36 protein-coding genes, 1 pseudogene and 1 CRISPR repeat array are annotated in these 51,436 nt (G+C 56.0%); of the genes and pseudogenes, 20 read left to right on the top strand and 17 right to left on the bottom strand.

The genetic code is table 11. The features are described 5' to 3' along the window. The first annotated feature begins 2 nt into the window (after nucleotides 1-2). Nucleotides 3-98, top strand: a complete 96-nt coding sequence (locus ACZ9W6_RS16720) for an integrase core domain-containing protein (protein ID WP_465190979.1) — start codon at nucleotides 3-5, stop codon at nucleotides 96-98. Between the two features lie 28 nt (nucleotides 99-126). After that, nucleotides 127-489: pseudogene (locus ACZ9W6_RS16715) on the top strand (transposase); the annotation flags it as partial. Nucleotides 490-550: 61 nt separating this feature from the next. Here ACZ9W6_RS16715 and ACZ9W6_RS16710 read toward each other — a convergent pair. The 7 genes from ACZ9W6_RS16710 to ACZ9W6_RS16680 are packed head-to-tail and all read right to left on the bottom strand — an operon-like array spanning nucleotide 551 to nucleotide 10,960. Continuing rightward, nucleotides 551-1,153 (bottom strand): 4Fe-4S cluster-binding domain-containing protein, encoded by a 603-nt coding sequence (locus tag ACZ9W6_RS16710; RefSeq protein WP_465192324.1) that lies wholly within the window; start codon nucleotides 1,151-1,153, stop codon nucleotides 551-553. 2 nt (nucleotides 1,154-1,155) lie between these two features. Further along, entirely contained in the window at nucleotides 1,156-1,662 is a 507-nt protein-coding gene (locus ACZ9W6_RS16705) for a hypothetical protein (RefSeq protein ID WP_465192323.1), read from the bottom strand. Beyond that, nucleotides 1,662-1,871, bottom strand: coding sequence for a DUF2997 domain-containing protein (locus ACZ9W6_RS16700; RefSeq protein WP_465192322.1), 210 nt, complete (start codon nucleotides 1,869-1,871; stop codon nucleotides 1,662-1,664). The genes ACZ9W6_RS16705 and ACZ9W6_RS16700 overlap by 1 nt, the downstream gene beginning before the upstream one ends. Further along, nucleotides 1,864-4,212: a hypothetical protein gene (locus tag ACZ9W6_RS16695; RefSeq protein WP_465192321.1), complete on the bottom strand. Its 2,349-nt coding sequence runs from the start codon at nucleotides 4,210-4,212 to the stop codon at nucleotides 1,864-1,866. Before ACZ9W6_RS16695 ends, ACZ9W6_RS16700 begins: the two co-directional genes overlap by 8 nt. Further along, nucleotides 4,212-5,903 (bottom strand): hypothetical protein, encoded by a 1,692-nt coding sequence (locus ACZ9W6_RS16690; RefSeq protein WP_465192320.1) that lies wholly within the window; start codon nucleotides 5,901-5,903, stop codon nucleotides 4,212-4,214. Before ACZ9W6_RS16690 ends, ACZ9W6_RS16695 begins: the two co-directional genes overlap by 1 nt. Beyond that, entirely contained in the window at nucleotides 5,903-9,355 is a 3,453-nt protein-coding gene (locus ACZ9W6_RS16685) for an AAA domain-containing protein (protein ID WP_465192319.1), read from the bottom strand. Before ACZ9W6_RS16685 ends, ACZ9W6_RS16690 begins: the two co-directional genes overlap by 1 nt. Nucleotides 9,356-9,373: 18 nt before the next feature. Then, nucleotides 9,374-10,960, bottom strand: coding sequence for an AAA family ATPase (locus tag ACZ9W6_RS16680; RefSeq protein WP_465192318.1), 1,587 nt, complete (start codon nucleotides 10,958-10,960; stop codon nucleotides 9,374-9,376). Nucleotides 10,961-11,729: 769 nt separating this feature from the next. On the opposite strand from ACZ9W6_RS16680, the gene ACZ9W6_RS16675 reads away from it, so the two are divergent. The 14 genes from ACZ9W6_RS16675 (at nucleotide 11,730) to cas6f (ending at nucleotide 29,909) form a co-directional block, all read left to right on the top strand. Continuing rightward, nucleotides 11,730-12,056, top strand: coding sequence for a helix-turn-helix domain-containing protein (locus tag ACZ9W6_RS16675; RefSeq protein WP_465192317.1), 327 nt, complete (start codon nucleotides 11,730-11,732; stop codon nucleotides 12,054-12,056). Further along, nucleotides 12,053-13,288, top strand: a complete 1,236-nt coding sequence (locus ACZ9W6_RS16670) for a type II toxin-antitoxin system HipA family toxin (protein WP_465192316.1) — start codon at nucleotides 12,053-12,055, stop codon at nucleotides 13,286-13,288. Before ACZ9W6_RS16675 ends, ACZ9W6_RS16670 begins: the two co-directional genes overlap by 4 nt. Before the next feature lie 138 nt (nucleotides 13,289-13,426). Further along, nucleotides 13,427-13,738 carry a hypothetical protein gene (locus ACZ9W6_RS16665; RefSeq protein ID WP_465192315.1) on the top strand — a complete coding sequence of 104 codons (312 nt, stop codon included), beginning with the start codon at nucleotides 13,427-13,429 and terminating at the stop codon, nucleotides 13,736-13,738. 613 nt (nucleotides 13,739-14,351) lie between these two features. After that, on the top strand, nucleotides 14,352-14,795 hold the full coding sequence (locus tag ACZ9W6_RS16660) for a hypothetical protein (protein WP_465192314.1): 444 nt from the start codon (nucleotides 14,352-14,354) through the stop codon (nucleotides 14,793-14,795). 656 nt (nucleotides 14,796-15,451) lie between these two features. Beyond that, a complete protein-coding gene (locus tag ACZ9W6_RS16655) occupies nucleotides 15,452-16,579 on the top strand; it encodes a ParA family protein (RefSeq protein ID WP_465192313.1) in 1,128 nt (375 codons plus the stop codon). Nucleotides 16,580-16,601: 22 nt separating this feature from the next. Then, nucleotides 16,602-17,684 carry a ParB N-terminal domain-containing protein gene (locus tag ACZ9W6_RS16650; protein ID WP_465192312.1) on the top strand — a complete coding sequence of 361 codons (1,083 nt, stop codon included), beginning with the start codon at nucleotides 16,602-16,604 and terminating at the stop codon, nucleotides 17,682-17,684. Nucleotides 17,685-18,863: 1,179 nt separating this feature from the next. Further along, nucleotides 18,864-20,054, top strand: a complete 1,191-nt coding sequence (locus tag ACZ9W6_RS16645) for a hypothetical protein (RefSeq protein WP_465192311.1) — start codon at nucleotides 18,864-18,866, stop codon at nucleotides 20,052-20,054. Between the two features lie 531 nt (nucleotides 20,055-20,585). Then, nucleotides 20,586-20,999, top strand: a complete 414-nt coding sequence (locus ACZ9W6_RS16640; RefSeq protein WP_465192310.1) for an energy transducer TonB — start codon at nucleotides 20,586-20,588, stop codon at nucleotides 20,997-20,999. Nucleotides 21,000-21,134: 135 nt separating this feature from the next. After that, on the top strand, nucleotides 21,135-22,109 hold the full coding sequence (gene cas1f, locus ACZ9W6_RS16635; protein WP_465192309.1) for a type I-F CRISPR-associated endonuclease Cas1f: 975 nt from the start codon (nucleotides 21,135-21,137) through the stop codon (nucleotides 22,107-22,109). Then, nucleotides 22,106-25,438, top strand: coding sequence for a type I-F CRISPR-associated helicase Cas3f (gene cas3f / locus ACZ9W6_RS16630; RefSeq protein WP_465192308.1), 3,333 nt, complete (start codon nucleotides 22,106-22,108; stop codon nucleotides 25,436-25,438). The genes cas1f and cas3f overlap by 4 nt, the downstream gene beginning before the upstream one ends. Before the next feature lie 475 nt (nucleotides 25,439-25,913). Next, a complete protein-coding gene (csy1, locus tag ACZ9W6_RS16625; protein WP_465192307.1) occupies nucleotides 25,914-27,323 on the top strand; it encodes a type I-F CRISPR-associated protein Csy1 in 1,410 nt (469 codons plus the stop codon). Next, the gene (csy2, locus tag ACZ9W6_RS16620; protein ID WP_465192306.1) at nucleotides 27,313-28,299 is read left to right on the top strand and encodes a type I-F CRISPR-associated protein Csy2; all 987 of its coding nucleotides are present in this window, start codon (nucleotides 27,313-27,315) and stop codon (nucleotides 28,297-28,299) included. Before csy1 ends, csy2 begins: the two co-directional genes overlap by 11 nt. Beyond that, a complete protein-coding gene (gene csy3, locus ACZ9W6_RS16615) occupies nucleotides 28,296-29,318 on the top strand; it encodes a type I-F CRISPR-associated protein Csy3 (protein WP_465192305.1) in 1,023 nt (340 codons plus the stop codon). Before csy2 ends, csy3 begins: the two co-directional genes overlap by 4 nt. Nucleotides 29,319-29,321: 3 nt before the next feature. After that, on the top strand, nucleotides 29,322-29,909 hold the full coding sequence (cas6f, locus tag ACZ9W6_RS16610; protein WP_465192304.1) for a type I-F CRISPR-associated endoribonuclease Cas6/Csy4: 588 nt from the start codon (nucleotides 29,322-29,324) through the stop codon (nucleotides 29,907-29,909). Nucleotides 29,910-30,090: 181 nt separating this feature from the next. Continuing rightward, a CRISPR array of direct repeats spans nucleotides 30,091-33,906; the repeat unit is 28 nt; unit sequence GTTCACTGCCGGACAGGCAGCTCAGAAA. A 153-nt stretch (nucleotides 33,907-34,059) separates the two neighbouring features. Here the strand turns inward: cas6f and ACZ9W6_RS16605 are convergent. Then, nucleotides 34,060-34,614 (bottom strand): carboxymuconolactone decarboxylase family protein, encoded by a 555-nt coding sequence (locus ACZ9W6_RS16605; protein WP_465192303.1) that lies wholly within the window; start codon nucleotides 34,612-34,614, stop codon nucleotides 34,060-34,062. Nucleotides 34,615-34,750: 136 nt separating this feature from the next. On the opposite strand from ACZ9W6_RS16605, the gene ACZ9W6_RS16600 reads away from it, so the two are divergent. Continuing rightward, nucleotides 34,751-35,650 (top strand): LysR family transcriptional regulator, encoded by a 900-nt coding sequence (locus ACZ9W6_RS16600; RefSeq protein ID WP_465192302.1) that lies wholly within the window; start codon nucleotides 34,751-34,753, stop codon nucleotides 35,648-35,650. 18 nt (nucleotides 35,651-35,668) lie between these two features. On the opposite strand, the gene ACZ9W6_RS16595 is transcribed toward ACZ9W6_RS16600, so the two are convergent. Both ACZ9W6_RS16595 and ACZ9W6_RS16590 read right to left on the bottom strand, forming a co-directional pair. After that, nucleotides 35,669-36,616, bottom strand: a complete 948-nt coding sequence (locus ACZ9W6_RS16595; protein ID WP_465192301.1) for a pyridoxamine 5'-phosphate oxidase family protein — start codon at nucleotides 36,614-36,616, stop codon at nucleotides 35,669-35,671. Nucleotides 36,617-36,629: 13 nt separating this feature from the next. Then, nucleotides 36,630-37,262, bottom strand: coding sequence for a glutathione S-transferase family protein (locus tag ACZ9W6_RS16590; RefSeq protein WP_465192300.1), 633 nt, complete (start codon nucleotides 37,260-37,262; stop codon nucleotides 36,630-36,632). 596 nt (nucleotides 37,263-37,858) lie between these two features. On the opposite strand from ACZ9W6_RS16590, the gene ACZ9W6_RS16585 reads away from it, so the two are divergent. Both ACZ9W6_RS16585 and ACZ9W6_RS16580 read left to right on the top strand, forming a co-directional pair. Continuing rightward, complete coding sequence (locus tag ACZ9W6_RS16585; RefSeq protein ID WP_465192299.1) at nucleotides 37,859-38,044, top strand: FecR/PupR family sigma factor regulator; 186 nt, start codon at nucleotides 37,859-37,861, stop codon at nucleotides 38,042-38,044. Between the two features lie 202 nt (nucleotides 38,045-38,246). Further along, complete coding sequence (locus ACZ9W6_RS16580; RefSeq protein WP_465192298.1) at nucleotides 38,247-38,975, top strand: 4'-phosphopantetheinyl transferase family protein; 729 nt, start codon at nucleotides 38,247-38,249, stop codon at nucleotides 38,973-38,975. Between the two features lie 28 nt (nucleotides 38,976-39,003). On the opposite strand, the gene ACZ9W6_RS16575 is transcribed toward ACZ9W6_RS16580, so the two are convergent. From ACZ9W6_RS16575 to ACZ9W6_RS16555, 5 genes are all read right to left on the bottom strand, one after another. Next, on the bottom strand, nucleotides 39,004-39,519 hold the full coding sequence (locus ACZ9W6_RS16575; protein ID WP_465192297.1) for a sigma-70 family RNA polymerase sigma factor: 516 nt from the start codon (nucleotides 39,517-39,519) through the stop codon (nucleotides 39,004-39,006). 99 nt (nucleotides 39,520-39,618) lie between these two features. Continuing rightward, nucleotides 39,619-41,247: a cyclic peptide export ABC transporter gene (locus ACZ9W6_RS16570; protein ID WP_465192296.1), complete on the bottom strand. Its 1,629-nt coding sequence runs from the start codon at nucleotides 41,245-41,247 to the stop codon at nucleotides 39,619-39,621. Between the two features lie 229 nt (nucleotides 41,248-41,476). Beyond that, entirely contained in the window at nucleotides 41,477-42,205 is a 729-nt protein-coding gene (gene fhuF, locus ACZ9W6_RS16565; protein ID WP_465192295.1) for a siderophore-iron reductase FhuF, read from the bottom strand. Nucleotides 42,206-42,286: 81 nt separating this feature from the next. Beyond that, complete coding sequence (locus tag ACZ9W6_RS16560) at nucleotides 42,287-44,596, bottom strand: penicillin acylase family protein (protein WP_465192294.1); 2,310 nt, start codon at nucleotides 44,594-44,596, stop codon at nucleotides 42,287-42,289. Next, nucleotides 44,593-45,441, bottom strand: a complete 849-nt coding sequence (locus tag ACZ9W6_RS16555) for a formyltransferase family protein (protein ID WP_465192293.1) — start codon at nucleotides 45,439-45,441, stop codon at nucleotides 44,593-44,595. The genes ACZ9W6_RS16560 and ACZ9W6_RS16555 overlap by 4 nt, the downstream gene beginning before the upstream one ends. A gap of 226 nt (nucleotides 45,442-45,667) precedes the next feature. Here ACZ9W6_RS16555 and ACZ9W6_RS16550 point away from each other — a divergent pair, with 226 nt between their 5' ends. Beyond that, nucleotides 45,668-47,773 (top strand): TonB-dependent siderophore receptor, encoded by a 2,106-nt coding sequence (locus ACZ9W6_RS16550; RefSeq protein WP_465192292.1) that lies wholly within the window; start codon nucleotides 45,668-45,670, stop codon nucleotides 47,771-47,773. Nucleotides 47,774-47,919: 146 nt separating this feature from the next. Here ACZ9W6_RS16550 and ACZ9W6_RS16545 read toward each other — a convergent pair. Both ACZ9W6_RS16545 and ACZ9W6_RS16540 read right to left on the bottom strand, forming a co-directional pair. Beyond that, a protein-coding gene (locus ACZ9W6_RS16545; protein ID WP_465192291.1) for an IS3 family transposase occupies nucleotides 47,920-49,019 on the bottom strand; the annotation gives its coding sequence in 2 pieces (ribosomal slippage) (nucleotides 47,920-48,758 and nucleotides 48,758-49,019; 1,101 coding nt in all). A 168-nt stretch (nucleotides 49,020-49,187) separates the two neighbouring features. Beyond that, a partial coding sequence (locus tag ACZ9W6_RS16540) for an amino acid adenylation domain-containing protein (RefSeq protein ID WP_465192289.1) occupies nucleotides 49,188-51,436 on the bottom strand: 2,249 nt, incomplete at its 5' end.

Genomic DNA, 51,436 nt, shown 5'->3' with positions numbered 1-51,436 from the left:
GGGTGATTGCAGACTGGATTGGGTTCTACAACCACCGGCGCCCACACCAAGCTTTGGGGATGAAGACGCCTGCAATGGCGTATCAATTAGCAGCCTGACCTGTGCAGAAAGGGCTGGGTCATTACAGTCAACACGATGCTGGATGCGGCCATTGAGACAGTGGGTAACAGCCATAAGCGGCCAATCATCCACTCGGACCGTGGCGCGCACTACCGCTGGCCGGGTTGGCTGTCCCGAATGCGCGATGCCAACCTGATCCGGTCCATGTCGCGCAAAGGGTGCTCACCTGATAATGCAGCCTGTGAGGGATTCTTCGGCCGGCTGAAGACAGAATGGTTCTACCCTGGCGACTGGCGAAACACGTCCATTGAGCAGTTCATGCAAGCTGTTGATGATTACATTCGCTGGTACAACGAAAAGCGAATCAAGCTTTCCTTGGGGTCACGTAGTCCCCTTGAGTATCGGGAAAGTCTTGGTTTGGCAGCTTAAACCAGTCCAAGATTTCTGCTGCCCCCCCTAGTCACTTTTGCACGCTGTTTTACAATCCAAGTCACTCTGAATCTATTAAAGTCCCGAAAAAGCTGCTATCCGGGTAACCAAGAGCTATGATAGCAGCATTTTCATCAATAATGACTTCGACCTCGTTAGCCTCTTCTGGCGGCTCCAGAGGAATTCTCCCCCCCGCTAGGTAAATTAATTCCTGATTTGACGAGCCCCTCCAACGAAGATTCGTATTCCTTAAAGAAGAAGAGTAGCGACCAGTTATCATCAAGTCACAATGTTCTCTGAGCAATGCCCAATCCTTGCGCTTTACTAGCTCACTATACGTAAAACCGGTATATAAAACCGCCGAGTAGCCCGAGGAGCGCCTGATAGAACTTAATAACCAACGTGTGTTTTGTGCCTGTTGTAGAGGCTCACCTCCAAGTAGGGTTATGCCATCAATGTCTCTATATTGAAGAATTTCATCCAATAATTGCTCCCGATGTATCAATTGTTCAGGCTCAAATGACCACATCTGCTGATTCCAGCATCCTTCACAAGCTAACGAACAACCCTGAAGCCAAATAACGTAACGTTTACCAGGGCCATATATATGGCTTTCTGGTTCAATATGCGCAACGTTAAAGTACTCACCATAGTCCTGTCGCATAGCTACACCATACGGGTCAGTACCAACTGAATCTGGCCTTTGCTGTTGGTAGTTTCCTTAATTGAGTAACCCTGGGCTTTGGCCTTGGCAATGGCTTGCTGGCGAGTAGTTTCAACCCTCGTTTTACGTTCTTCCTCAAGGCGGATTCGGTCCTGCTCAGCCAGTTTTTCCAGATGCTTTTCATAAGCAGATTCGTAAGCACCACTCACATCAGTCAGAAATCTGGAAACCTTGATATAGCCCTTTTCTGAAAAGCGATCGACGGTACGACCTGCGTACTCATCTGAATCATGCATCATTACCCAACGATCTCGCTCAAACCGAAATAGCTGGCGGCCGTTGTAATCACTACGATTCGTTAGAATATCCCCAATCTGAAGTCGATTGCGCTGAACAAGATCAACATCACTTGAAGTGGCTCTTCGTGGTTCAGCCCCAACCGCTGTCAGAGCCTCCATCAGCACTTCTTCAATCACAAATGGCGTAGCTGTTTTGATCACGGCACTCATCAGGATTTCCCGCTGAGCGACTGAGCCCGAGTCGTTTGCTGGGTCTGCAGTTGATGATATTCATCAGTCTTTTTGACGTTGCTGACGACACCGTCCAGATTCAGAAGCTCATCCAGCACTTCCAAACAGCTTTCGCCCTTGAAGCCGCTGGTTTTAGCGGTAATCGCCCCGTCATCATCAATCGTAAGCGTGATTTTTTGTTCAGGCATTCGCTGACTCCTTGTTGCATACGATTTTTGCATTCAAACGTTCAGCATCCAGTTTGGCCCGATCAATATGATCGTCATAGAATATCACCAGATAACGATCCTGTTGATGTGTGCGCAGTTCTGTTCCTTCTGCTGGCAGCTCCTCTGCTGGCCATTGGAATTGGTTTTCAACAGCTGTATTACCTTTCAGACCGAGCTGTTTGGCGAAGGCATCGGATGCTTGTTTCTGGTGATACACAAACGATGCACCGTGTTCATTCAATGCTTTTTCTGCTCGCTGTTGTTCTAATTTGCTGTTATCCAGTGTTTTTTGAGCCTCCTGAATATCACGCTCGATTTTCTTCAGGCCTTGTTCACGATCAGCTAGGCAGTGTTCAAAAGCACTGTAATGCTTTTTCCAGACTTTTTCCTTGATGAATGTTTTCCAGTTGTTTGCCAGCCTTACATCCATGGCTTGCAGAGCTTCTCGTTTGACTTTTATACAGGCTTGGCGAGCCTGTTGATTTAATTCTTCACGTCTGGATTTGGCTTGTTGAATAGCTTCCTGTTTAGCCTGCTTTTCCAGCTCATCAGCGTCTTTTGGCACTGCCAGAGGTATCTCTGGTAAAGCTTCAGTCAGAAAATGCTCAGGCTTGAGGTCGTTGATTTCGATCTCATTCATCTGCTGATCTGTCAGCTTTTCGGCAGCTGCAACCCAGCTATCGCTGAATTTTCGCTCAACCTGCGAAGTGGCCTCGGCCTTATTCTTTTCCAACCGTTCAAGATCAGACAACTTCTGTTTAAACAGCTCGTTAACCTTCGACTGTTCAGCTTTTAATGCATCACGACGCTGCTCCCAGCGCTGGTTTTTCTCGGCTTTATCCAGCTCCTGCTCGGTATCGGCACCACGCTTACGAATTTTATCCTGCAAGGATTCCAGACGCTGACGATATTGCTCTCGTTCCGCTTGCGTTGCTGTAATAACGCACCAATTTTTGAGGACATCGATTTCTTGATTCAAGGATTTCACCGATTGTCCCTGCCCGAGTAAGAACCCTTTGATAAAGCCTCTTAATTTGTCAGCGACACTGGCTTGCTGCTGATCAATCTTGGATTGGGCAATGTTCAGTAGCTCAAGACGTTGCTGCCAATCCTGTTCTGAATTTTTCCAGGCCTGATATAAGCCATCCGGCTTTGCAGACTCTGGGCAGTAAGGTGGGTGTACCACCACGTTATAATCAATAAAGTGGGCCAGCTGGCTGCGTTGCCAGCCCGTCCCCCCTGATGCCAGCTGCTCGGCATCATCATTCAGGAAACTGTCGATACTCTGGGTGCTGATATCCTCAAGCTCGATTTCACGAACATTCTCAACCACACATTCCAAGTCCGGTTGATCAGCGAAACGAAGTCGCTGCTGATCTGAACATTCGCTAATCAAAGTTTCGGATTGATACTGCCATGCAGCCTCTCCAAAGGCCTGATCGTAGGCTTGTTCAAGCTTTTTGCTTTGCTGAGGAGATAGCTTTAAGCACCAGTTGGCAACAGCAAATTCTGTTTGATCTGGCAATAACCAGTTGCCATCGTTCGATAACAAAAGCGATGGGATCCGACTCTCTGTCAGGGCTACGCCGGTACGCGCCTTATTTTTTATATCTCCCGGTTGAAGGCCCAGCAACAAACGCCAGCCATTACCGGAAGCACTAAAGCTGGAATGAGTGGCCGCTTGTAATTGCTTCAGGGTATCGCTCAGGCAATCGTGTAAGGTGCCGCATAGCTGATGGGAGTGGTTGGTAACGACCTCGCCATCCGGGTGCTGAACGCTGGATTGCTGCTGGTTCTGTTGCAGGTATTCATCATTGCTACTTTCCCAGAACAGTTTGCAGAAGCCGCGGAAACTGTCATCGATCTGCTGACGCTCCAGCTGGATTCCCCAGGCAAGTTGATCAGCAGATACCAGTGGCTGACCAGACATCAACAGCCACCCTTGAGCCTGAGTGGTGGTGTGATCCACCAGCATCAGAACACCTTTCTGGCGCACACCCGTGCGAATAAGGCAGCGGCCAGACAACACGTCAATTGCCACCTTGTTGGCGTTTTTCTCGCCCAGCAGTAGATAAATACGAATACCTTTTTCTGCCAGCTCTTTGATGGTCTGAATCAGCGATTCGTCTTTCAGTTGCTCACAGGCAATCAGCAGGGTCAGACGAGCCATGGAGATAATCCGGCTGAGAAACTCACTATTCAGCATCGGCAAAGCGCTACTGAAATCTGCATCAGACGCCTGCTTGCTGAACAAAGCCGGTAAAAGCTCGTTCTGGTAATCGATTCGAAATTGTTCCTGACGAGGTACGATCCGTGTCATCAGAGAGCCTCCACTGCAATGTTATTGATCTGGTCTTGCAAGTATCGAGGCAGCGTTGCCACCTCTTTCGGAGTGAAGGTCGGTGAGCCAGCAACAATGAATTTCCCACTATTCTCGCGAATAAAATCCAGCCCGCTGCTGCATTCCCAGCACCAGGTATGCTCCGTACCGACCAGAATCCAGTAGCGACCGTGGTTATCATGTTGTTTGTGCAGAATGTCGCGCGACCAGTTTGCTGGCAGTTCTGCATCTTTTCCGTGTAGCTTATCCAGCGTCAACAGTAAGCCTTCGGCATCAGAAAAATAAGCAGCCACATAACTCAGGTTGCGGCTCTGACGTGAGGTATGTACATAACGATCTGAATAGATGATGTGTTCAATGTATTCGCCTCCTGACAACTGTTTCAGCAGGTCCTCGAGAGCCAATGGTTCGCCGTTTACCAGACTGATCGGCATGCGTAGCTTGCGGCTTCTGGATGGAGTCAAGTCTGCCATCGCCGCAATATGCCAATAGGCCTGTGGCTGACTTTCGCGAGATAGCGCTGACAACAGGGACTGCTGTTCTTTAAGTGGCAGTTCAAAATCATGTAAGGCGATATGATCCAGCCATTCAGACTGCTGTTTACGGGCCTCCGCCGATGAGTGGTACTTTCTGCTGTAGAAGTCTTCCAACCAAAAGCGATGCCAATCTTCAGCATCAGATTGGTCAGCTGGCTGAATGGGAATATATTTGGCCTGAACCGACTGAAATTCACCCATATTGGTCTTCAGACCTGTGCGATTCAAACTGCCGATCTGGAATTTCTGCACAGCAGATGGATAACGCTGAATATGTTCAAGCTGAGTCGCCATACAACGGTCTTTAGGCAGCCAGTTACCGTCGAATTCTCCAGCGATAGCAGTCATAACATCGTTCAGGCGATCACCAAAATCATTAATGGAGAGTTCCAAGGTTTCGGGGCGTGAGTTGGTTTTATTCTGATTGAACTGCAACATATCCAGCTGGCCTTTCAGGCTGAGCTGCGATGCTGAAAAGCCAAGTGTCCATTCAAGATGAATCTCTGCGGACTTCTCGGGTGAGCAAATCACTTCAGGCTCAAGCGAGACGATCTGCAAACTAATATTTTTCAGTTCAGTCTTGTTGCGATCGACAAAGGATTCCTCTAGAACGCTCAATTGTAACGACTCATCTGTCCGGAATTTTGATCGAGCCGCGTCAGATCCTTTTTTCCAGCTTTGCATATTGGGTTCAAAGAACGCTGTATCCCTCTGAATAAACGTCGGACGATTCCCCAAAAGCGGGTCGTTCTCTGTGTACCAGATATGGAAAAGACCGCGCTCTTTGGCTTCGAACTGGCCACTATCAATGACTTGCTGGCCCTTATCTGTAATGCCTGATTCATTCCAAAGCGCTTCTCGCTTTAGATATGCCTTCAGTCGAGGCGGTAGATAGGCCGGATTGTTTTGCATACTCTTTAACAAGGACACCAGATCGGGGCGTTCCCGTAAAAACGTAACTCTCGCGATGATGGGATAACGTTTCATCTGAACGGTTCTGCCGAGCGTTAAGGCTAGCGAGCCTATTTTGCCATCAGTCTGTTTGCCTGGGCTCGATTGATTAGCAGCATCTGCAGGAGCATTCCCTTTACGTTCCGCCAACGGCTTCATTCTGTTGTTTTTATTGCCACTCATTAATGAGATGTCCCTTTCTTACCTGCAGGATGATGAGACGGTTTTTGGCTGTTTTCAGTCACAACATTGCAGGATTCTGCGAGTTTTTTTAATTCCAGAGTACGAGACTGCTGAGAGAAATATTCATGATGCCCAACAATCACTAACTGATAGCGGGCACGGGTAATGGAGACGTTAAGGCGGTTAGGTGAGTCCATAAAGCCATCACGATGGGTATTCACCATCGACAGAAACACCACATCTGCTTCCTGACCTTGGAAGTAGTCCACTGTCGCCAACTTGATCGATATACCTTTGAAATTAAACCGTGCATAACGATTGGCATTACCCGGCAGCTTTTGAAGGGCTTCCCGCAAGGCTTTTTCCTGACCTTTGTAGAAGGTCAAAATCGCAACGTCGAATGTTTCGCCTTTTTTGTTTTTGCTTTTTCCTGCAGCCCAATCACAAAACGCATCAAGTTCACTAATCAGAGCCAGAGTTTCTTGCTTGTTGCTATTGCCCCGCAAGGTTATTCCGCGAACATCCAGCCAGATATTACGAGACTTATACCTTGTGTATTGCCATGCTCGGTCAGAAGCCGTTTTACCGCCATCCTTCAAAACACCTTGTGGGTAAAATTGCTGTCGAGGGAATGCTGAAATATCCGGGTGCATTCGATGCTGATAGGTCAGCGTCGTATAACGTTGGGACTTCTCAGAAGCATCAAACCCCTGATTCAAGGTCGTTGGATCATCATTCTTGCGTTTGACCAGACCATCCCCCGATAGGGCCTCCAGAATCGACGGGAAAGCAATATTCTTGAGTACATGAATTCGGCCATCAGCTGATACTGACTTGGGGAAAAGCCGTTCCAGTGTGTCCTCCAGATAGCCGGTTTTCTTCTTCTGGTTGGCGGATAGCCGCAGCCAGTACTCGCGCTCCAGACGCCAACACACCTCTTCCGACCATTTGGTGCTGTCGAACCGGTCGAGTAGTTCCTTATGAACCTGCACTGTATCCGTGTAATCAGAGGTTTTAACTTTGAACGACTTACAGCCAGTTCCCGAAACCCTATGGCGCGCTGCATGGGAGGTGTGGCGCCAATCGGGATGCAGAATCAACATATCGTCAGGAATCCATTGGGCAATCTCGCCCAGGCAACCTTCTTCGACGAAACATAGATTGTGACGATACAGTTGATCAGGCTTCTGCTGGATCTGTTTCAGACCAACTTGATGGCGGTCGGCATTACGTCCCTCACTTGCCATTACGACCAACAGGTTATCCAGGCCCTTGGCAAGTTTTGGAAGTAAAGTGCGTGTTCGAACTTCTTCAACCAATGCGTTTGCAACGTCACGTGTAACAGGCATCAGCATTGGCTGTGAATACGGAGATTGATGACTGCCTCGCAGCTCTTCCAAAAGAAAACAGGCTTGTTGGACTGCTCCAGAAAGGTTCTGGCCTGGTGTTTTGCCTTTGGGCGGAACCAGCATCAGATTATCGAGGTTGGCAACAATTTGCTCACGATCAGTGAACGGCGATAGCTGACGCACGTCGCCTACCAATACCCAGCGTTTGGCAAAACGGGCAGGCACCAGAAACTCATGAAAGGTGGTTTTACTGCACTCGTCGATGATCATCACATCAAACGGTGGCTCGCCGGTATCCAGTGACACCTCGCGATCATTGAACAGTCTCAGAATACCTATGGTGGTACCGCAGACCAGATTGGAAGAATCCACCATTAACTGCTTGCTGAGTTGATCACACCCTTGGATTTTCTGAAGACCGCTGAGCAGATTATCGAACTGGAATTCTTCAACACCGATGGCGTTGTTTTCATCTCCGATGCGCAGCGGAAATATTTGTGCTGACAGCGCTGGATTTTCCTTGATGCGTTCCAGCACGTTGTTGATCGCGGCATGGGTTGAGGCCGACAACAGAACGCGTTTACCCTGCAACACTAGCTGCATGATCAGTTCAAGAATGGTGGTGGTTTTCCCCGTACCTGGCGGGCCATCCAGAATGGTGAAATCTTCGTTCGCTAAGGCTTTGGTAACAAACTCGCGCTGACGATCACAGCCATCGAAGTTCGGGTCTGTCAGTACTTTCCACTCGGATTCAACGATTCGTACAGGCGGAATGTCTGGCCAACGCGTTTGCTCACGCTTTTGCAACATCTGAATCAGAGGCCAATGACCACCCGATGGTCGGCTCATCAGTTGGTTGATGGCATCCTTCTGACGTTTGAGCTGGCTGGTATCCACGCTCACGCGGATCTCGCAGGACTTCCCTTGTTGGGATGGATACTCACTATTCCAGTTTTTCTTACCTTTGATATTTCTGGCCAGCAAGATCTGGCGCTCATCCTGACGAGCCTTGAGTACGCGGAAGCCATCATCAAATTTGCCTTGAGTAGAGTCGAGGATTTTAATGTTCTGGTTATCGTCAAAGAAATAGTCCAGATCGGATTTACCAGTATCCTCGCCACCTTCTTTTTCGATCAACTGAATCCACTTTTCTTCTACTTTGGCAGGCTCCAGTTGCCAGAGAAGAGCTGGAAATGCGGAGCAGGTAAGAGAATCTGAATCCTTGAATTTCTCGTTAGCCCGGCTTTCCAGTATCAGGCTTTGCGCCTGCTTGTTGCCTTCTACACGTAGCTCCCAGTGATCACTTTGCAGGGATTGCCCCTGACTTTGAAAGTGACCACAACTCAGCCCAGCCAGTTGCTTCTCTGTAATGTCGTCCAGCTTATGGCCATCCAGCCGTGGACGCGCCTCTGAAAACAGCAGCCAACCATTACCATTGGATTTGGCTTGCCATTGTTTAAGGCAGGTTTCGTCCAGTCCTTTAATCAAGGTGAAAGGCGTATCTTGCCCACCAATAGACAGTTTACTGCTGGCTTTTACATGGCCTTGCAGAGCCAGACGAGCACCCGTGTGTTTCGAAACCTTACATGGCTGGCCGTCGATATAAACCGACTCTAACTGGTCAAGCTGAACAGCTAATGGACGCAGTTCCAGCTGATAACCGCTCCATGAAATCGGATCGTCATCCAACTCAAGGTTGGGTAAATACAGTTGGTAAGCGGAAGCGATATATCCACCATCAGATATCTCAGTCTCCCGCCGACCTTTACCTTTACCTTGCTGAATCGGATCTTTTTCATCCGGGTCAAAATCAGCATCAGGTAACTCACCATCAACAGTAAGAATCTCAAACCAGCCTTCCTTGCCGACGAAAACATCTATTTCGCTCACTGGCAACAGTTGCCAGATACGTTTGTCAGGCTTGAGCTGATAGCGTTTACTGGCAACAGGCTTCCATTCACAGCTGACTTCCTTGTTCTCCAGTGCCTTGATGCTGTTATTCAGGTAATGCATAAACGGCATCAGGACACTGTTGGTCTGGCTGGCCAGTGTGTCTGCGTTGAAGCCTTGTTGTTCAAGGGCAGTAAAAAACGGGTTTTCCATAACAAGCTACCCAGATCATTATTTCACGAAAGGATTTTCGCCTTCCTGTTTGAGGCGGGGCTTTTTACTATTGGAAAGCTCCAGAGCTTCCGGCACAGCAGAGCTGGCAGCCACTGCACGTCCCTTCGCCCATTCACGAGAGTCCTTAATCATTTCAGCCATGGTCAAAGACAGTGGAGAGGTGGCCTTAATGGCCTTGAGGATATCGTCCTTGTTTAACTGGTGGCCTTCGTCGAAGGCCAGAAACATGGCTTCCTTGACGGCTTCTTCCAGTTCTGCCCCGGTAAAGCCCTTGCTGACAATCGCCAACTCATCCAATTCTTTTTGAGTAAAATCATCCAGGCGATTTCGGCGCTTCAGGTGAATCGAGAGAATGTCTTTGCGATCTTCCTGCACCGGTAGATCCACAAAGAAAATTTCATCGACCCGGCCTTTGCGCAGTAACTCAGGCGGCAATTGTGCAATATGGTTGGCAGTCGCGACCACAAACACCGGCTTCTCCTTTTCCTGCATCCAGGTCAGAAAAGTCCCCAACACCCGCGAAGTGGTTCCACCATCGGTCGCACCAGAATTTTGCATGCCCGACAGGCCTTTTTCGATTTCATCGACCCAGAGAATACTGGGTGCCAGCGCTTCGGCGGTTTGTAGTGCAGAACGGATGTTAGCCTCAGACTGACCCACAATACCGCCGTAGATTTTGCCCATATCCAGACGCAACAGAGGCAGCTGCCAGGCATTGGCCACTGCTTTGGCGGCCAGGCTTTTACCCGTGCCCGGCAAACCGAGCAGCAACACCCCTCTGGGAGTTTCCAGGCCAAAATCCCGGGCGTCTTTGCTGAACGATTGCCGGCGACGGTTCAGCCAGGATTTGAGGTTATCGAGACCTCCGATATCGTCGAGCGTGGCTTTCGGATGAAAGTATTCCAGATGTCCGCTCTTGCGAATCACCTGCTCTTTTTCTTTAACGATAAAAGGGATTTCAGATCCGGTCAGACGCTTGAACTGGCAAGCAGCTTTTGAAAAGGCCAGCTGAGCTTCGCTGGTTGATAGGCCAAGTGCAGACTCGATTAGAGCGGACGACTCTTGATAGTCCCTGTCGCCCAGTTCATATCGATGCTTGGCCTGTCGCATCAGGGTTTTGAGGTCATCGGTATCCGGTAATGGCATTTCCATCACCTGTACCTCTTTCTCCAATTCTGGAGGCAGTAAAGGAACAGGCTGGGATAACACAACAGTGACGTTATTGATTTCACGGCTGGCAACGGCGATCGCAAATGCACGCAAGCGGCTGATCAGGGTGTGCTCATTCAGGAAATGATGGAAGTCTTCCAGAAGCAGGATGAATTCAGATTGGTCTTGCGAAGATTCAATCAGCCACTCCATGACTTCCTGAGGCTGTCCACCTTCTTCCTTTGATTCCCAGGAATAGTCATCGAAATCATATTTCCTCAAACCCAGCGGCATATTCCATTTGTATAGATCTCTATTCAGGTCTGTGGCTGCCTGAATACAACAGGCGCGAATCCGCAGGGTTTCGTGACTGATAATTTGAATAACCGGTACCGCTGATTCCGTATTTAGCTTGAACAAATCCTTAAATATCACTGTCCAACCTCCATGTTAAATTGCTAGAAACTATAACTCATGCCTTATGTTTATGGCATTAGAAATGTCAAGACTCCGCCAATACCCGAGCGGAGCTTCTGGCCCTGACCGGCTTTGTTGCATAGGCCATTCACAGATCGAGCTCCCCCTTACTCAAATGGATTTCTGGCGTATCCCGACCAATGGCCAAGTGTTGTGGTCAACAAATTTCGGACAGTAAATTAAGTTGCTTCTCCTTGATCGGGGGTGATCGGCATCCAATAGTTTCCACCCCGGGTTGTGTAACTATCCGGCTATTTGCCGGAGAAACCTGGGGTGTTATCCATGGACATCATCGCCGAAATCCGGCGTTGTCACCTCGTCAGTGGCGAGAGCATTACCGCGATTGCCTGCAGTTTCAAGTTATCACGTCCGACCGTTCGTAAACATTTGCAGACCGTGGAAAGGGTCGTCTACCAGCGTGCCTCACAGCCAGCTCCGTGCCCATGCTTCGCGCCACACTCGATAATGCCAATTAAATATTCAATACCCGGATGCTGGTGCCCAGCAGCTGGAAAAATCCTAGGTACGAAACTGCCGGTGGTGCTTGATACGCTGGCTGAAGAGCTCTGGATGTCTACTATGTAATGGCCATTATTTTGCTCTTTGTTTGAGATTTACATCTTCAAGAAGCAAAATAATATCCATTGCTGGATTAACTCTGGTGCGCGTCCTGTATAAGAGCTAAAATAGTGGCCGTATTGCCATAAAATGGCCGTTAAGGAATATTATGTTGGACTTTGCTTTTGCTTCTTATCAGGAGGTCTGCGCCGAGCTTGGCCAGCGGCTCAAGCGCCAGCGTCTGGCGCAGGCGCTGACGCAGAAAGACCTGGCCGAGCGCGCTGGCGTGGCACCGGGCACGGTGAAGAATCTGGAAGGCAAAGGCGTGTCCTCGCTGGAGTCCACCATTCGCATCGTCATGGCGCTGGGGCTGGTGGATGAGCTGGCCCAACTGTTCGCGCTCAAGGCCGTACAGTCGATTGCCCAGATGGAGCGCGCCCAGCTCGCCGAGCGCCAACGCGCACCCAGTCGGGCCAAACCGGCGAGCAAGCCATGATCAAAAAAGTCGAGGTCTTTTATGAAGGCTGGGACGAGCGCTGGCATCTGGCGACGCTCGCCGACGACGGTCGCACGCTGCTGTTTGAATACAGCGCCGACGCGCTGGCGCAAGGCCTGGAGCTGTCCCCGCGCCATCTCAAGCTGCAAACTGCCGCCTACAGCGATTTCCCCGCTTACCAGCTGCGTCTGCCGGGGCTGATAGCCGATGCGCTGCCCGATGGCTGGGGCCTGCTATTGATGGACAGATTGTTTCGCCAGAACGGCATAGACCCGGCACGCGCCTCGGTACTCGACAGGCTGTCATTCATCGGCAATCGCGCCATGGGCGCCCTGCGCTTTCAGCCGGTCACCGCGGCCAACCTTGCGGCGGATGAGGTGCAATTGCTGAATCTGGCACAGCAAGCGAAAACACAGCTGAGTGGCGAAGACAGCACCCTGCTCCGGCAGCTCGCCTTGATGGGCGGCTCGCCGCACGGTGCGCGCCCCAAGGTGCTGGTGCATTACGACACTGCCACTGGGCAGATGAGCACGCAGCCCTTCGCCGGTAGCGTGCCGTGGCTGGTGAAATTCCAGGCACAAAACGAGCACAAGGAAGTCTGCGCCATCGAGCATCTCTACGCCCGGCTGGCGCATGATTGCGGGCTGGATATCCCCGCCACGCAGTATTTTGACCTCAGCCCGCAGTTGGCCGCATTCGGTATTGCGCGTTTTGATGTGGCAGGCGCCATGCGCATCCCAACGCATACGCTGGCTGGCCTCTTGCACGCCGATTTCCGCCTGCCCGGCTCGGTCGATTACAGCACCTTTTTGCGCGCCACCCGCTTTCTCAGCCGTGACGAGCGCGAGGTGCAAAAAGCCTACCAGCGCACGGTGTTCAATGTGCTGTTCAACAACCGCGACGACCACCCGAAGAATTTCAGCTACCTCTTGGGCCAAGACCGCCGCTGGCAGCTGTCGCCCGCTTACGACCTCACCTACTGCGCGGGGCCGGGCGGCTACCACCAGATGGACGTCTGCGGCGAAGCGCTCAATATCAGCCGCACCCACCTGCTGCAACTGGCGACGCAAAACGCGCTTGATGCACGCTGGGCGGCAGAGGCGATAGAGCGGCAATGTAACGTGGCTGCCGGTTTTGCCGCGCAAGCCAGAAACCACGCCATCCGCCGCGCCACACAGCAAGACCTCGCCGCCATTATTGCGGTCAACCGGGCGCGGCTCAGCGCAAGTTAAAGCGGATGAATAGCCTGGGATGGCGGGACATGGCCTTATCGTCCTTCAGCGATGCTTTCGGCAAGGCAATACCATGATCGTCCAGAAGCGCTGGAACCTCTGCGAGGTGCTACGCGACGACCGAATCAAAGCTGCGTCATGCGCAAGCATGAGGCAGAAATTTTCTCAGCCAACGGGTATTTCAACAGCCTGCTAGAAGAGAAAGTGGGGGGGCTTGCAGGCCAATTAGACCAATATACAATTGACCTGCAAGGAGGCGCCACGACTATGATTCGTAGATTCCAGACAAGGCAACCTGAAGCGGTAAGTGAATCCAGAGAGCCCGGCACAAAGGTAAAAATTTTACAGTGGTCAGATGTAAGGCCGCGTCGAATAAAACCTTCTGTGAAAACAGATAGAAACTCATCACTGCAACTTTGTGGCAAGACCAAGCCATTTAGTGATCAGTGACCCCCTGCTTGCAGGGGGTTTCTAACTTAGGGTATGGAAGAGTTCGTGTTTTGTGGTTTGTTGCATGAAATCCGAAAGCTGGCTATTATGGCTGAGCCGTACTGACGGTTAAATCAGCCATATAATAGTTTTCCCAAGCGTAGACCCACATGTCTACACTCTGTCGGTTACGCACCGGCCTTTCACCCGGCAGCATTGCTGCTACGCCTCTGGCGATTAGATCGTTCCGACGATCAAACCCATGCAACGTCTGTCGCGCGTCACTTCGTGTGGCTGCTTGATGCCGCCTTGCGGCCATGCCTTGTTGCCACCGGCAACGTTCCTACCCCCTAGCGATTGACCTAAGCCCCACTGCACCTTGCGCCTGGGCTGTCTTCGCCGTGATCCTGCGAAATGGTTTTCCCCTGTTACTGATTTCCAGCTGCCCTAGACAGGCCTGACCGATGCCATCAGTCCGTTCCCGCGCTCGGCGCGGGACTGTTTCTAAGCCGATTTCATTGGTGTCGATCTCAACGAGCCATGCCGCTCAACCAGACTGGAGGCCAGCATGGGACATCTGGACAACCGGCGAGCTTGACGTACCATGCAAGCACATTCTCTCGGGAACCGTGCCATGCCAATCGCAAGCTTTGCCTATCCCAGCGAAGATGGACATCAGGCTGTTTCGCTGGCAAAACTGCACGACTACTGCGCCCAACGGAAGTTGAGCCTGCAGGCTGCACTACATAAAGCCATTGCTTTGTATTTCGATGGGATGCGTAGTGACGATGGACGTCTGTTTCCGGTCGCTGAATTTCGCCGATTGGGAATGGCGGCCACGCCCGGTCAGCCATTCAAGCAACTTGAGGCGCTATTCGAGAGCTTTGGTCTGTCGACTGAGAAACCGGCGCCCTTCCTGTGCAATGCCAGGATTGATGTCGAATTCCCAGAACAGGAAGAAGATGGGAGATGCACGCTGCCCTTCTTCCTCGAGCAATGCAAAATGCTCGATGCACCACCGCAAGCGGTTATCCAGCATGCTGTCTGGCAGCTGATCAATCGCTTCCAAACCACATGAATGTAGTAGTCAAGCATTCCTGGACAGCAACAGGTTGCCGCTCACAAACAGTGGGCGGCAACCTGTCATTCCATTGATGGACTCGTTATAACAGTCCATCACATAGGCTGCGATATCCTTCATGGCCTGCGCCTCCGGTCGGGGTTCACTCATTCTTCAGACAACCAAACACCCACGCCATCGAGGCGTTGACTGAAAGATCGGTCCCTCGAAAAACGGGGTATTTTGAGTGGATTTCAGGGACCACAGCAATTTCAATTACCCTCAAAATAGTATTTTCCTTTGCCCGTAGTCAGCAAATCTCATGTTCGACGCACTCAACTCCGGAAACGTTTCGATTTTTTTCCTCTCGGCATCAGCAGCACACCTAACGCTCGCTAGCAGAAAACAACTGGCCGCGGCGACGCTGTCACTTCATCAACATCGTGAATCATAGCGGTAGGCACATCAAGAACATGGTTTTTTTCAAGCATAAAACAACCATTTTTATACTTAAACCCCACAATCAAACCAAACTTTGCGGCAAATATTGCGGTCAAAGTTTGGCCTATTAGCCAAAAAACACTCTACCGTGCCATAATGCGGGAAATAATGAACACTTTGGGGCTCTCATGGCTGCTAATGAACTTAACTCTCACAATCCAAACGAGTTTGTCATGAGGACAAAATCCGTAGCAGCTGCGCTGGGCGTCAGCGATACCGCTGTAGCCTCGTACGAGCGACAACTCGAAGAGCGCTTCGGCATTCAGGTCGCCCGCAAGACCGATGGCGGGCCGGCGGTTCGCCAGTTTTCCATTCGTGACCTGTACGCCATGTCGCGCCTGCGCCGCGATTCCCGTCTGTGGAAGCCGTTGGGCCGGCCGATCACCATTGCGGTCTACGCCCAGAAAGGCGGGGTTGGCAAATCCACCATCGCTAGCAACATCATTACCATGCTGCAGCTGGATGGCTACAACGTCCTTGGCATTGATGCCGACCATCAGGCCAACCTGACCAGCATGTTCGGTTATGACTCCGAACTGACCCGCGAGGACATCATTGCCGAAAACTTGCCGGAGGAAAGGTTGATCCAGCATCACTTCGGGAACCTTTTTGACATCCCGCCGTTTTACGAGGCGTCAAACAATACCTATGTCCCGCTGCATCAGGTGATCAAGCAGCCTTATTCCGAATTCGGCCCCGACATCATTCCGGCCGACACCTCGCTGTCGGTGCTGGAAAACGCCTTCGGCATTGCGGCCAACCGTGACTATCTGGTTGACCTGATGCTGCGCTACGCCAGGATGCCGGAAGACACCCCGCAAGAAGCCAGCACCAAGCGTGACTTTACCATTCACGACGCCCGCAAATACGACTTCGTGATCTTTGACTGCCCGCCGCAAGCCGCCCACAACTCGGTCATCCGCCCGATCTTGCTGGCCTGCGACTTGCTGCTTGCGCCGGTTCGCATGGACGAGCTGTCGATCAAGGGCTTGTCACTGATGTATGCCGCGCTGCGCCAGCAATTGCGCGGCTTTGGCAAAGTGCCCGAAGTCATGCTGTTGCCGACTTTTTACAATGAAAGACTGCGTCGCGTACAACTGGCCCAGGCCAAGCTGTTCCAGCACTACGGCCAGGATCTGGCCACGGTCAAAATCCCGCAGAGCGAAGAGATTCCGTCCAACCTGATCGAGGCTGCGCCACTGGCGCTGTCCAAGCCGACTTCCAAGATTGTGCTGCAAGAATTCAGGAATCTGGTCAACGAGATACTCGAACGTTCCCACCGCATTGCCGGCAAGAAATAAGTAGCAAGCAAGGATTCACGATATGAGCGGCGAAAAAAACGCAATCACCCTGCCCTCACCCGAGGAAATGCGGCGATTGATGCTACAACAAGCGGGCAAACCGCAAAAACTCACTGCGCCCATCTCGCGTGACGAGCTGGAACGTGCGCAGACAAATCGCACGAATGAGGCCCAGCTGCCGGCGAGTGCGCCCTCTGAAAAAGTACAAAATCAAAACAATAGCCCGGCTGATGAATACGTCATCATCAGACTGACGCAAATTGACCCGCCCACCATCTCGCAGCGGCAGTCTTACCCGCGCGACATGGTGGACCAGATGGCAACCGCCATTCGCCGCCAGGCGCATGGCAAAGCCTCGATACTTGACGGCCAAATTCACCCCGTCGTCGTCGTGCCGCATCCGACTGTGCCAAACCGTTATGTGATGGTGGACGGTTTTACCCGTTACCAGGCATTTCGTGACCATTTTCTGTCGGATGACATAAAGGCCACCATCCGCCACGGCCTGAGCGAAGCGCAGATTTTTGCCATGGCCTATGCGGCCAACGTAGACCGCAACGGCACGTCCGACTTTGATCGTGGCATGGCTCTCAGCGAAGCCTTCCGGCAAAACTGGTACAAAGACCGGACCGAAGCGGCTGCCGCACTGGGTGTCGACAAAGTCACCATCTCCGGCCTGCTGGCTTTTGCCGACTTTCCCGAACCCTTGCTCGACATTATCCGCAACGAGCCATCGCGGTTTTCCCACAACTTTTCTTACAAACTGCAAACCCTGCTCAACAAGCAGGCCGACATCAACGATGTCACCGATGTTGCCGGCAAAATCCGTGACGGCAAGATCAGCTGGAAAAAATTCAGCCAGTTTGTTTCCGAGTACCAAGGCCAGCTTGATCGCCCCAAGAAAATCCGCAAGGAATCGCGCAGCATTCTGGATTACGGCAAAGTTCGCGCTACCGACAGCGCCATTTCGCTAGATCTGGAAAGCCTGCCTGCCGGCGTAGCCCCGCTACTGGTCGAACAACTGGAAAAGTTTCTGACGGATTTTCTCAAAAGCAATATCCCGTCAGAAACCGCCCATGCTGTCGCAAGCGAAGAGCAAGACTGACATGCAAAGGCTCAGGCTGAAGCCGCTCTTTGCCGGTAAGTACGTACTTACTGGCAACGCTCACCGCCCCAGTAAGTACGTACTTACTGGGGGTGAGCCGCATCCGATTATCCCCCATTCATTCCAGCGTGCTTTGGTAAGGGGTCAGCTCATACTGATTCCTTACCAAAGTGTGGCTTCACAATCTGCTCTGGAGCGAAGCGCTTTCCATGCAAGTACATCATGCCAGCATGGTGGTGGCCTTGACCACGACTGCCGCGGTAAGTACATACTTACCGCATGCCATCCACACTCACCAAGTGGGATCACATCATGCCAGGTTGCCACGAGCAGTAAGTACGTACTTACTCGTTACAAAAGTTTGGTCGCACAACTCCGCCTGGCAGTAAGCACTTTTGGCGTGGGTACACAATGCAAATGCTGCTACGCTGACCACGATCGCCGCGGTAAGTACGTACTTACCGAATACTACCCGCGCCCAACCAATGGGGGCATGGCATACAAGTCAGCCGCGAGCAGTAAGTACGTACTTACTCCCGACATAGTGCGGCTTGCACAGCGTCATGCCAAACCCCGCAATAATTGCGCGGTCAGTTCACGAGACGCCTCAACTGATGTAAATGGCTATTTACTTGCCGCGTTCTGCCTGCCTGACACCGGCGCCAGTAAGTACGTACTTACAGCCCACCAAATCCGCTTGCAAGCACGCGTGCTGAGAAATATTGCTGGTAAGAACGTTTTGATTGAGCAACGAAGAACCGGCACCCAGTCGGCCGGCAATTCTTACGTAAGAACTGAGCAGACCGTTTCCGCGCCCCAGATCAACACTGGTTGTGACGTCACAACTGAGCAGCCCATTGCTGTGACTCAGATCGATTTTCCTGATGTGTGTAACGTTACACGCGGCCTGTCCATGTCTGGTTTGCCCATCGATCAATCAGTCTTTTCAGTGGCGTGTAACGTTACATGCCTCAGTCCACCATTATGCTTTTCTGAAAACCTGACAATAAATTGCATTAGTCGAACAGCGCCGCCAGGCAGAAGAAAAAGACAAACTGACAGCGCAAGACCCAGCCCCCCGAGAAACCCTCGGGGGTTTTTACTTGGTACCCCAAAAACAAATTTCGCCCGTCTCGGCCAACCTGGCTCAGACGGGCGAAGTGCTTCTGGAGCATGCAAATGAGCATTTCCGCCAATTACCCGCACCAGCTCGCCCTGCTGCTGGTTGCCCTGCAGACCGACAAACTACCGGTCTGCGAACAACTGCAAGACCCGACAGAAAAGTCCCTGTTTGCCTCATTGCTGACTTATCTGAACAACCGCGACTTCCGCACCCCCATCACCATCGCCCGCAAAACCCTGGGCATGCAGATCCGTGTGAAGCGATCGACACTGTTCAACAAACTGCGCAGTCTAAAAGAAAAAGGCCTGATCGAAGATGTCACCGGCGAGCTACCGATCCGCCTCACTGAAAAGGCGATTGCACTGATTCAGCTGGATTGGACCAAACAGACAGATCGCTGGAAAGAAACACCGCGCGAGAAGAAACCGACCTTCAAGGTTGGCCGCAGCACTTTTCCGGCAGAGCTACTGAAACTCATCAATCGTGGCGTTTCCGAAAAACAATTACGCGCCTTGCTGAGTGAGGCCAAAAAAGCCGCAACACGCATTCAGGATGTTTTGCGCCATTTCGAGACCAGTTTGTCCCGATACGACGGAAAAATTCTTTTCCTCGTTATTCGAGACATCTTGAGAAAACCGCAAAAATATCTCAAAACCGACAAAGCACCGGCACAAGCCACCCCGGCCAGCGGCCGCCAACACAGCGCCCTGCTGCGCACCGCACTCGACAATGCAGATTGCATACTCGATGCCGGCGAACGTTTGCAGCAGCAAGAGGGTAGGCTGATCTATGCGCACAAAGATAATGACTATCAAAACATAGAGATTGATAGTAAAGGCGTGGATATATTGATTCAGCGCATGCGTGCTGCCGTACTGCGCCACGTCAGCGAGCATCCCGACTGGTGCGTGGCCAGTCAGGCTGGTGGCCTGATGCGGCTGGATGCCGCGGCCTGCGCAGACAAGGGACAAGCCGTGATGATGCTGGAGAATGGCCGCCAGCTACTCGGCAGCTGGCACGGGCTGTATGCCGCCTTGCCACCCTCCGCACGACAAGTCAGCTTCGCGCAGCCGCGAGACAGCCGGCTGGGCCGGCAGCTGATCCGCCGTGGCATCCACTATCTGGTCGATAGCATCCACACCGGGGTTTGCGCCTTGCGCGTGCTGAGTGGCCAACAAGCCGGCAAGGTCTGCACCGTGCCCGAAGCCGCACTGGCCGACCCGGAAATCAGCTGGCAACGCACCTAAAAAAAGGGGGGAGTCCAGAATATGGAGGCTATATATCCTGACTCCGTCAGACCAAGATAAAAGAAATTAAAACGGATGGTGTTTTCTGAACCGGGCATATAAACACGGCAAGCACATGGGCTAATGGCCTACCGTGCAATATCGTGCAGCAGCCAGATCAGCAACGGAATGACATAAGGATTTCAACTGTATATGCTTGCAAGCCCGTTTGCGATTAGCTGCCCTGAAACGGTAATCGAACGGTACAAGCTGATTAGCTGACGCTTAAACCGCGCGTACTGCCAAAACAAAGCCGTAATCAGCAAAGCCTTGACAGCGAAGCGCATCAGACCGCCTGACCAGCCAAGTAGCGCCATTCTGCCGTCGATAAGGGCACTACGGATAAGGGGTCGCACGGCGTAACACCACAGACCTTAGGCAAGGACTGTGCAAATAGTCAGCACAGCGCTCGGACAAACACCGGAACACGACTAAACACATGCTCGAATACAAACTGTCCACCGGACAAAACGAAAAGCATCAACAGACATCATGAATAAGAAACTCGCACGCACCATCAGCCTCTTGATCACACAACTCATGCTAAGCGCGTACACGCTGGCAGACGACAGCAGCCAGCCCCAGGCCGTAACGCAAGCGATATCCACTGCTAGCCAGCAGCCGAACAAAGCAGAAAACAACGCCAAAATTACGTACCCTTGGCTATCAAAATGGCTGGATGAACGAGGCGAAGTCGGCTTGCGCGTGGAGGTCAACGAAAAGGGGCGTGTCACCGAACTCAATATCGTGAAATCCAGTGGCTATCCACGTCTGGACGAAGCGGCTGCCGATACAGTCGAAACATGGATTTTTACGCCGGCAACTCGCCATGGCAAACCAATACCATACCGGTATACCTTTTCAGTTAAATTCCAATTAGAAAATACCAAAACGCAAACACCGTGAAGGCCATCACATCGGAATCATGCTCTCGCTACCCGGGACGGGCTAAAGCGCGGTCTGCTATTTCGCCGTAAATGTCCTGCTATATCTTGCCGACATAAACCGCTACCATGCCCCGGTCATTTTGCGGAGCCGGCCATGCAAGACATATCCCCAAGCGATCTCAAAACCATCCTGCATTCCAAGCGGGCGAATCTTTACTACCTCGAACACTGCCGCGTGCTGGTCAATGGCGGCCGTGTCGAGTACGTGACCGAGCAGGGCAAGGCGTCGCTGTACTGGAACATCCCCATCGCCAACACCACCACCGTGCTGCTGGGCACCGGCACCTCGGTGACACAAGCGGCCATGCGCGAGCTGGCCAAGGCGGGCGTGATGGTGGGCTTTTGCGGCGGCGGTGGCACGCCGCTGTTCACCGCTGGCGAGCGCGAAACCGACATCGCCTGGCAATCGCCGCAGTCCGAATATCGCCCCACCGAATACCTGCAATGCTGGGTGCAATTCTGGTTTGACGAAGGCAAAAGGTTGGCCGCAGCCAAACAGCTGCAACAGGCGCGGCTGGCCCGCATCCGCCAGCACTGGCTGGATAGCCGCCAGCTGCGCGAGGCCGGTTTTGCGGTGGATGCGGCCCAGCTTGAAGCCATGCTGACGGCTTGCGCTCATGCCATCAACCACGCGCCGGATCATATGAGCCTGCTCACCGAAGAGGCGCGGCTGTCCAAGCAGCTGTTCCGTCTGGCCGCGCAAGCCACCCGCTATGGCGAGTTCACCCGCGCCAAGCGCGGCAGCGGTGCCGACCCGGCCAACCGCTTTCTCGATCACGGCAACTATCTGGCTTACGGCCTCGGTGCGACGGCGACCTGGGTGCTTGGCCTGCCGCATGGCTTGGCCATTCTGCACGGCAAGACGCGGCGCGGCGGCCTGGTTTTCGACGTGGCTGATCTCGTCAAAGACGCCATCATCCTGCCGCAAGCCTTCCTCAGCGCCATGCGTGGCGACGACGAGCAAACCTTCCGCCAGCACTGCATCAGCCAGCTCACCCGCAGCGAGGCACTGGATTTCATGATCGACCAGCTCAAAGCGATTGCCGAACAGCAGGGGAGGGCGGCATGAACATCCTGCTGGTTTCGCAATGCGACAAGCGCGCGCTGACCGAGACGCGCCGCATCCTCGACCAGTTTGCCGAACGGCGCGGCGACCGCGTGTGGCAGACGCCGATCACCCTGGCCGGCCTAGACACCTTGCGCAAGCTGCTGCGCAAGAGCGCGCGCAAAAACACCGCCGTCGCTTGCCACTGGCTGCGCGGGCGCGACCACAGCGAGCTGCTGTGGATCGTCGGCGATGCGCGCCGCTTCAATGCCCAGGGCAGCGTGCCTACCAATACGACCAAGAGCGATATCTTGCGCGATCACGACGAAAACGACTGGCTGAGCGGCGAAGACATCCGCCTCGTCGCCACCCTGGCGGCGCTGTTTCACGATCTGGGTAAAGCCTGCGAGGCCTTCCAGACGCGCTTGCGCGGCAAAGGCCCGCATGCGGCCAACCTTTACCGCCACGAATGGGTGTCGCTGCGGCTGATTCAGGCTTTTGTCGGCCAGGATGACGACGCCGGCTGGCTGGCGCGGCTGCAAGAGCCGGAAGAGATGACGACAGACAACTGGAAAAAACGCCTGAAACAAGCCGCGCTGCGTGATGGCGAAGATGTCAAAGCCAAAGACAACAAGCCCTTTGCCGACGGCGTTCTGCCGCCGCTGGCCGCCGCCGTGTGCTGGCTGGTGCTCAGCCATCACCGGCTGCCCTTGCCACCCGCTAGTGAAACCCTCAATGCCGCCCTACTGCAAAAAGGGCTGCAACAGGTGGATAGTCAGTGGAACCAACCATTCCACAGCACAAACCAGACTGAAGCCGAGCCCTACTGGCGCTTTCCGTACGGTTTGCCGGTGGATGATGCCGCGTGGCGCAAACACGTTGCCAAACTGGCCACCAGACTGGCGCAGCGCAAGACCGAATCATGGCTGGAAAACCCTTACGTGATGCATGTCTCGCGCATGGCACTGATGCTGGCCGACCATCATTTCTCCAGCCAAATCGTCGAACAGCGTTGGAAGGCGTCAGAAAAAGACCATATCGCCTTTGCCAACACCCAAACAGTCGATTCCAAACGCCACTTCAACCAGACTTTGCCCGAGCACCTGCTGGGTGTAGCCAAACACAGCGCCGCCGTCTGCCACGCCCTCCCCGGCTTCGAGCGACACTTGCTACGTCTGGCACGCCATCGCATCCTGCAACAACGCAGCCAGAACGAACGCTTCCGCTGGCAGGACAAAGCCTATGATCTGGCCTGCAGCCTGCGCGACAAAGCCCGCCAGCACGGCGCTTTCATCGTCAACATGGCTTCCACCGGCTGCGGCAAAACGCTGGGCAATGCGCGAGTGATGTACGGCCTGTCCGATCCGGCCATTGGCATGCGCTGCGCCTTTGCGCTGGGCCTACGCACGCTGACGCTGCAAACCGGCCAGGCTTTCCGCGACAAGCTGAAGCTGGATGATGGCGATCTGGCCATCCGCGTGGGCGGTGTGGCCAGCCGCGAATTGTTCGAGCACTATCAGACGCAAGCCGAGGAAACCGGCTCTGCATCGCGGCAAGACCTGCTGGACGAAACCAGCCATGTCCGTTTTGACGGTAACCCCGACCACCCGCTGCTGGTGCGTCTGACGCAAGACAGCGCGGTGCAGGCCATGCTGGCCGCGCCGGTGCTGGTCTGCACCATCGACCACCTGATCCCCGCTACGGAGAGCGAACGCGGCGGGCGGCAAATCGCCCCCATGCTGAGGATTTTGTCTAGCGATATAGTTTTCGATGAAATAGACGAATTTGACGTCAACGATCTGCCCGCGCTCACCCGCCTTGTCTACTGGGCCGGCCTGCTCGGCAGCCGCGTGTTGCTATCCTCCGCCACGCTGCCGCCCGCACTGGTGGGCGGGCTGTTTGATGCCTATCTGGCCGGACGACAACATTACCAGCACAATCGCGGCCAACCCGGCCTGCCATTGAATATCAGCTGCGCCTGGCTGGACGAGCGCACTGCCAGCGCCGCCGATTGCGCTGACAGCGCCGCCTTTGCCCAGGCGCATCAGCAATTTGCCAGCCGTCGCCATGCCTGGCTCGCCAGCCAGCCGGTGCGCCGCAGTGCCGAACTGCTGCCGCTCACTGGCATCCCGCGCGACGAGCGCGACCTGTACGACCCGTTGGCCATCCTTCTGCGCGACGCCGCCCTGCGCCTGCACCGCGACAACGCGGAAACCGACCCCGCCAGCGGCAAGCGCGTCAGCTTTGGCTTGATCCGGCTGGCCAATATCGGCCCGCTATACCAGCTGGCCCAAGCCCTCTACCGGCAGGGCGCGCCGGACGGCGTACGCATCCACCTGTGCGTTTATCACTCGCAATACCCGCTGCTGCTGCGCTCCGCCATAGAACGGCGGCTGGACGCGGCGCTGGACCGCACCACGCCGGAAGCCGTCTTCAGCCTGCCCGACATCCGCCAACGGCTGGATGCCCATCCAGAGCCGGAGCAAATCTTCATCGTGCTCGGCAGCCCCGTCACCGAAGTGGGGCGCGACCACGATTATTCATGGGCCATCGCCGAGCCATCCTCCATGCGCTCGCTGATCCAGCTGGCCGGACGCGTACGCCGCCATCGGCCACAGGCGTGGGACAAAGTGAATGTGCTGATTCTGGAAAGAAACATTCGCAGCCTGACCCGGCCCGGCAAACCGGCTTATCTGCGACCCGGTTTTGAAGACGAGCACGATGGCAATTTCTGTCTGGCTGAACACAACCTGCACCAGATCCTGCAGCCCGAAGAATACCGCCATCTCGACGCTCGCCCGCGCTTGCTGACGCGGGAAAAGCTGCACCAAAAAACCAGCCTGGTCGATCTGGAACACGCGCGGCTGCGCATGAAAATGTCTGGCGACAATGGCCAGCAGCCCGCAAAGACCCGCGCCGGCAAAGCGCCACCATCGCCGCCAATCCATGCCGGCAATTGCTGGAAGCAACCTGCTTCGATGCTCGGTGCTTTGCTGCAACGCAAGCACCCGTTCCGGCTGGATTTGAGCGAAGACGTGGACGTGCTGTTATTGCCCAACGAAGACGAAGACGACTTCGCCCTGATCAAACTGGTGGACGGCGAGCGGCGTTTCACCAAGAAAGTGCTGCTGGTAGACAGCAGCCTGCATCACCGCATTGCCGATAGCGACTTGCAAAGCCAGGGCATCACCGCGTGGGCGGAAACCGATTACCTTAGCGCCCTGCAAACCCTGGCCGCAGAGCTGGATATGCCGCTGGTGCAATGCGCCCGCCGCTTCGGCACGGTAACGCTGCCCGCCAGTACGCAAGGCTGGTGGTTTCATCCGGCATTGGGGTTCAGCAAGAAAAAATGAATGCGGCCAACCTTGCAGGGTTGGCCGTGCTGCCTGTCCGGCAGTGAGGAGCGACACATTTCGAATCCGAGTCGCTAATTTTCTGAGCTACCAAAACCGGTAGTAGATTGATTTTAGCAGCTTGGAGGTGTCTACCGAAGCTAATTACATATAAGATTATGAATCTAAGTCTCTAATGGATTGACTTTGGTTTGGGGGAGGGATTATGCTGGCATCAAGTTGGCCATGAGGGTGTGTCCGCACCCTCATGGTCACATTGAAAACTACACGTCTCGATTGCTCCTCGGGACAGCCCATTTGCAGGGCCTGATGCAAGCAGGAAGGAGGACATGATGACTAGCAACCATTTGATCAGAAGAGTCTCAGCCCAAACAGCGCAAGCGATCAGCGCACGCTCATCCTGCTTATGCAGCTTGTGAGTGTAGCTGATCCCTTGTTTTGATGCCACGCGAACAAAACCGAGAAAAGGTCAATCATGAGTACCCTTTCGCCAAGGGCTATACGAATACGCTCTGAAATTGAAGGTTTTATCCTCCAGCGACTGTCTGACAAGCTCGACAAACTGGCCGAAGACGACGCCAAGCGCGACGGCCTGAAAGCCCAATACCAGCCAGCCGCCTGGCTACTTGACGCGGCCCGCCGGGTGGGTCAACTGCAAATGGTCACCCACACGCTCAAGGCCATCCATCCGGATGCCAAGGGTAGCAGCCTGTTTGCCCCGGCAAGCAGTTTGCCAAGCCGGGATGTCGTTGGCAGCCACTGCCTTCCCCTCTTGTCCGCCAGCGATGTCGTCGGCAATGCAGCTGCGCTGGATGTGTACAAATTCCTCAAGCTGGAACACGACGGCCAAACTTTGCTCAGCCTGCTGCAAGCAGGCGATGCCGATGCCTTGGCTGCGTTGAGCGATGACACAGAGCAGGCACAAACATTGCGCGCTGCCTTTGTCAGCATCACCGAACCCAACGGCGGCCCAGCCAGCCACACCCGTGCCAAACAGCTGTACTGGCTGGTCAGCCCCGATGCCGACGAGCTGCCCAATCCGCACGACGACAGCCATTACCATCTGCTGTCCCCGCTGTACGCCAGTGCCTTCTCCCATCACGTGTACCAGACCATCCAGCAGCACCGCTTTGGCGAAGAGGCCAAAGCCGCGCGGCAGGCGAAGCGTGACGGGGTCAGTCATCCGCAGGGTTACAGCGACTACCCGCACTTGGCTGAAGAGAAAAAAGGCGGCACCAAGCCGCAGAACATTTCCCAGCTGAATTCCGAACGCAAGGGCAGCAACTACCTGTTGGCTTCCTTGCCGCCAATATGGGAAAGCAGCGAGCTGACCCCGCTGTACCACACCGACAGCGCCTTCAATCGCTTTGGCCGTCGCCGCGAAATACAGCGTCTGCTGCGTGAGCTGCGCACCTGGCTGCAAAAGCACTACAAGGCACCTAAAGAGGGAGAAGAAGACCACTCCCCAAACAATGTCCATATCCGCGATCACCGCAAAAAACTGCAAGACCAGATTTTCGACGAGCTGGTTTTGTACTCCGCCGAGATCATCAACAACCTGCCGGCAGGCTGGACAGCGCACGCCGACTGCAAGCTGCCCATTGAAGAGCAATGCTGGCTAGACCCGTGGCGCGCTGCCGAAGAGGAAGACTTCAACAAGACATGGCAGTGGCAAGACTGGCCCTTGCAAGTTGCGGAACGCTTTGCCCGCTGGCTCAACAGCAAGCTGGACAAGACACTGCCGGTCAATGATGCAGAATTTCGCTACTGGGCACGCGAGCTGGCCGGTGATCGGGAGTGGCAAATTTTGCAAGATGAACAACAGCGCACGCTGATCGCGCTGGATCAAGTTCAGGCTCTGAAAGGGGGCAACGATGCTGACTAACATCACCGGCCTGCTAACCCTGCCGCATCTGCGCGTGCAAAACGCCAATGCCATTTCCAGCCAGCATACCTGGGGCGCACCCGCCATGAGCGCGTTTAGCGGCCTGATGACCGCACTGGAACGCAAGCTGGCAGGCAAAATTGAGCTGGAATTTTACGGTGTGGGCGTGATCTGCCACGGCTATCAGGCGCAAACCAGCGGCGACTACGTGCAGCGTTTCAACCTGACGCGCAACCCGATAGAGAAAGACGGCAGCACCGCCGCCATTGTCGAAGAAGGTCGCATTCACCTTGACATCACCCTTGTATTTGGCGTGGCGGGGGATGCGCTGACGGAAAACGAAGCGAAACGCGACGAGCTTGCGGCCAACATCGCCAACATTGTCGCCACCCTGCGCATCGGCGGTGGCAGCGTGATACCGCAAACCGGCCAGCCCGCCAGCCGCCTCAAACCCACGCTTCAGGCGCTGGGCGAAGGCGGTGACCGCGCAAAACAATTCCGCCAGCTGTGCCGCCAGTGGCTGCCGGGCTTTGCGCTGCTCTCGCGTGACGACCTGCTGCACAGCCATCACGTCAAACTGCAACAGGACAATCCCGACGCCACCTTGCTGGATGCCTGGCTGGACAAGTCTCGTCTTAATCACTTCCCCGTCACCGACGACAAGGGCGATACCGTCTGGCAGCACTCGCGCCAGCAGGGCGAGGGCTGGATCGTGCCAATTCCGGTGGGCTACGGCGCGCTATCAGACATTCACCCCGCAGGCAGCGTAGCCAATGCTCGTGATGACAGCACGCCCTTCCGTTTTGTGGAAAGCGTGTACTCGCTGGGTGAGTGGCGCAGCCCACACCGATTGAACGATGTTTTTGAACTGTTGTGGTATCCCGATTTTGACCCGGACAGCGGCGTTTACCGCTGCCGCAATGACTACCAGGCCGCAAGCCAGACCGAACACGACACTACAGGAGTAACAGCATGAGCAAACTGGAAAACGCCTCCGTCCTCGCCTTTGAACGCAAGCTGGACCCGTCCGACGCGCTGTTTTTTGCCGGTAACTGGGCCGATCGAAAAGTGAGCGAAGGTTGGCCGCATATCGAAGTACGCGAAAAATCGGTGCGTGGCACCATCTCCAACCGTCTGAAAACCAAAGACCAGGACCCGGCCAAGCTCGACGCCGCGATTGAAAACCCCAATCTGCAAACGGTAGACGTGGCCACGCTGCCGCACGATGCCGACACCCTGAAAGTGCGCTTCACCCTGCGCGTGCTGGCCGGCGTGGGCGAGCCATCCGCCTGCAACAAGGCTGATTACCGCGCCAAACTGCTGGATACCGTCGCCGCCTACCGCGAGGCGCACGGCTTTGGCGAGCTGGCGCAACGCTATGCGGCCAACCTGGCCAATGGCCGCTATCTGTGGCGCAACCGTGCCGGTGCCGAACAGGTGGAAGTCCACGTTACCCAGCTGCAAGACGGCAAGGCGGTGCAGGGCTGGACCTTTGACGCACTGGCGCTGAGCCTGAACGAGCTGGCCACTGGCGGCAATATCACCGAGCTGGGCGCGCTGATCGAAGACGGCCTCGCCGGCAAGGCGCATGTGCTGCTGCAGATCACCGCCTTTGTACGCATCGGTGGCGGGCAGGAAGTGTTCCCGAGCCAGGAGCTGATCCTCGACCGTGGCCGTGGCGACAAGAGCAAGACCTTGTACGCGGTGAAGCAGAAGGACAGCGAAATCGCCGCCATCCACTCGCAAAAAGTCGGCAACGCCATCCGCACCATCGACACCTGGTACGACGAGGCCGACAGCAACGGCCCCATCGCCATCGAACCCTACGGCTCCGTCACCACCCAGGGCCGCGCTTACCGCCAGCCCAAGCAGAAGCTCGACTTCTACACCCTGCTGGACAACTGGGTGCTGAAAGATGTGGTACCGGCCGCCGAACAGCAGCACTTCGTCATCGCCACCCTGATTCGCGGCGGCGTCTTCGGTGAGGCGGGCTAAATCATGGACCACTATCTGGACATCCGCCTGAGGCCGGACCCGGAATTCGCCCTGTCGCTATTGCTGGGCGCGCTGTACGCCAAGCTGCACCGCGTGCTGGCCGTGCAGCAGCGCAGCGACATCGGCGCAAGCTTCCCCGGCTATGCGCTGGCGAGCCAAACCGACAAAGGCAAAACCGTGCCGCCCACGCTGGGCGACACCCTGCGCCTGCACGGCAGCGCCGCCGCGCTCGATAGCCTGATGGCCGCCAACTGGCTGGCCGGCATGCGCGACCACGTCACGCTGGGCCACATCCTGCCGGTGCCGGCTGCGGCCAACCTTGTCCGCGTGCAGCGCAAACAGGCCAAGAGCAATCCGGCCAAGGAGCGCGAGCGGCTGATGCGGCGCAAAGGCGTGAGCGAAGCCGAGGCGCGGCGGCTGATCCCCGACGACAAGGCCAAATGGCTGGATTTGCCCTACCTGACGCTGAGCAGCCAAAGCAGCGGCCAACGCTTTCTGCTCTTCATCGCGCAGCAAGCGGCAAGTGTCGCGGCCGACGGCGAATTCAACGCCTACGCCCTGAGCCAGACCGCCACCTTGCCGGCGTTTTAAGGGCAAAAGCTTGCGGCCAACCTTGCAAGCAGGCGCGCAAAGTTGGCCGCAACCCTTTTTTGGGCGGGGTAATGCTGATCTTTAAAAATCAGAGACTTAGAACAGGGTGCGAAAAAAGGGTTTTTAGCGGTAAAATCGCTGCACGCCTTGCCAGTCAAGGCGCGCAGCCGGAAGGCCGCTAGTTCACTGCCGGACAGGCAGCTCAGAAACGACGAGAGGGGCGCGGCTGAGTACCGCTTTAGTTCACTGCCGGACAGGCAGCTCAGAAATTTCGGTACTGATCCACGCGGTACTTGGGACAAGTTCACTGCCGGACAGGCAGCTCAGAAATCATCAACCGCAAAAGTCACGGTTGCATTGCCGTTCACTGCCGGACAGGCAGCTCAGAAAGCATCGCCGCTGGCTTCCATCAGCGCAATCTCGTTCACTGCCGGACAGGCAGCTCAGAAAAAGTCGGGGATGCCCGGGTGCTGCCAGTGGCCGTTCACTGCCGGACAGGCAGCTCAGAAAATGATTTTGCCCTGGCAGCGGCGCATGATGTCGTTCACTGCCGGACAGGCAGCTCAGAAATGCCGCGCTCCGCTTGGCGGCTTTGCTTTTCCGTTCACTGCCGGACAGGCAGCTCAGAAAAGCCGCGTCTTGGCGCGCGGCCGCCCCGCCTCGTTCACTGCCGGACAGGCAGCTCAGAAATTCTTGGGGACTTCGGTGCCATTACGGCGTAAGTTCACTGCCGGACAGGCAGCTCAGAAATTTGACGAGCCAACCGATAACGGTGTGCCCGTGTTCACTGCCGGACAGGCAGCTCAGAAAAATACCAGATTTTTAAAGAGTCGCTTGGTCAGGTTCACTGCCGGACAGGCAGCTCAGAAAATGAACCGAAACGCTCCTGCTGAGGTGACTGAGTTCACTGCCGGACAGGCAGCTCAGAAAGACCTCACCTTCGGACCTTTTGACCGGCGAGTGTTCACTGCCGGACAGGCAGCTCAGAAATGTAGGGATGAGATGAGAACGGTTGGTTCTCTTGTTCACTGCCGGACAGGCAGCTCAGAAAATGCCGCCGACTGCACCAGCGCCCATCGTCCCGTTCACTGCCGGACAGGCAGCTCAGAAAACGTTCCCGCAATTGACCGGCTGCATTCAGTCGTTCACTGCCGGACAGGCAGCTCAGAAACCGACGGTTGGCGATTGGACTGTTCCAGATTTTGTTCACTGCCGGACAGGCAGCTCAGAAAAGTACCGGGAGTCGTGCCAGTGCCGGGGGTCGTGTTCACTGCCGGACAGGCAGCTCAGAAAACTGCTCAAGCCCCTTGATACGCACCATTAGCGTTCACTGCCGGACAGGCAGCTCAGAAAAGTACCAGGACGGGACTTCGGTTACAGGCTTGGTTCACTGCCGGACAGGCAGCTCAGAAATGATCAGGAGTCAGGCGGCGCAACTCACGCCAGTTCACTGCCGGACAGGCAGCTCAGAAAATCAAGCAGGCTGCGCACATTGCAAAGCGTATGTTCACTGCCGGACAGGCAGCTCAGAAATCGTCGGTGCGATAAATGGCAACATCCGCGACCTTCACTGCCGGACAGGCAGCTCAGAAATGAAAGTCCGACTCAGCCTAAGCCCCCAACTAAGTTCACTGCCGGACAGGCAGCTCAGAAAGCGGGGATCAGTGCCGAAAGGAGCGTGCACATGTTCACTGCCGGACAGGCAGCTCAGAAAAGATACCGGCACGCCTCCCGACACCGGCACGCGTTCACTGCCGGACAGGCAGCTCAGAAAAGAAGATCATTAGCCGCGTGCAGTATCACAACGTTCACTGCCGGACAGGCAGCTCAGAAACTAATGCATTCCCACCTGATCCTAATCCGCCTAGTTCACTGCCGGACAGGCAGCTCAGAAATTGCCCCACAGAAATAGCGCCAGCCAGGTCAAGTTCACTGCCGGACAGGCAGCTCAGAAACTTGATGCGTTTGACGTCATCGCCGTAGCGACGTTCACTGCCGGACAGGCAGCTCAGAAATGATCCGGCTCCTCCTGTAAATCCACCTACTAGTTCACTGCCGGACAGGCAGCTCAGAAAACCAAGAAGGCCAAGACCGGCAGGAACAAAAGGTTCACTGCCGGACAGGCAGCTCAGAAAACCGTTTGAGCTTCCGACCTTTGACCCCGAAAGTTCACTGCCGGACAGGCAGCTCAGAAAGTGACAGGCAGGCGGAGGCGAGAAGGTTGGCCGTTCACTGCCGGACAGGCAGCTCAGAAACATACAAATTCGCATGGCGTGTTTGGTGGCTTGTTCACTGCCGGACAGGCAGCTCAGAAATTCGTGCGATGGCAAGCGGGAGTCAGATCCCGGTTCACTGCCGGACAGGCAGCTCAGAAAAGGAGGTGCTGCGCAAAGCGGCGTTGAGGGTGGTTCACTGCCGGACAGGCAGCTCAGAAATCGCGCACCTTCCAGTTCCGCTTAACGGAACCGTTCACTGCCGGACAGGCAGCTCAGAAATTTTGCCTGGCTGCCAAGAGTCAAAGACTTAGGTTCACTGCCGGACAGGCAGCTCAGAAAAGCAGCAATACCGCCAAATCTTGAGTCAAAAAGTTCACTGCCGGACAGGCAGCTCAGAAATCATCAAGCGGGAATTCGCCGGTTTCCGGATCGTTCACTGCCGGACAGGCAGCTCAGAAAGAAGTAAGCGGCCAGCAGGCTGGCTGGCACGAGTTCACTGCCGGACAGGCAGCTCAGAAAAATATGGGCTAACTGTACCGTCCATGGCGTGGGTTCACTGCCGGACAGGCAGCTCAGAAATACCGTCCCGCCCGTTGCACCGGTTCAGAATTGTTCACTGCCGGACAGGCAGCTCAGAAACAAATTTTCGAGATAAGGAACCGCATCGTTAAGTTCACTGCCGGACAGGCAGCTCAGAAAAACGGTCGGGAAAGGAATTGGTTCCGGGTCTTGTTCACTGCCGGACAGGCAGCTCAGAAACGGCGTGAGCATGATGCCGTCAAAGCTGACAGGTTCACTGCCGGACAGGCAGCTCAGAAACGATACCAACCATGAATGCAATGACCGGGAAAAGTTCACTGCCGGACAGGCAGCTCAGAAATGGATAATCACGTTCGGCAGATCGTGAACAAGGTTCACTGCCGGACAGGCAGCTCAGAAAAGCAGGGCACGATCATCAAAGATGTTCCGGCCGTTCACTGCCGGACCGGCAGCTCAGAAACGATTTTTCCAGCGCCAGCCGCTCTTCAGCCTGTTCACTGCCGGACAGGCAGCTCAGAAATGAACGCGATCACCAAAGCACGCACGGAGCAAGTTCACTGCCGGACAGGCAGCTCAGAAATGAGTGGCCGTCAGCGCGCCCAGGACCCAAAGGTTCACTGCCGGACAGGCAGCTCAGAAAGCTGGAGCTTGCGCCCTCGATCAGAACGGGGCGTTCACTGCCGGACAGGCAGCTCAGAAAATGACGCTCAGTAAAGGCTGGGTATGGGCTGTCGTTCACTGCCGGACAGGCAGCTCAGAAATGTTGGGGCACCAGGATACTGAGGTCACATCGGTTCACTGCCGGACAGGCAGCTCAGAAAATCGGGGCCAACGTAGCTAATACCATCGGGGCGTTCACTGCCGGACAGGCAGCTCAGAAAGATAGCCTCAAGGCATGGTTCATCGATGATGTGTTCACTGCCGGACAGGCAGCTCAGAAAAGCCGCAGGAGGTTGGCCGCCGCGAGAACTTTGTTCACTGCCGGACAGGCAGCTCAGAAATGCCCGTAGTCGATAGAGGATTTCAGCTTTTTGTTCACTGCCGGACAGGCAGCTCAGAAACAACTCCGCGAGGCGCATCAGCTGCTGATGGAGTTCACTGCCGGACAGGCAGCTCAGAAAACCGACGCAGCAATGCAGACCAACCCCTAAACGTTCACTGCCGGACAGGCAGCTCAGAAAGAGTCTTGCCCCTTCGGGCTTAGCCCCTCACGGTTCACTGCCGGACAGGCAGCTTGGTTTTACGCAAAGGGAAGGTGCTGATAGCGGAGGTGTTTTCCAGCGGTAGTACTACGGAGTTCGCCACGCTGTGCGCTGCCTGCGTGGCGAACGGACGTTTGTGATCCCCCGTCCTTGTGCCCGTTGGCCGCGGCGGGGGGGGGGGGGGCTTGCGCTTTACGCAGTCTGTTGCTGGCCAGCCGTCACCAGCGGGAAGTCGATAGGGGTGCGGACGACGTTGTTGACATAGTTGGTCAGCACATTCAGCGCCACCAGCAGTACCAGCTCGATGGTTTCCGCCTCGTCAAAACCGGCTGCCCGCAGTGCGGCCAACTCGGTATCGCTGATATGGCCACGCTGGCTGGCGACCTGGTAAGCAAACTGCAGCGCGGCATGGGTACGGGCATCGGGACTGTGGTGGTCGCGGGCGGCGTTGATGTCGTCGATCGAGAGTTTGGCGACATGCTGGCCGAGGTAGCTGTGGGCCGACAGGCAGTAGTCGCAGCCGTTGTATTCTGCGACGGCGAGGGCGACGCGCTCGCGCAGGGCTGCCGGCAGCTTGCCCTTGTTCAGCGCACCGTTCAGCGACAGATAGCCTTCGAGGGCGGCCGGGCTGTGGCCGATGACTTTCATCAGATTGGGCACCACGCCCAGTTGCTGTTGCACGGCGGCCAACAGCGACTGGCTGGCGGGGCGGGATTGTTCTACGGTCGGGATGCTGAGGCGATTCATGCTGTGCTCCTGCTCGGGTGAGGGTTATGTCTGCGCATCGCCGTGTGCGGTGCCAGTGACCCTACTGTGACAGACCTCACTGGCCAGAAGAATAGCCATATAATGCAATTGATTATTCCACTTGCAGGAACGAAGCATGGGCCGACTACATTTGATGACCGTGTTTGTGGCCGTGGGGGATGAGGGCAGTTTTGCCGCCGCTGCCCGTCGCCTGGGCATGTCGCCGCCGGCGGTCACGCGTGCCATTGCCAGCCTGGAAGCGCGGCTAGGGGTCAAGCTGCTTCAGCGCACCACCCGGCATGTGCGGGTAACGGATGCCGGTCAACGCTATCTGGATGATGCACGGCGCATTGTGGCGGAGGTGGATGAGGCCGACGAAGCGGTGGCCGGTATCAATGCCGCTCCGCGCGGCCAACTCACCGTGACCGCGCCGGTGCTGTTCGGCAAGCTGTTTGTGATGCCGGGCATCGTGGCCTATTTGCAGCGTTATCCGCAGGTGTCGGTGTCGGCGCTGTTTCTCGACCGGGTGGTGAATATGCTGGAAGAGGGGGTGGATGTGGCCGTGCGTATCGGCCCCTTGCCGGATTCCAGCCTGCGCGCGATCAAGGTGGGTGAAGTGCGGCGGGTGGTCTGTGCCTCGCCGGACTATCTGGCCACGCATGGCCGGCCCGGCTGCCCTGCCGATCTGCGGGCGCATACCATTATTGCCGCCACCAGTGTGTCGCCGACGGTGGAGTGGAAGTTTGATACGGCGGACGGTGCCGAGGCCGTCCGGCTGCAGCCCCGCTTGCTGGTCAGCAGCAACGACAGTGCCATCGAGGCCGCCCGCGCCGGGTTGGGCATTACCCGGCTGCTGTCCTATCAGGTGGCCGGGCTGCTGCAAGCCGGCGACTTGCAACGCTTGCTGCCGGCCTACGAAAGTGCCCCGCTGCCGATTCATCTGGTCCATCGCGAAGGCAAGTATGGCTCGGCCAGGGTGCGCAGTTTCATCGACCTGATGGTGGCGCATCTGCACGACAGTCTGTCTCTGGCCTGATGGCCCGTGCCGCCGAAATCAGTCGGGCCAGTCGCCAGACTGCAGCAGGTAGGGTGACAGGTGGGCCGCCTCGCCACGCAAGGACAATACTCCCCGCCGCCGCCACATTTGCTCGACGGTGAAGTGCCAGGCGCGCTCACAACCGGCGAAGGCGGCCAAGGTGTCGTCCTGCCAGAGAATTTCCGTGCGCCCGCTCAGTTGCAGCACGTCGCCATTGGCAAAGTCGAGGAATAACAGTCCGGCCCTGGGGTTGAGCAGCAAGTTGCCCAGCGTGTTGAAAAAACGGTTGCCGGAAAAATCCGGAATGGTCAGCCGGTTGCCCGCCACCCTGACAAAGCCCGGCTTGCCGCCGCGATGCGATACATCAACCGATGCCGCCTGCTGGCTGGCATCACCGGGAAAGCAGCTGGCCACAAACAGCGTGTCGGCAGCGGTAATCAGCTGGCGTGCGGCGCTATCCAGGCCCGACAAGTGTTCGGCGGGTGTGGTCTGGCTGGCGGCGGGTTGTACCGTGTGGATGGCGCGCTGCTGGATGTACTTGGGGCAATTGCCGAATGATTGCGTCACCGCCACTGTGAGGCCTGCATCCGATATGGTTTGCAGTTCGCCATTCATGCGGTTGCGGCGGCGGGTCGGCAGCTCGATGCCCAGCAAGCCAAGCGGCGCGCCCGGATGCAGGCAGGCGTGTAGCGGGTCATCCGGCTGCGGTCGGGCGGCAATGGTCAGCAGTCGTTCATCGGGAGCGTGCACGAAGCAGGGCGGGCCTTCGAGGATGCCGGCCCAAGGCCAGCCTGCGGCATCGACGGCACCCAGCAGCAGAAAGGGCAGTTGCTGGTAGAACGTCCGGTGCTGTTCCGGCATGTAGTCACGGATCACACGCTGGCCGATGGCCTGCATCTGCTCGGCGACACCAAGCTTTTCCTGCAGCAACTGTTCGCCACGGTGCCAGGGAGAGGGGTTGGACATGATACGCCCCCTGTCAGGCATCGCCCGCCGGGGCGACAGCACTGGCCTGCATGGCGACAAAACCGGGCAAGGCCTCGATGCGTGCCAGCCAGGCCCGTACATGCGGATAGTCTGCCAGCGAGACATGGCCCTCTGGCGCATGCGCGGTATAGGTGTAGTTGGCGATGTCGGCAATGGTGGGGTGGTCGCCAATGAGGAAAGGGCGTTTTGCCAGCTCGCTATCCATCACCGCGAACAATTTATGGGCACGCAGGGTGACTTCCTCGGCGTGAAGGCCGGCACCAAATACCGTGATCAGCCGAGCCGCCGCAGGGCCGAAGGCCAGCGGGCCGGCGGCCACCGACAGCCAGCGCTGCACGGCGGCTTCGCCCACTGCATCGTCTGGTAACCAGTCGCTGTTGCCATAGCGGCGCGCCAGATACACCAGGATGGCGTTGGAGTCGGCCACGATGGTGCCGTTGTCGTCGATAACCGGCACCTGGCCGAATACGTTCAGCTTGAGGAAGTCGGCCTGCTTGTGGGCACCGGCACGCAGATTTACCTCGATCAGCTCGGTGGGAACCTGCAGCAGGGACAGCGCCAGGCGCACGCGATGGGAATGGCCGGACAGCGGGAAGGTATAGAGTTTGACGGGCAAGCGGGTCATGGCGGTCTCCGGGTACGTGGCGCATCCGGAATAAGGATGCAGAGGCGGTCACTGTGCCTTGTACTGTCGGAGAAATGAATGCCTGTTTATCGCAATTGATTATTGCAAATATCGGAATGATACGGACGTTTGCTGGCATGTCAGACAGGCAGAGACTACGGGTTTCATGCCACTTTCCACAAAAAACCGTCTGGCTAGCGGAAGTGGCCGAGGAGGCCACCCCTGCAGGCAGCGGCGGCGGAATTGACAAACTCGCCGCCCCGCTCGGTCACCTTGGTCAGCAAGTCATCGACGCGAAGGCGTTGGCGCACCTTATGGGCGAGAAAGATTGGGACTGCGGTAATGCTCTCGCTACTCACGCGGTGGCGAAGCCGGATCACGGCGATGCTGCCCATGGATCACCCCCCAAGTTTTTCCGGCAAATAGCCGGATGGTTACACAAGCCGGAGTGGAGACTATGGGGTGCCGATCCACCCATCTGATAAGTTTGGCATGCCGGTGTACATGCACGATTCCAAATGCAGCAAACTTGATGTGGCTTGTGTATCAGTTGTCGCGGGATCGTTATAATGCAGGCCATCAGACGGAAATGACGAATGACTGAAATGAAGAATGCTGACCCGATTTGGGATACGGCCTGGCAGTGGGTGATGCTGCGGCACGAGGAAAAATTTTCACAGCCATGCCCGCCAGCCTTGCTGGCCTGGTTACAAGCGGATGCCCGCCATCAGCAAGCTTATGATGATGCTTGTCAGATATGGCAGCTTACCGGTGTGAAGTAAGCCGGGATCGTGCAGGTGTTGCGCGGTGAGGCGACTTGGGTTTACGGGTGCAGGCTTATAGCGGTATATCACGTTTGGCGATTAAACAAAGCCTGGCGTTTGCCGTCATTACTGATGACTCATGTCTCGGTGTAATGAAATGCAAAGCGTTGTATCCCTAACCAGTCATTCCGTTGAAGCAGCCGTCTCTTATGGCCAGACTATGGCTGTACTTGGCGGCTTGTTGCCGGCGGCGGATCTGGCCAGCATCTGGCAGCTGCCACCTTATCAGCTCGATCACGCGACTATAGCGGTGGTGGATATGGCGAGATTGTCCGCCAGTCTGGACGGGATGGATTTGGCGGCGCTGCACGAGGCGATGCCGGCGCGGGCGGTGCGTAGCCGGCAGTTATCGTTTCTGGCCGGGCGGCTGTGTGCCGAGCGTGCGGCCAGCGCGCAGACGGGCGTGACGGCCAGGGTTGGCCGCAATACAGCCGGGTTGCCACTGTGGCCGGCTGGCCTGACCGGCGCGATTACCCATCATCAGGATCTGGCACTGGCGGTTGCCGGTGCAGGGCGCTTCGGGCTGGGGGTTGATAGCGAAAAGCGCGCCAGTGACGATCAATTGCAAGCTATCCTGGCTGTATGTTGCACGGCGCGTGATCGACTCTTTATCCAGGCGGGTGATGCTGCCGAGCGGGCCACCTTGTTGTTCTCGGCCAAGGAAGCCGCGTTCAAGGCGGTTTTTCCCTTGCTTGGACGCTTTGCCGATTTTACCGAGTTTGAAGTGGCAGAGCATGATACGGCCGGCAGCTGTTTGTGGCTTCAGCCGGTCAACCCGCATGACTGGCCAATCGACTTGCCCGACTTGCCGGTCTCTTATCTGCAGCTGCCCGATATGGTGCATTGCTGGCTGGATGTGCGTCCCCGGTCTGGTGGCGGCGGGGTGTGACGTAGTCGGGGACGGTTTGCTGCGGCGGTTACAAATGGCTGCGGCAAACGGCCAGGGCTTGGCCGACATCGCGCAGCATGAAGTTGACGAGGGTGGCCGAGCAGCCCAATTCTTTGGCGATCTCGCGCTGGGTCAGCTCGTGGATGCGGTATAGCTCGAAGGCCCGCCGGGTGCGCTCGGGCAGGGTACTCATGGCCTGATCAATCGCTTGCAACAGCAGGCGTTGCTGCAGGATGTTTTGCGGATTGCCTCCGCCGTCCACCTGCGGCAGCTCATCATCGTCCAGATGCACGCGATACTGCCCCTCGACTTGCTGGCGGCGGATATTGTCCAGCGACAGATTTCTCACCACTTTGCAGCAGTAGGCTTGCGGACAATCAACCTGCTTGCCGATCGCCACATCCAGCAGTTTCAGGAAGGCTTCCTGCAGGATGTCTTCGGCCTGTGCTTGGCTGCCCAGGATCTTGAAAGCCACGGAGCGCAATTTCTTGCGCTCCGTGGCAAATACCTGTTCAAGCAAGCTGAATGAAATGACGTTTGACATCTTATTGTGCTGGCAAAATTCAATTGGCACTAATGATAATGGTTATCATTAGTGAATTCAATTGTATTTCTAATAATTTTGCCGCAGCAGGTGGCCATTTCAGGCGGGAACCACTTCGCCCTTCTTCCGGGATTGCTCGCGAATGATCTGGCCTTGTTCGAGATAGATCACCCTATCAGCCAGATCGAAGTAACGATCATCATGCGTAATGACCAGCACGGTCTTGCCACGGGCTTTCAGCTCGGGCAGGAGTTCGCGATAGAACACGTCCTTGAACGTCGGATCCTGATCGGCCGCCCATTCATCGAACACATAGAACGGCCGGTCTTCCAGATAGGCGGCGACCAGTGCCAAGCGTTTGCGCTGGCCTTGTGACAAGGCACGGGTGGTGAAGGCACCATTCTTCACTTGTACCTTGTGTTGCAATTGCAGTCGGGTCAGCAAGGCATTGCCTTGCTGGTCGATATCCTCGCCGGCCAGCAGGGTGTCAAACAGGTGGAAATCCGAAAACACACTGGCAAACAACTGGCGGTAAGCCCCCAGTTGCGCGTGGTTGACGCTTTGCCCGTTCAGGATGATCTGGCCGCTTTCGGCCTGATAAAGGCCGGTCATCAGTTTGGCTAGCGTGGTCTTGCCACTGCCATTGCCGCCAACCAGGTAGACCAGCTCGCCGGCCTGCACGCTCAAATTGACGGGGCCCATGGCAAACATCTCGTCGGCCGCCTCGTTGTAATAACGATGGCAAAGCTGTTTGAGCTGCAGGCTGCCGAAAGCTTGTGACATGGCGGGCAAGGCCTGTTGCTCGCTGGCCTGCAATTCGCCACTGATTTCGTCGATATGGCGGGCGGAAACCTTGGCCAGATTGAATTCCGGCAGTACCAGCAGCAGGGCTTCCAGCGGTGTCATCATGTACACGAAGACTAGGGCGAAGCCGGTGATGACCTTGCCGCGCTCCGGCACGTCACCAATCAGTGCAAACAATACCAAGCCGATAAAACCGAAAATCAGGAAGCTGCCCCAGAAGGTAGACAGATAAAAAATCGACATGCCGGTGATGCGTTCGCGCCGCACCACGTCGATGGAGGGGTGCAGCTGGCCGGCCTCGAAGTGGCCAGCCTTGGCCAGGTTCAAGCGCAGCTCCTTGGCCCCGTCGACCAGTGCCCGGAACAGGCCGTGCAGGCGGTCCTGCTCTTCGGCCGCGGTGTTGATATGGCGAATGGCACGCAGATGCACCAGATGATAACCGACCATCCCAAGGCCGATTACCAGCACGGCCAAGAGGAACACCTGCCAGGACAGCCATGACAAGTAAGCCAGGCAGCCCAGCACGGTGATGGCATTCACCATGGCCTGCGGCATCACCACGAAGAAACGTTTGACCTTTTCGCAATGCTCGGTCAGTGCCGACTGGATGCGCGGCCCTCCGAGTGACTCCAGCTGGCGGTAGTCGGTCAGCATCACCTTGCGACAGATATAGTGCTTGAGATGGGCTTCGGCATTCTGGCCCAGCCGTTCAAACAGGATGTGGCTGGCCGACTGCAACAGCAGGATCAACACCGCCGTGCCGGCAAACGGCCAGGCCAGCGCCTGGAATGCCGGCCCCCACGGAGTGTTGATGGCATGGTTGATCTGCGCGATCAGCGAGACATTGGCCAGACCGGCCAGCACGCTGAAGAAGGCGGCGGCAATGAAGAGATTGCGCGACTTCTGTAAGAGATAGGAAAACACCTGGCGACCTCATGATGATAGGGACTTACCCATCCAGACGTTCTTGCGCCGGCTTTGTTTATCCTGTTTGCCGTTGCGGCGCAGCCGGCCGACATTTGTCATGCGCTGGCCGGTTTATCCACAGAAGTTGTGGGTAAGGCTGTCGACAAGCAGCTTGCCGCCAGATGGGGCCAAGGTCTGATACGCCTGCTGAAAAAACAGGCAGTGATGGCTGTGCTTGATACTGTCTTCAGGCGTGATTCAAGGGGCAGGCCTGACAATAGCCCTCGCCCGGCAGCTTGTGCCACAAACAGCATTGCCGATGCAGCCTGAGTGGCTGGCCATCACTGTCGGTGACGATGCGGGTTTTGGCATACATGGGGTTGGCCGCAGCATCCGGCCAGTAAGGGCTGTCCAGCAGCATGGCCTTGTCCGCCAGCACTGGATGTTGCGGGCTATCATGGGCGGCCAACTCCTCAAAGATGTAAGCACTGTAACGTGCCACCGTTCCCCACACGGTACGGCGGCTGACACCGCTGCACTGTTGCAGCGCCTGGATCAACGGGGCCAGATGCTGTTGCAGCAAGTCCTGATAACGCGCATAGCGTGACTCGCCGCCAAACGGCTCGCCCTCGTCGGGCAGATAGATCTGCTGCACGCGGCCATCTGCCCCCACGCTCAGCAAGATGCCGTCGGAGTGTACGGGTAGCTTTCGGCCGGCGAGACAGGCGGCAACGAGGCAGGCTGGCTGCAAGGCCCACAGATAGCCGGCCGCCCAGGACGAGGCAATGGCGCGCGGGTCGATATCGGGCTGGCCATAGCTGGCGGCATGCCGGGCCAGCAAGCGCTGCAGCGCGGCCGGTTCGGCCAGCAGCTGGCGCAAGGACAGGGCATCAGCCGGGGCTTGCGCCTGTGTTTTGACCGGCGCGCCGTAGTCGTACAAATCGCCCTGGAAGTAGGGGGCAAGACAATCAAGCATGGGGCAGCTTTCTGACAGGGGAGCGTGGCATGGCTTGCGGCCAACCTCCAGGGTTGGCCGCAAGTGACGGGCAGAAAAGATTTACGGTTGCAGTCGCTCGATGCGCAGGGCAAGGTCGCGCGCAATCTCGGCTTCGCTGAACGGGAAACTCAGCCATTGCTTGCGCAGATAACGTTGTACCGGCGCCGCCCCTGCGCCACCGCGAATGGCCGTTTCGGCTTGGCCATGCGCCAGCAGGGTGTAGGCTTGCGGGCCATGTGCGTTAAACGTCACCAGTTGCATGTAGCTGTTGGCGACGGCGCTGCCATCCAGCGTGGCCGTATCTGGCTGGCAGGCGATGGCAAAGTAGCCGAACTCGTGACAACCACCGAATACGCCCTGCGCGCCCTTGGCCAGCTTGACGTGGCGATAGGCTGACAGCGATGCATCCAGTGCTAGCCCCAATTTTTTCAGGCTGGCGGCGGCTTCGGCCAGCTGTTTCGCGGCTTGTGGCGCGTGCGGATCACGTGGCGTGGTTAGTGGCTGGCTGGCATCAAACGGCACCTTGTAAACCAGATTTTCCGGCTTGGCATTCAGTGCCTGCCAGAACGCTTCCCACAGCAAGGCACCACGGTCATCGGCTTCGGCCTTGCCCGACCAGTTTTTCAGCACACGGCAAGCTTGTGCAATGTCGGTCTTGGGCTGTTGGCCGCAAGCCTGTTGCCACAAGCTGTCGCGGAACAGCGCGGCAGACCAGGCTGTGCTGTCCAGTGTGCGCTGTTTCAGCCCGTTTAATACCTTGGCTGCCGAGCCAGCCTGCCGCTTGAGTGCATCATGTGCAATCTGGTGGCCGTGACGGCTGCGCAAGGAGAGTTCGCGACGCTCGCCGCCCAGCAGCAAAGGGTAGCCTTCCAGTGGTGCCTTGCTATTGCTGAGCCAGTGGCTGTCATTCATGTTCGCCACATAATCACGCCGCCACTGCGAGGGCATGGCCGCCAGTGGCAGGGCACCGGCTTGTGCGTCAGCCGGGTCATTGGCCCAGTTACATTCGCTGCGGCTGCCATCCAGCACCGGGGTGGTTGGAGCCAGCTGGGCAAAGGCGTCAGATACCGCTGTGCGGCAACGCTCACGCAAGCTGTCTGGCGCATTGGGCATGGCACCGATATCGGCATACCAGACACGGCCATCATTCTTGCCGATGGCCACGGTATTGACCCACGGTACGGCACGTTCTTCCTGCTGGATGCGGCTGAATTCGTCCAGCGAGCGCGCCTGATTCCAGCGGAAGAAATTGCGGTAAATGCGGAAGTTGTTACGGTTGATGTCGCGCACGGCCAGCGCCTTGTGCTGGCTCCAGCCCAAGGCCGGATGATGTTCGGACAAGTCAACCACCGGGCCGTATCGTGTCTGGTAAATCACCCGTACCAGCTCGCCAGCCTTGCTGCCTTTTTGGATCGGGATGCGAATCTCGCGCTGTTGCATGGCTTCGGCTTTGCCATCCACCAGATAATGCCTAGGGTTGGCCGCATCCAGTGTCAGATCAAACAGGCCAAAGCGGCGCGCCTCGGATACGGTGTGGCTCCAGGCGATGTGCTCGTTAAAGCCTATCATCACCACCGGTACGCCCAGAAAGCTGACGCCGGCTACATTCAGCTGGCCGGGAATGGTCAGATGCATCTGGAAGAAACGGTCAGCCCCGCCCCAGTACCAGTGCGGATTGCCGAACAGCACGCCTTGCTGCTCGCCATTTGCTTCACTGCCAAAGGCCAGCATATTGCTGCCCAGCCCCGCTTGGCGGCCAACGTTTTGTGTAGCCCAGGCGGGTGGCAGGCTGGCTTGTTTGTCGGCAGCTGCTAGCGGTTTGGCCTTGGCCATCGCCTCGATAAAATGGGTATCGCCACCGGCCAGCTGGCTGGCAAACAGGCGGCGGTACACATCCATGGTCTGGATAGGCTGGAGCCATGGCTGCCCGTGGCAGGCATGGCGGTCTTTTTTCACCGTTTTCAGATAGCGGTTGTAACCGGCCACAAAGCCGCTCACCAGCTCGTGCATGGCGGCAGGCTGCGCCTGGCGATAGCGTTTTTCCACATCGGCCGGCGTTTGGCTGCGGAAGAACAAGTCCAGATCGCTGTTTTTGCCCTGGCCGAAAGTGGCATCGACAGCAGGCTTGTTATCGGCACCCCAGTACCACGAACGCATGCCGCGATAGGTGGCAAAGGCTTCGGCCAGCGTGCATAGTGCCGCCTCGGCCTGCACATGGCCGACACCCACGCCCAGCGCATGCCAGTTATCGGCCTTGATGTGCGGAATGTCGTCGCTGGTGCGGCGGATTTCCACGGCAGCTTGTGCGTTGCTTGCCAACGCGAGGACAGACAGCAGTAAGGCTTGCGGCCAACGTTGCTGCTTCATCATGCGCCCTCCACCTGGCACAGCAGCGCGTGCATGTGATGCAGGCCGTCGCGCATGGCCGGGAACAGGCTGTGATGGAAATTATTCCAGCGCAGTTCCAGAATCGTATGGTCCGGGTGGATGTCGGTGTTGAGGGCATCAATAATTACCTCGCCCGAATCAATGCCGTTGTCTACCAGATGGAAAGACGCGCCGGTCTTCAACAGGGGTGGTACCTGACGGGTCTGCATGCTTGTCCAGTCTGTCACCTTCAGTCCACGTGCGCCCCACAAGGCATCCAGTGTGGCGGTGGCACCGCGTCGCTCGTATGGTGAATCCAGCCGTGTAATACCGGGGTGGATATTCACGATGCGACCGCGATACGGCGCACCTGGTCGTACCAGCTCATCCAGAATCACCAGTAGGCCATCCAGCAGCACCAGATCCGCCCCGATATCATCCAGCCGCTGTTTCAGCCGCTGTTCGAACTGCTGCTTGCCCTGTTGGCGTGCGGCGGTTTCGCTTGCTGGCAGCTTGCGATAGGCCGAGGGGATGGCCTCCAGCAAACCATCCAGCGGTACGCCCTGTACTGCGAGGTTTTCCGGATAGATCCACAAGCCGCCGGCCTGCGGCTTGAAGCCGAAGTCGCCCAACTTGCTGCGATCCAGTGGCGATGTCGGGTCGTCGTCATAAATCACCGCCTCCAGTGACCACTTGTCGCCCAGATCAGTGCTGTTCAGTTGTTCGACCAGATACTCCAGCGGCGAGGGCATATAGCGCAGCTCGCCTTTGAAGGGCACTTGCTGGCCCGCCAGATCGGCGGCGGCATTGCGCAGGGAGAACAGATAAACCAGTTTTTTCTTGCTCACGGCCATTCCTTGTTGGTGACGCTATGTCGGACTGGACGCTTTGGCAGCGGTTTTGTTTAGGGCAGAAATAGCGGCGTGCGGAACATGAGTTTGCCCGACAAGAACACATGAATAACTATTGAAATGATAATGATTGTTGTTTATATTTCTGCGTTTTCATGACAATGATGAGCTGATAATCATCAAAACATGAGAAACCACTTTTCAGCACACCCAAGGAACAGCCATGTCATCCCGTTTTGCCCTGCGCCCGGCCAGCCTCGCCGTCTTGCTGGCACTGAGCACCAGCGCCTACGCCAATGAAGCCAGCCTGCCAACCGTCAAAGTCGACGCCACAGCCCCTCAGACCGAACAAACTGCGACCAGCCCGGTAAAAGGCTACGTCGCCAAACGCAGCGCGACGGCAACCAAGACCGATACGCCGATTGTGGAGACGCCGCAGTCTATTTCTGTAGTGGGGCAAGAGGAGATTACTGCGCGCGGGGCGCGCAGTGTGACCGACGTATTGCGCTATGTCAGCGGTGTGCAAACTCAGTTTTATACCCATGAAGACCGCGGTACCGAATGGGTCTCAATGCGCGGTTTTTCCGATTTTTACAATTTCAACTTCCAAGATGGCTTAAAACAGGGCGGTCACTGGAATTTGGTGCCACAAAGTGAGGTTTATGGGCTTGAGCGTGTAGAAGTTTTACGCGGCGCTGCGTCTACTTTGTACGGGGCTGCCGATGTAGGCGGCATTGTAAATCGGGTCAGCAAACGCCCTCATCATGCGCACGTTAATGAAGTCGCAGTTGGCTTTGGTAATAATGCCGAAAAAGAGGCTCGTGCCGATATTGGCGGCAGCCTAGGTGATCATGCATGGCGATTTGTTTCCTTGTTTAACCACAAACAACCCCAGCAAGACTTCCCTAACTATGATGAGCCTGCAGTTCAGCGTGCATATATTGCGCCATCGGTAAAATTGACCTTAGGTGACCAGACTGAGTTGACTTTGCTAAGTAGCTTCAGAGATCTGAGAGCACCGATGAATTACAACGAGTTTATTCTCCCCGATCTTACAAGCTCGGGTATTAAGCTGGGTGAACCAGCTTTTGAAAAGCACAATCAACGGCAATGGCAGCTTGGCTATGAATTGAGCCATCAACTGGCTAATCATTGGTCAATCAAACAAAATGCTCGTCTATCCAATACCATGCTGGACACCGCATATCTGTGGGCAGACTCGGCTTCTTCTAGCGAGCCTAATGGCGATATCGGACGCTTCGCTGTGCGTGGCAAAGAACAAATGCGAGATATGGCCATCGACACTCGGATACATGGGAAATTCGAAACTAGTGGCTTGCAACATCAGATCGTAGCCGGTGTAGATTTACAAAAATCCACTTTTAAACTGGCTGAACACGGTGATAGTGGGCCTGCAATCAATATCTTTAACCCTCAATACGGGCAAACCATTCCTCAGCCGCAGACGCCAATGAGCAAGCAGCAGATCGATAACCAACAAATTGGTCTGTACCTACAAAATCAAACCATGATTGATGCTTGGCGAGTTAGTGGCAGTGTTCGCCACGATTGGTTTGAGCAAGAATCGGCCAACCATCTAACAAATAAAACCCAAGAAACCGGGGGTTCAAGCACTACAGGTCAAATTGGTTTGAACTACGTGTTTGACAATGGCCTAGTTCCCTATTTGAATTTTGGCACTTCGTTCCTGCCGCAAAATGGCGTGGATCGCTATGGGGCGTCATACAAGCCAACCACAGGACGACAGTATGAAGCGGGGGTAAAATATCAATCGGAGCAAGGATTAATCACTGCTGCGCTTTTTGACTTGTTAAAACAAAATATCCTGACATCAGACCCGCTCTCTCCACGGCATCAAATTCAAGAAGGTGAGCGACGCGTACGTGGCCTAGAGCTGGAGGCGCGTTACAAAGTTTGGGCCGGTGGAAATATCATCGGTAGCTATACCTTTAATGATGCTGAGATAACTCGCAGCAATAATGGTGATCAGGGTAAAACCCCGTCATTAACGCCTAAACACCAAGCATCGGTCTGGATTGATCAAGTCATTCAAACAGGCAGCTTGAAAGGTCTTGGAATTGGCCTAGGTGCGCGTTATCGCGGTGACAGCTATGCTTCAAACAATAATAAGATTATTAATCCTGCCTATACCTTGTTAGATGCTGCCTTATGGTACTCGCACCAGCAATGGACCGCGCGTTTGAATGTCAGCAATTTGGCCGACAAGAAATATGCATCCAATCTAGGTTGGGGGTATCAGCCAGGTAGTCGGCGAACAGTCAATCTGGATGTCAGCTACAAGTTCTAAGCACTACCAGTGGTAACGCTTGCGGCCAACTTTTGCCAAGGTTGGCCGCATTGTCTTGTTTGCCCCTCATTACCCCGAACTCCACCCAGCATGCGCCATTATCTTGTTCTCCTTTGACCTCCTCCCGACTAACCGAGCGGTCTTATTTAGAGGTTTCGGGCTTCAAGATGGGCTAGCCGGAACTCGCCGGGAGTCCGACCCCCCAACGAACTGTGTGGCCTAAACTCATTGTAATCCTGCCGCCAAGGCTCGATCTTGTCACGCGCGTCATCCAGCGACAGAAACCAATGTACGTTCAAGCACTCATCCCGCAAGCTGCCATTAAACGACTCGATAAAGGGATTATCCGTGGGTTTTCCTGGACGCGAGAAGTCCAACGTCACACTTTGCTCATAGGCCCATTGATCCAGCGCCAGCAAAATAAACTCACTGCCGTTGTCGACCTGAATCCGATGGGGCGTCCCGCGTATGGCTTGCACATGCCGCATCGTTGCGACGACATCCTCGGCTTTCAGGGCGAAATCCACCGTGATCGCCAAGCTTTCCCGGCTAAAATTATCCACTACAGTTAAGGCTCGGATTCGCTGGCCATTAAACAGCTGATCGGCCACAAAATCCATGCTCCAGCACGCATTCAAACTAGAGACGGTCGGCCGTGCCAGTCGATGAGCCGCTGCCACACGCCGTCTGGGACGCTTGCGTCGCAGGTTCAGACCCTCCTCGCAATAGATCCTGTAGGTCTTCTTGTGATAGATCAGCCAGCCTTCTCGTCGCAGCAGGACATGGATGCGGCGTGCACCACAGCGAATGCGCGTGGCGGCAATTTCCCGAATGCGCTGCCGCTCGGCACGATCGTCACGAGGGTGCGGTCGGTAAAAGTATGTCGCTTGCCGCAGCTGAATAACGGCCGTGGCGCGGCGTATACTGACGCGATACGCGTCGATCAGGAAGTTGGCCAGCTCGCGTTTGCTAGCCGGCTTTACAGCTTTTTTTGGATGACTTCCTGCAGCATCAGCTTATCTAGGCTCAGGTCCGCAACCATACGCTTGAGCCGAGCGTTTTCTTCTCCCAATTGCTTCAAACGACGTAGTTCGCTAACGCCCAGGCCGCCGTATTTCTTCTTCCAGTTGTAGAAAGTCGCCTCGGAGAGGCCCATCTTGCGGCAGACCTCCCCGACAGTCGTACCGGACCCCGCTTGGCGCAAGGCGAAGGCGATCTGCTCTTCCGTGAACTTCGATTTTTTCATGACAAATCTCCTACCCGGATAGGGTTAAATTTGCCAGAAATCTCTACTTTCCACCGCTAACATTTTTCGGGGGGAGGTCATAGGGCAAGGCGGCAGAGCCAGCGCTGGCGGCTGGCAAGTAAGACAAAACATTGCGGCCAACCTTGGGCAAGGTTGGCCGCAATTTTATCAAACCAGCGTGTTATCCAGCTTCAGCAATTGCTGCTGTAAGCTGGCGATAAAGTCATCATGGTGAATGATGCTCATGTGGTCGCTGTTCATGATGGGGATGGTTTGCAGTTGACTGGTCAAGCCAGACCAGTTGTATAGCTTCCAGTTAGCAATACTTTCACTGGCAAGCCAAGCGTAAACTGGTATATCTACAGGCTGTGGTGCCCATGCATCAAGGTGGGCTTCACAATCTGTAACCATCCATAGCTCGTACTCTTTTGCATCAATGCCATCACCATCTGTCGGCATTTCTCCCTGACAATCCAGAATTTGCCTGTAAGATTCTTGGAGTCTGTCGTATGACAGGCTCTGCAAGAGTTGTGACCAGCGTACTTTCATGCTCGAAGATTTTAGCCACGCATTAAGCAAGGCTTGTGCTTGTGTGATTTCCGAGTCAGTCAAGCCGGTTACATCGTCAGTAGCCAGTTTCTTGTCAAAAACATCAACCATGCCGATCAATCCCAGTTGGCATCGATCTTTGAGCCGGATGGCGACTTCATACGCCAGATTGCCGCCCAGCGACCAACCCAGTAAGTGGCATGGCCCTTTGCCGACAATGCCGAGGATATATGCAGCCATCTCGTCTGCGATGCGCGCAATATTCAACCCCTCCCAGCGCTGAGGTGTCAGTACATGACTGGCAAAGCAATGAATTGGCCGAACGCCTTGTTGCGAGGCAATGATGGCAGCAAACTCGCTACCGTTTACCATCAAGCCAGGCAGGATAAACAGCGGAATACCTTGAGCGTCAGCATGGCTTACCGTGACATGCACACGTGATGACTTGCTGCGCTTTCCGATCTGATGTGCTACTGCGTGCAGTTGTGGTTCGCGCATCAGTTCCAGTAAGGTCAGGCAATCCTCACCGAATTGCTGATGTATTTTCTGTAGCAAAGTCAGCGCCAACAGCGAATGCCCACCCAGCTCGAAGAAGCTGTCGTGGCGGCCAACTTGCGCCACACCCAGCACCTCGGCCCAGATGGCGGCGAGCTTCTGTTCGATTTCACCTTCAGGTGAGACGTACTCGCCGACTGAGGCAAACTCCGGGGCCGGCAGGGCTTTGCGATCCACTTTGCCGTTCGGGTTTAACGGCAGTGCGTCCAGCATGACGATGGCCGAGGGCAGCATGTAGTCGGGCAGAGCGCTCGCAATGGCGGCTTTAAGGTTGGCCGCATCCACAGCGAAACCGGCTTTGAGTGACACATAAGCCACCAGTCGGGTATTGCCGCCATCGTGACGGGCGATGACGACCGCCTCACGCACTGCCTCCTGTGCCAGCAGCTGCGCCTCGATTTCGCCCAGCTCGATACGGAAGCCGCGAATCTTGACCTGATGGTCGATGCGGCCCAGGTATTCCAGCTGGCCTTCGCTGTTCCAGCGCACTAGATCGCCGGTGCGATACAGGCGGCCGCCGTTGCTGTCGAAGGGGTCGGCGATGAAGCGTTCGGCTGAGAGACCGGCACGGTTGAGGTAGCCACGGGCGAGGCCTGCTCCGGAGACAACCAGCTCACCGGCAACGCCGATCGGTACCGGATTGAGTTCGGCATCCAGCACCTGCATGCCCAGATCCGGAATCGCGCGGCCGACCGGGCTGCGTGATTTGCCCAGATCCGCCAGGGTAATCGGGCGGTAGGTCACATGTACGGTGGTTTCGGTGATGCCGTACATATTGATCATCTGCGGCTGGCAGTCGCCCATCAGCGCAAACCACGGTGCCAGCATCAGCGGCTCCAACGCTTCGCCGCCAAAAATCACATAGCGCAATGCCAGTTGATCAGCCAGCTCCGGCGTGATGCGCGGAATCAGCTGGCCAAAGGCGGTTGGCGTCTGGTTCAGCACCGTTACGCCATGACGGCAAAGCAATTCCGCAAAATCATCCGGCGAACGGCTGACGAGATAAGGCACCACCACCAGCTTGCCGCCGGTGCACAGCGCGCCAAACACTTCCCAAACGGAGAAGTCGAAGGCGTAGGAGTGGAACATCGTCCATACATCATCACGACCGAAGCGGAACCAGTGGTCAGTGCCCGCCAGCAGGCGTGCCACATTGCGGTGGCAAAGCTGCGCACCCTTCGGCTTGCCCGTCGAACCCGAGGTGTAGATCACATACGCCAGCTGTTCCGGATGCACCGTCACCGCCGGCTTGCTGCCCGGATAGTCCGCATCCGGCACCACATCCACCAGCACCAGCGGGATGTTGGCCGCAG

Source organism: Vogesella lacus, assembly GCF_979366295.1.
Note: the sequence above shows the minus strand (reverse complement) of the source record. Positions and strands in the feature narration are given on the sequence as shown.

Coding starts and splice junctions, on each gene's coding strand:
- ACZ9W6_RS16710 (WP_465192324.1), bottom strand. CDS start 1,153: ATGCGACAGGACTATGGTGAGTACTTTAACGTTGCGCATATTGAACCA.
- ACZ9W6_RS16705 (WP_465192323.1), bottom strand. CDS start 1,662: ATGAGTGCCGTGATCAAAACAGCTACGCCATTTGTGATTGAAGAAGTG.
- ACZ9W6_RS16700 (WP_465192322.1), bottom strand. CDS start 1,871: ATGCCTGAACAAAAAATCACGCTTACGATTGATGATGACGGGGCGATT.
- ACZ9W6_RS16695 (WP_465192321.1), bottom strand. CDS start 4,212: ATGACACGGATCGTACCTCGTCAGGAACAATTTCGAATCGATTACCAG.
- ACZ9W6_RS16690 (WP_465192320.1), bottom strand. CDS start 5,903: ATGAGTGGCAATAAAAACAACAGAATGAAGCCGTTGGCGGAACGTAAA.
- ACZ9W6_RS16685 (WP_465192319.1), bottom strand. CDS start 9,355: ATGGAAAACCCGTTTTTTACTGCCCTTGAACAACAAGGCTTCAACGCA.
- ACZ9W6_RS16675 (WP_465192317.1), top strand. CDS start 11,730: ATGTTGGACTTTGCTTTTGCTTCTTATCAGGAGGTCTGCGCCGAGCTT.
- ACZ9W6_RS16670 (WP_465192316.1), top strand. CDS start 12,053: ATGATCAAAAAAGTCGAGGTCTTTTATGAAGGCTGGGACGAGCGCTGG.
- ACZ9W6_RS16665 (WP_465192315.1), top strand. CDS start 13,427: ATGCGCAAGCATGAGGCAGAAATTTTCTCAGCCAACGGGTATTTCAAC.
- ACZ9W6_RS16660 (WP_465192314.1), top strand. CDS start 14,352: ATGCCAATCGCAAGCTTTGCCTATCCCAGCGAAGATGGACATCAGGCT.
- ACZ9W6_RS16655 (WP_465192313.1), top strand. CDS start 15,452: ATGAGGACAAAATCCGTAGCAGCTGCGCTGGGCGTCAGCGATACCGCT.
- ACZ9W6_RS16650 (WP_465192312.1), top strand. CDS start 16,602: ATGAGCGGCGAAAAAAACGCAATCACCCTGCCCTCACCCGAGGAAATG.
- ACZ9W6_RS16645 (WP_465192311.1), top strand. CDS start 18,864: ATGAGCATTTCCGCCAATTACCCGCACCAGCTCGCCCTGCTGCTGGTT.
- ACZ9W6_RS16640 (WP_465192310.1), top strand. CDS start 20,586: ATGAATAAGAAACTCGCACGCACCATCAGCCTCTTGATCACACAACTC.
- cas1f (WP_465192309.1), top strand. CDS start 21,135: ATGCAAGACATATCCCCAAGCGATCTCAAAACCATCCTGCATTCCAAG.
- cas3f (WP_465192308.1), top strand. CDS start 22,106: ATGAACATCCTGCTGGTTTCGCAATGCGACAAGCGCGCGCTGACCGAG.
- csy1 (WP_465192307.1), top strand. CDS start 25,914: ATGAGTACCCTTTCGCCAAGGGCTATACGAATACGCTCTGAAATTGAA.
- csy2 (WP_465192306.1), top strand. CDS start 27,313: ATGCTGACTAACATCACCGGCCTGCTAACCCTGCCGCATCTGCGCGTG.
- csy3 (WP_465192305.1), top strand. CDS start 28,296: ATGAGCAAACTGGAAAACGCCTCCGTCCTCGCCTTTGAACGCAAGCTG.
- cas6f (WP_465192304.1), top strand. CDS start 29,322: ATGGACCACTATCTGGACATCCGCCTGAGGCCGGACCCGGAATTCGCC.
- ACZ9W6_RS16605 (WP_465192303.1), bottom strand. CDS start 34,614: ATGAATCGCCTCAGCATCCCGACCGTAGAACAATCCCGCCCCGCCAGC.
- ACZ9W6_RS16600 (WP_465192302.1), top strand. CDS start 34,751: ATGGGCCGACTACATTTGATGACCGTGTTTGTGGCCGTGGGGGATGAG.
- ACZ9W6_RS16595 (WP_465192301.1), bottom strand. CDS start 36,616: ATGTCCAACCCCTCTCCCTGGCACCGTGGCGAACAGTTGCTGCAGGAA.
- ACZ9W6_RS16590 (WP_465192300.1), bottom strand. CDS start 37,262: ATGACCCGCTTGCCCGTCAAACTCTATACCTTCCCGCTGTCCGGCCAT.
- ACZ9W6_RS16585 (WP_465192299.1), top strand. CDS start 37,859: ATGACTGAAATGAAGAATGCTGACCCGATTTGGGATACGGCCTGGCAG.
- ACZ9W6_RS16580 (WP_465192298.1), top strand. CDS start 38,247: ATGGCTGTACTTGGCGGCTTGTTGCCGGCGGCGGATCTGGCCAGCATC.
- ACZ9W6_RS16575 (WP_465192297.1), bottom strand. CDS start 39,519: ATGTCAAACGTCATTTCATTCAGCTTGCTTGAACAGGTATTTGCCACG.
- fhuF (WP_465192295.1), bottom strand. CDS start 42,205: ATGCTTGATTGTCTTGCCCCCTACTTCCAGGGCGATTTGTACGACTAC.
- ACZ9W6_RS16560 (WP_465192294.1), bottom strand. CDS start 44,596: ATGATGAAGCAGCAACGTTGGCCGCAAGCCTTACTGCTGTCTGTCCTC.
- ACZ9W6_RS16550 (WP_465192292.1), top strand. CDS start 45,668: ATGTCATCCCGTTTTGCCCTGCGCCCGGCCAGCCTCGCCGTCTTGCTG.